This window comes from Streptomyces glaucus, from assembly GCF_039533365.1.
GTDB classification, from domain to species: Bacteria; Actinomycetota; Actinomycetes; order Streptomycetales; family Streptomycetaceae; genus Streptomyces; species Streptomyces glaucus.
Genome location: NZ_BAAATK010000004.1, coordinates 57,672 through 113,171 on the forward strand (window position 1 = coordinate 57,672; position 55,500 = coordinate 113,171).

The following is a 55,500-nucleotide window of genomic DNA, read 5'->3' on the forward strand; positions in this document are numbered from 1 at the left end:
GCTGACCAGGCCGCTGTTGCCCCGGCCGACGATCCCCACAGCCGGAAGGAGAGGGCTTCGCCACGCGGCACGCGTGTGACGTGTACGCCGCGGCGGGTCTCCGATCCCGCGGCGCGAAGCCTGGAGACGGCGCACCGGCACGTCGGCTGGGGCCGCCCGCATCCGCAGCGCCGCCGCATGCACCGATGTCAGCCGGCGGGCGCGGACGGCAGGAGACGGGCGATCCGGTCGGGATCGTCGGACATGGGTGAGTGCCCGCAGCCGCGCAGCCGGACATGGCGGGCTGCGGGCAGGAGCCGGGCCGCGCGGCGGGCCTGGTGCCGGGGTGTCAGGAGATCCCGGGTGCCCCAGGCGACCGTGACGGGAACGCCGGGGGTGAAGCCGGTCAGCCGGTAGGCGCGGACTGCCCGGCGGGTGGCTTCGAAGCCGGGTGAGCGGGCCAGGTCGCGCAGGGCGCCGTCGGCGGCCTCCGCTGTCATCCGTCCCGGATGCGCGACGAGCTGCCAGAACATGAGCGCGCGGCCCAGCGGGCTGTCGGTCACCCGTGCCGTGCGCCGGCCGAGGGTCTGCGCCATCGTGCGCGCGATCCGCAGCGAGCCGAGGGCGTAGGCGGCCTCGGGACCGGTCCACAGGCCGATCGGGGACAGGGCGACGGCACTGCCGACCGCACCGGACCGGGCCAGTTCGAGCGCGACGGCCCCGCCGAGCGAGTTGCCGATGACGGGGGGACGCGCGAGGCCGACGGTGGGGAGCCATGCGGCGACCTCGGCGGCCAGTGCCTGGACGGTGGGGGCGGTGGTCCCCGGCAGGGGAGGACTGTCACCGAATCCCGGCAGGTCGACGGCCACGACCTGACGATCGCGGGTCAGCAGGTCGATGACGGGCGCCCAGCCTTCCCGGTCCAGCTGCCGGATCACTACCAGGGCCGGACCCGTGCCGCAGCGATTGCTGGCGAGCTGGATATCCGACATATACGCATGGTAGGGGCATGAGCGGTGGTCCGTGAGCTGGTCGGGCCGTCCGCGCGGCGGAGGCCGGCCGCAGTGCTCCCAGCCGGAAGGCCCGGCCCGCGGCGCACCGGCCACGAAGACCCACCCCCCCGGCCCCCTGCCGTTCGCCCCTGCCTGCGGACGGGCCGGCGAAGCGCGCGGACACCTTGCCGCCCCCACCCTGGCCGCGCTCCCCGCGTCGCGGACCTCCTGCCACCGCCGCCCCGTCCCTGCGCGACCTCACCCGGAAGGCCGCCTACGCCCCGGCGCCGCCGGCGACCCGAGGAGACCGGACGGCGGACGAGCGTGCCGTGGTCCCCACGCCCGAGCACCTCGCGCGCCTGGCGTACGCCGACGCGATGGTGCCCGACCACGCCTGACCGGGAGCAGGGCCTGCCCCTCAGCGGCCGAGGACCTCCAGCAGGCGGCCGAGCTGCCGCACCGGGTCGGCACCGGCCACCCGCAGGACGACCGTGTCCGCCCCGGCCGCCGCCAGCTCCCGGACCCGGTCGGCGGCCTCCCCGGCCCGGCCGGAGACGGTGAACACCTGCTCCGCCGGGCGCCCGAGCCAGGCGCCCTGGCCCTCCACCTGAGGCCGCAGCGCCTCCTCGACCTGCTGCGGATCGTCGCCCACGCAGCAGAAGGCGAGCACCGTCAGGGTGTGGCCGGAACCGGCCCCGCCCTTCTCGGCCAGCGCCCGGGCCGACTCGACCTCACGTGGCCCGTGCCCCTCGGCGATCACCGTGCCGTCCGCGACCCGCCCGGACAGCTCCAGGGAACGGGGCCGCACCACACCCGCGACCACCGGCGGCGGCTCGACGGGCGGATGCACCAGCCGGACGCCGTCCAGCCGCACTTCCCGGCCTTCCAGCTCGACCCGCTCCCCGCGCAGCAGCGCACGGACCGAGCGAATCGTCTCCTCCAGCAGGGCGAGCGGCGAGCGCGGCGCGGCACCGACCGCGACCATCCACTCCCGCACCCCGTGCCCGATCCCGGCCACCAGCCGGCCCGGGAACACCCGTGCCAGCGTGGCCAGTTCCATCGCCAGCAGAGCCGGACTGCGCAGCGGCGCGGGTGTGATCCCGATGCCGACCCGCATCCGCTCGGTCGCCCCCAGCGCCACGGCCGCGGCGGACACACCCCCGTTCCATCCGAGATCCTCGACCACCCAGAGGTCGTCCACCCCGAGCGCCTCGACCTCCCGCGCGAACCCGGGCAGCCCTTCCGGGGCCCAGTCGCGGTCGTACATCACGCCGATCCGTACGGTCGTCATGGACCGCAACCTACGGTGCGCCCGGCAACTGATCAACACTGGTGGAGGTGCCGGACGCCGGACGTCCCGTCGCCTGATCGCGCGGCCCTGCGTCCGGCGTGCGGGCGCGGTTCCGGATGCGTCCAGGAGCCGGGCCGTGCGTACCCGGCCGAAAGGGAGCGGGTCCGGGGCCGGGTGGTTCTTTGGCCGAGGTCAGGGGCTGGTGGGGACGGCGAAGGCGTCCAGGGACTCGGGCAGGGTTTGGCCGCCGTCGACGACGAGGGACTGGCCGGTGACGAAGGAGGCTTCGTCGGAGGCGAGGAAGAGCACGGCGTGTGCGATGTCGGCGGTCTCACCGAGCCGTCCCAGCGGGATGGAGTCGGTCATCCGGCGCAGGTAGTCCGGCCCGAGATCGGTCAGCCCCTCGGTGCGGACGTTTCCGGGCAGGACGGCATTGACCGTGATGCCGTACGGCGCCAGCTCCACAGCAGCGCCGCGCAGGAAACCCAGCTGCCCTGCCTTGCTGGCCCCGTAGTGGGACCACCCCGCGTAGCCAGTCGTCGGGCCGGTGATCGAGGAGGTGAGAACGATCCGGCCGCGGCCGGCCCGTTCCATCGCGGGCAGACAGGCCCGCACCGACAGGATGGAGCCCCGGAGGTTGACGTCCAAGACCTCGTCCACGTCCTCGGCGGTCAGCTCGCGCAGCGGACGTTCCGGGAAGATCCCGGCGTTGGCGCACAGCACGTCGATGCCGCCGTACCGCCGTTCGGCCTCGGCTGCCATCTTCTCGATCTCTCCGGGCCGGCGCACGTCCACGCCCATGCCCGCCACCCGCCCGCCGGTGACCTGGGCGAGGCGGTCCGCCGCTTCGCGGGCCGTCTCCTCGTTCCGGCCGGTGAGCAACACGGCGGCGCCCTGCCGGGCGAAGAGTTCGGCGATGCCGAGCCCGATGCCCCGCGTACCTCCGGTCACGATGACGGACCGGTCCTCCCAGCGTGTGAACGTCATGTCGGTCGCACCCTTCGCCGCCGTTCCGCCATTGCCGGGGAAGCCCGGCCGCTGCCCCGGTCACGTTAGCGACAGACCCGGACGCGGCGGCGAGTATCAGCCGACACGTGAACACGCGGCGCGGGCCCGACGACGAGGCCGACGAGGGACGGCACGTGGTGCGGTATCCGGAGGGCACTCGTTCCCGGGACGGCCGGCTCGGGGAGTTCGGTACGGGCGCGGCCCGGCTGTGCCTGCGGACCGGCGCGCCGGCCGTGCCCGTCGCGCTGACGGGTACGCACACCGTGCTGCCGCGCGAAAGGCGTGCGCCGGTCCGGCCGCACTCACCCGCGGCACCGGCCCCCTCGCCCCCGCGCGCCGCACCCTCACCCCGACCGTCCAGCTCCTGGAACCCTTCCCGCACCGCGAAGGCCGCGCCCCCACAGCCCGCGAGACCGTCCGCGCCGACGGCGACACCGCCGGGACCGGCGCCCGGCTCGCCGAAGGCCGCACCGAACACCGCTCCCGCCGGCTCCCCGACGGCCACGCCCGCCTGATCGCCGCGCTCTTCGACGGCGACCGGACGACCGAGGCCGCCGCCCCCGACGTCCCGGCCCGAACGCCCGCCTCCAGCCGGGCACGACCGGGTCCCGTATGCTGCGCCAGTCCGGCGAACCACCTGCTGAAGGGAAACCGCCCCATCATGTTCCAGCAGACCCCCGTCTACGACCGCCTCGTCGCCGAGCGCGGCGACGTCCTCGTCCAGGTCCGCGGCGAAGCCGATCGGATACACCGCGATCTGGCACAGGTGCTGCGCCAGACGTCCATCTCCCAGCCGAGTGCGCCGCAGAGCGTTTTCGAGCCGAAAACGCCTCCCGGCGCCCTTTACTGATCGTTTCGTGTCGGTCCCCTGACTGCCCGACGGCCATGCCCGCCGCGCCCGGGGTGAGTACCCGGCACGGTCCGTCTCCGGCGCCGTGCCGGCCGGTGGGGCGCCGGCGGAGGGGAAGCGGGTGGGGGGCGGGGGCCGGTCGGCCGGCTCCTCGTCAGTCGGCCGAGTTCGCGCCGGCGGCGGCCGGCGGGATGTTGTAGTTGAGGCGGAAGAGGTTCTGCGGGTCGTGGACGGCCTTCAGCCGCGCCAGCCGCGCCAGATCGGCGGGCGCGTAGGCGGCGCGGACCCGGTCCTCGCCCGCGTTCGCGCCGAAGCCGAGGAAGTTGAGGCCGGCGCCGGAGGAGAAGGGCTCGAGCGCGGTGAAGAGCTTCTCGTAGAACGGGCGGGTGTCCTCGGCGGTGGCTCCGAACAGCAGGGTGACGACGGACAGAAGGTAGGGAGCGTCCCGGTGCGCCACCGAGTTCGGGTGCCGGGGCGGCTCGGCCACGGCGCCGCCGAGGTGCCGCAGCTCCACCACGCACGGCAGCTGTGCCTGCGGGCCGGCGTGCTCCAGCAGCGTCCGCAGCACATCGTCGCCCGCCTCGCGCAGCATGGCGGTCTCCCGCTGGAACGGGACCGGGACCGGCGGCTCGTCGTGGATGGCGGCGCTCTGCGTGTACGGCATGTCCCGGAGCGTCTCCATCAGGACCGGCCCGGCCTCCCGCAGCGGCGCCACCAGCCGTTCGCCCTCCTCCGCGCGGCCCGTGCAGGCGATCCGCACATGGTAGACGTGCCGGCCCCGCAGGGGCTCGGGCACCTCCGGGTCGTCCGGCATGGGGATCAGCGCGACCGAGGAGTTCATCTCCCGGGGCATGCCGTCGGCCCACCGCACGTAGGCGTTCAGCAGGCCGGGCGCGGCCTCGGCGTCGTAGAAGAAGCCGCCGCCGTACACCCGGGACACCGGGACCAGGTCCATCTCCAGCCGGGTCACGATCCCGAAGTTGTCGCGACCGCCCACCACCGCCCAGTACAGGTCCGGGTCGCTCTCCGCGGTGACCGCGCGCAGTTCTCCCTGCGCAGTCACCAGTTCCAGGCCGCGCACCCGGTCCGCGGCGTAGCCGTACGTGCGCACCAGCAGGCCCACGCCGCCGCCGAGGACGTAGGAGACGACGCCGACGTGCGGTGCGGAACCGTTCAGCGGTGCCAGCCCGTGCGGTGCCGTCGCGGAAATCACCTGCTCGAAGCGGGCGCCCGCCTCGACCGTCACCGTGCGCCGCTCCGGATCCACCTCGACACCGGTCATGCGGCCCGTGGTGACGAGCAGCCCGCTGCGCGCGGCGGCGGCGTAGCCGTGCCCGGTGCACTGCACGGCGACGGGCAGCCCGCGCTCCGCGGCGAAGCGGACGGCCTCCTGTACGTCCTCGGCTCGCGAGGCTCCGACGATCACCTCCGGCTCGTGCCGGACGGCGAGGTTCGCCCCGGTGCGCTCCTCGTCGTACCCCTCGTCCCCGGGGAGCAGGACGGGTCCCGCCACCCGGGAGGCGAGCGTCTGGATGTCGGTGTGCTTCACGGGTCTCTCCATTCGGCTGGTACCGGCGTGCCTCATCGTGAGGCCGAAACCTGACAGCCGCCGACAGGTATGGGAAAGACTCGGAGAGTGAAGTTCGACCGACTCCTCTCCATCCTCCTGCTGCTCCAGCAGCGGGGCAGCGTCCCGGCGACGGAACTGGCCCGGCGCCTGGAGGTCTCGGTGCGCACCGTCTACCGGGATGTCGAGGCGCTGTCGGCGGCGGGAATCCCCGTGTACGCCGAGCGCGGGCGGTACGGCGGCGTCCGTCTGCTGCCCGGATTCCGTACGGACCTCACGGGCCTGACCCGGGACGAGGCCCGGGCCCTGTTCGTCCTGGTGAGGCAGAGCGTCCACTCCGCGCTGGGGCTGGACCGGGCACTGGGCTCGGCGCTGCGCAAGATGATGGCCGCGCTGCCCGCGCCGCACCGGCCGGCCGCCGAGCTGACGAGCCGGCGGCTGCTGATCGACCCCGACGGCTGGTCGGGCGGGCGGCGCGACCACAGCGGGCTGGACGAGCTGCACGACGCCGTCCTCGCCGACCGGCGGCTGCGGATCGCCTACCGGCACAGCGGCCGTGCCGCAGTCGACGTCTACTCCGTCGATCCGTACGGGCTGGTCTCCAAGGCCGGCACGTGGTACCTCGTCGCCGACCGGGCGGGGCGTCCCCGGCTCTTCCGCGCCGACCGGCTCCGCGGCGTCGCGGTCACCACCGAGCCGGCCCGCCGCCGTGACGGTGTGGAACTCGCCGACGTCTGGGAGGAACTGCGGCGAAAGGTCGAGTCCCGCGGCGGAGGGGTCGTCGTTCGGGCCCGGGTACGCCGGCATCGCCTGGACATGCTCCGCCGGATTACCCGCCCGCACTTCCTCGGGGCGGTCGGGGAGGACCCGGCGGACGTGGAGGAGCCGATGACCGGCGGGGAGCCGGTGACGGGCGCGGATCCGCCGACCGGTGGGGAACCGAGGACCCGGGACGAGGCGGTGGGCGAGGATCCGGTGCTCGGGGCGAGCGGGCCCGGCGGGGAAGGCGGGGCGAGCGGGGAGGGCGGTGACGGCTTCGACGGCCGTGACCGCGCGGTGGCTCACGACGCGTGGCTGACGGTCGAGCTGGAGTATCCGGTGCCGGCCGCGGTCTGCCAGCTGCTGCAGTTCGGCACGGATGTCGAGGTGCTCGGCCCTCCTGAGGCCGTCCGGGAGATCTCCCGCGCCGTCGCCGCTCTCGCCGCGCTCTACCCCACTGGCTGAACGTCTTCCCACGGGCACCCCTTCCGCAGGATCGGCCCGGCGTCCAGGGGTCCGGCACGCGCGGTCGGAACCGGGAAGGACGTCACCGTCCTGGCCGATGGCCTCGACGCGCCGAACGGCAGCTCCTTCGACGCGGACCACCGCGGGCTGTGGTTCAGCGAGCTGACGCAGAACCGCGTCTCCTGCCTCCTCCTGGACGCGGAGGGCTCCGTGGCCTCGCGGCACACCGCCCTGCGGGTCGACGGCGGCGTCGCGCAGGCCGACTCGATCGCGGTCGACGCGGACGGCAACCTGTACCAGGGGCTCCACGGCCGGCCCGCGATGGCGGTGTACAGCGAACACGGCGAACGACTGGCGACCGTCGAAGTCCCGGCCCGCGCCGCCCAAGGGCTGGAGTCGGCGACCAACGTGGCCATCACTCCCGGCGGGACCCGGGCCTACCTGACCGTCAGCGGACCGGACGGGGGCTACCTGTACGCCTTCGACGCGCCGGCCGAGGGGGTGCGGCAGTCCAACGGCGGCTGACGCCCGCCGCCCGCTCTCACACCTCGAAGGGCCGTACCGGTCCCACCTCGACACCCAGCAGCCGCCAGGCTGCCCGCGCCCGGCGTTCCCGGTGCTCGCGGGTGGGCCCGGTGACGGCGCCGGAGACCATGCCGACGGCGATCATCAGGTCGTCGGGCTCCGAGGCGAGCGGATGGTCCTGCGGCAGGAGCGCGCGCAGGGCCCGCTCGACTCGCTGGGACAGCGCCACCGCGTACGCGGGGACAGCGGAGCCGCTGCCCGCCCCGTCGGCGTGCAGGACGCCGATGAAGGCCGCCGACTCCGTCAGATGCCAGGTCACCACGCCGAGGAGTCCGGCCAGATCCGTGTTCTGCGCCGCCTTCTCGATCTGCCGGACGTTCTCCTCCAGGACCGCGACCGCCAGGGCGGCCCGGTCGGGGAAGTGCCGGTACAGCACGCCCTGGCCGACCCCGGCCCGACGTGCGATGGCGGACAGCGGGGCGTCCAGCCCGTGCTCCGCGTAGATCTCCCGGGCGGCGGCGATGAGAGCTGCCCGGTTGCGGGCAGCAGCCTTGGGGCCGCCGCTCGCGGGTCTCCGTGCGGCGGACATGGGTCGCTGCGTCACCCCGTGAGGGTAACGGGCCTGCTCTCGCCTGCAAACGAGGAGCAACGGCCTGGCGTGGGAACGGCCGGCGCCGATGGACGAGGCCGGAGCGGACCGGACCGCCGAGGTGGCGAAGACCCGGAGAACCTGGCCGGGAGCGCCGCCCTCCGGCGTTCTCACGAACTCGTGGCGCGGCCGAGCGCGTCCGGCGGACTCGTCCGTCCGACAACGACGCCGGTTCCCCGACGCGTCCACGGACGGGCGTCCGGCGCGGTGGGCGATGACGACGAGCCGGGCCCGATCACGCGCCTCGAGTTCGGTCAGGGCGTGTCGCAGGTGGCTGCGCACGGTGAGCGGGCTGAGGAGGAGGTGTCCGGCGATCCCGGCGTTGTTCCTGCCCGCGGCGACCAAGGGGAGCACTTCGCGTTCGCGGACGGTGGGCACGGCCGGTCCGGGCGGCGCGGAATCGACCGGCTCGGGGATGGCGCGGAAGCCGCTGATCAGCGTTCCGGCGGCTGCCGGGGACAGCGGTGCTCCACCGGACGCGACGGTGCGGATGCCTTCGAGGAGGTTGCCGACGGACACGTCCTCGCCGAGGAGCCCGCCGGCACCGGCACGCAGGGCTCGGGGCCGCGTGCGCCCGGGACGGGGACGGTGCAGCCCTTCCCCGTGAGCAGCCGGGTCGGCGCCGGCTGCGAGAGGGCGGCGCCCTCGCTCCGGGAGGGCTCGGCCGGCTCGCCCGCGACGGCGGGGCCGGCGTCGAAGTTCTCCGGCCTTCACCGGGCCAGGTCCTGGAGGAAGTCGCCGGCGTCGTAGCGCTCGCGGGACGCCGCCCTCGCCGCTGCCCGTGGTGCCTTACCTCCGGCCGGCCACGTCGCGCAGATAGGCGCCGAGGGCGGCGACGGCCGAGGGGTTGCGCGGGCTCTCGACCAGGTCGGCGTAGTCGAGGGTGAAGATCCGCCGGTGCTTGACGGCCGAGACGTCGCGCAGCGGAGCGTGGGAAAGGAGGAACTCCTTCTTCTGTTCGGCGCTCACGTCACCGTAGTCGCAGACGACGATGACCTCCGGGTCACGCTGGACGACGCTCTCCCAGCCGACGGTGGTCCAGGAGTCCTCGACGTCGTGCGTGATGTTGACCCCGCCGGCCTCGCTGATGATCTGGTCGGGGCCGGCGTAGCGGCCGGAGGTGAAGGGCTGGGTCTCGCCGCTGTCGTAGAGGAAGACGGTGGGCCGGTCGGCGCCCTGCGGTGCCTTCGCCCGCACGTCGGCGACCTGCCGCTTGAACTCGGAGATCAGTGCGTCCGCCCGCTTCTCGACGCCGAACAGCTTCCCCAGGTTCCCGAGGTCGGTGTACAGGGCGTCCAAGGGCGGCATGATGCCGCGCGAGGTGTCGGTACGGCCGTTGCGGCAGGACTCGGTGAGCAGGTAGGAGGGGATACCGAGCGTCTCCAGGGTGTCGGGGGTGAGTCCGGTGTCCTCGCCGAAGCCGTAGTTCCAGCCGGCGAAGACGAAGTCGGCGCGGGCGTCCAGCACGTTCTCCTTGGTCAGCTGTCCCTCGGACAGCCATCTCACCTTGTCGTAGGAGGCCTTCCACGGCAGGTCGGTCACGTCGCCCCTGTCGTCGGGCATGGCGAAACCGGCCATGCGGTCCTCCAGGCCGAGGGCGAACATCAGCTCGGTGATGCCGACGTCGTTGGTGACGACGCGTTGCGGAACCTCGTCGTAGGTGACGTCGCGGCCGCAGTTGGTGAGGGTGACCGCGGACGTCCCGGCTCTCCCGGAGGCTCCGGCTTTCCCGGAGGACTCGACGGTGGCACCGCAGCCGGTGGCCGTGACGGTCACGAGCAGGCAGAGGGAGGCGGCGAGAAGCTTGCGCATGGGCGTCCTCAGGAAGGGGTCGGACCTTGTGAAGCGGTCGGGAGCAGGTCGAAGAGCAGTTGGACGGCACCGGTCCCCGGATGCCGTACGGGATGCGCCCGTACCCCGAACACCTCGCCGAGCAGGTCGGGCCGGAGCACGTCGTGCGGCGGCCCGGAGGCGACGATCCGGCCGCCGGAGATCACGTACAGCACATCGCAGTGCGCGGCGGCCAGGTTGAGGTCGTGCAGGGCCGCCAGCACGGTCAGGCCACTGGCCCGGACCAGCGACAGCACGTCCAGTTGGTGGGCGATGTCCAGGTGGTTGGTGGGTTCGTCGAGGACGAGCACGCTGGGCCGCTGGGCGAGTGCGCGGGCGATGAGCACCCGCTGTTTCTCGCCGCCGGACAGAGCCAGGAACCCGCGGTCGGCGAGGTGTCCCACGCCGGTGCGGTCCATGGCCTGCGCGCAGATCTCCCGGTCCTCGGCGGCGGTCCGCTCCCGGTGCGGCAGCCGTCCCATCGCGACCACCTCGGCGACGGTGAAGTCGAACTCGGCGGACGACTCCTGCGGCAGCGCGGCCAGCACCCGGGCCGCGGCCCGGGGCGCCAGCGCGTGCACGTCGTCCCCGTCGATCCGCACCGCGCCCGCCGCCGGACGCAGCGCCCGGTACGCGCAGCGCAGCAGCGTCGACTTGCCGCTGCCGTTCGGGCCGACCAGCCCCACGAAGGAACCGTCGTCCACGGTGAGCCGGATGTCCTCCACCAGCCGGGCCCCGGCCGCCTCGACCGTCACGTCCTCGATGTCCAGCCGCACGAGTCGCCTCCTCCCTTCCGCCGCGGTCAGCGGTTTCCGAACGCGTAGCCGCCGCGCCGCATCAGCAGCAGGAAGACGGGCACGCCCACCACCGAGGTGATCACTCCGACCGGCATCTCCGCCGGCGCGAGCAGCAGCCGGGACAGCACGTCCGCCCAGACCAGGAGCACGGCCCCGGCGAGCGGCGCCACGCTGAGCACCCGCCGGTGGTCGGCCCCGGGAGCGCCCGCGACTCCGGTGCGCTGCGGCAGCCCTTTCAGCCGTCGTCCGTCGGCGCCGACGCCGACGGACGGGAGCGCCCCAGGCGGGGCCGGCGGGGCCAGGGGGATCTCCTACGCGCTCGGCGTCCGCGGTACGGAGTTCACCATCCGGCCGGTCACGTCGCCGCCGACACCCTGGAGCACGGGCCGCTGCCCGGCCCCTGCACGGTGCTGATCGTCCCCGGCGGCCACACCTCGCTCCTCCGGTCCGGCGCCACCGCGAGCGACACCCGGCCGGTCGGAAGCCGGCGCGGAAAGCGTCTCGCTCACGTCGTGCGCCCTCTCGGGGACGGCGACCTGGGCGCGGGCGTGGAGGACGGCGGCGGCGTCCGCCGGCGCATGTCCGGCCGGGACCACGGCGTAGCTCCGTCCGGCCAGCAATGGTTCCGCGATCAGACCGGGGGCGTCGGCAGAGTCCCAGGACAGGGCCAGGTCCAGTCGCCCGTGGGCCGGGAAGGCGGCCTGCTCGTGGTGACGCAGACGCAGACGCAGACGCAGACGCAGACGCAGGCGCCCGCCGTACGTCGTCCGCGGCTGTTTCGGCGGCCCGCGCACCCGCTACGTCCTGGACGACGCCCCCATGGGTTTCTGATCAATACGACTCCACGAGTTCAACCTCGGTAACTGGTCTGACCGAGCTCATCAGAAGGGGCACTTCCGGCTGCGCGGAGCCGCACACGCTTCGGACCCGCGGTCACCGGTGAATCGGCCGAACGGACTCCTGGTACGCGTGGGGAGAATATGGTGTCATCTCTGGGTGTCCGGTGAAGAAGTGCTCATCAAGCGTCTCCGTGAAGCGGGCTACGCGGCCGAAGAGGTGGAGAAAGCCACCGGTGGAGTGGTCGCGATTGCCGGGCTGGCGACCCTCGAGGACGATTCAAGGATATTCGCGAAAACGCTTCTCGGACCGGACCGGGACATCTTCCCGGTCGAAGCCGCCGGTCTGACGGAGCTTCGCGAAACCGGCGGGGTGATCACGCCGGAGGTGCTGTGCGCCTCGCCCCGGCTGCTCGTGCTGGAGGAGATGTGGCCACGCCGCGACGACGAGCGTTTCTGGGAGCGGCTCGCCCACACGGTCGCCGCCCTGCACACCTCCACGACCGCCGAGCGGTTCGGCTGGCACCGTCCGGGCTGGCTGGGCCGGCTGCGCCAGGACAACACGTGGGACAGCGACGGCCACGCGTTCCTCGCGGAGCGGCGCATCCTGCGCTGGCTGTCGGAGCCTCTGGTGGAGGCGGCCTTCGACGCCGCGGAGCGGCAGGCCCTGGAACGGCTCTGCGCCGCCCTGCCCGAACTCGTGCCGGACCGGCCCCCGTGCCTGACCCACGGCGATCTGTGGCAGGAGAACATCGTCGCCACCGCCGACGGCGCACCCGTGCTCATCGACCCCGCCGTGTCCTACAACTGGCCGGAAATCGACCTCAGCATGCTGTGGTGCTCCCCGCGCCCGCCCGCCTCGGACCGCTTCTTCGCCGTGTACGAGGAGATCACCGGGATCGACGACGGCTGGCGGGACCGGATGGATCTCTTCCATCTCCGGGAGCTCCTGAGCGTCATCGCCCATGACGACGACGACTGGGGGGCCACGGAGGCCGTACGGAAGATCATTGCCCCGTTCCGGCAGGACGGTGGCCCGGCGACGGTGTGACCGACGGGCCACCGCCGGGTCCGGTGAGCGGTGTTTCTGGAGTTGTCGGGGGTCCAGCGGCGGGCGGCGGAGAGTCGTCCGTCGAAGACGATCCCGAAGGCGTTGAGGGTGGTTTTCCATTGGCGTGACCAGCGCTTGCGTCCCCATTCAGTGGAATCCAGGCTCATGACGGTCATGTAGACGCACTTGAGGGCGGCCTGCTTGTCCGGGAAGTACCCGCGTGCGCGGACGGCTTTGCGGATGCGCGCGTTCACCGACTCGATGGCGTCGGCCGTGCGGACAACTCGCCTGATCCCGGTATCGAATTGAAGGAGGGCGCGAACTCGTCGACTGACGTGCTCGTCGATCCGGACCTGGGGGACGAGGGCGCCGCCGCTGGGAACTGCAAATCGTTCGGCGTAACTCCCGGTCATGGAAAATGCATTGACGACCGGTGAGTGAGAACGGGGCCGAGCACGAGGCTGTCGAGGCGGCAGCGGGGACTGGGACAGGATCGCCCGCCTCCTCAAGCCCGTCCGCACCGCGCCGACCGAGGAAGTCGCCCCGGAGCGGTTCGCGGGGGTCGCCGACGCGCGCTGCCCGCCTCGTACGCCGTGTACGGCCTGCAGGCCCCGCCCGCCGACCGGCTCCCCGCCACCCTGCCCGAACCGGCCGGGCGGTACGCGCGGGCCACCGCCGCCCTGGGGCGCCCCGTCCACCTGCTGGGCTGGTCGACGGGCGGCGTCCTCGCGGCGGAGACCGCCCGCCGCACCGACCTCGTCCGCGTCCTCTCGCTGACCCCGGTCGACGGTCTGGTCACCACCGACGCCGAGACCGTCACCCGCGTGCTCGCCGCCCGCCACGCGGTCGACCCCATCGACGTGGTCACCGCGCAGCTGGAGCTGAGCGCCGAGGCCGTCGCCGTCGCCTGCCGGGAACCGGGCCTGTGGGGCACGGCGACCGAGGGCGTCCTCACCGCCCGCCGCAAGGACCGGTGCCGGGACGCCCTGGCCGCGGCCGGGCTCGCCTCCGCGCGCCACGCCCTGGCCGAGACCGAGGAAGCGGTGCCGGCCGCGGCCGAGGAGATCGGCTGCCCGGTGGGCCGGGCGGCCCCCGGTCACCCGGTGTGGATCCGGATCAACCCGGGCTTCGGGCACGGGCACAGCCGCAAGACCAACACCGGTGGCGAGCACAGCAAGGACGGCATCTGGCACGAGCACCTCCAGGAGAGCCTCGCCCTGGTCGACCGGCACGGGCTCGACCTGGTCGGCCGAGGTCCGGGCCCAGAAGCCCGTGGGCAGCAACTACTTCGTCCTGGTCGACGCCGGCTTCGACGACCTGATGCGGCCCGCGATGTACGGCAGCAACCACCGGGTCTCGGTGCGCGGCGCCGACGGCGCCTTCCGCGGCGCGGACGCCCGCGACACGGTCCTGGCCGGCCCCCTGTGCGAGTCGGGGGACGTCTTCACCCAGGTCGAGGGCGGCGACGTGGAACCGGTGCCGCTGCCCCGCACCGAGATCGGCGACCTGGTGGTCTTCCACGACACCGGCGCCTACGGCGCGAGCATGTCGTCGAACTACAACTCCCGGCCGCTCATCCCCGAGGTCCTGGTCGACGGCGCCGAGACCCGCCTGATCCGCCGCCGCCGGACGATCGCCGAACTCCTGGCCCCGGAGCTCGAGCCCCGGCCCGGCCCCGGCGCCCTCCCCTCCGGAGCGGGTCTGTAGCCCTGCTGGAGCAGGACTGACGCAGGCGTACACCGCGGTAAGAGGGCGGTTCACCATCCGTCCCACCCCCAGGGCGCCTTCGCACGGTGTCCTCCGCCCGCTGACCGGCCTCGCAGCCGCCGTGGCGGCGCTGGGGGACGGGGCAGCGCCTACGGCACCGCTGCGGCTCCCACGGGGTGGCCGGAGCCGTCGGCCCTACCGGTTCGGACAGCGCGTCCCCCATGGTCACGAAGCCGATGACCCTGCCGCTCCCGCCGACGGCGGCGGCCAGATGACGGTCCTCGGCGCGCAGGGCTGCGAGGGTGTGGTCCAGCGGAGTGTCGATGCGTACGCGGGTGACCTTGTGCAGGGGCGGGAGGAGAGGGGCACCCCCGTCGCACGCCCGCACGTCTCGGGCGCGGCCCCACTGCAGTGAGCTCGTCGCCGCGCTCGACCTCGCAGGAGCGTGTTTCTCGGTCGTTTCGCTGCGTGCCCGGGCCGGCCGTGCCTCTCCCGGCCTGCCGCACCCCTACGCTTCTACTCGCTTGTAGAAGGCCTGTGGCGGGGCCGGGCCTCACACGCGCGGAGGAGGACACGCATGGCTTCGATCGACCTGGGCAGGGCGCTCGACAGGACGTGGGCGGACAAGAGCCTGCCCGAGATCCTGGCCGCTCCGGTGGGGGCGCTCAAGGGTGTCTCCGGCCGGGACGGCGAGCTGCTCCAGGAGGCGTTCGGGGTCGAGACCGTAACCGGCCTGGCCGAGTCGAAGTACGTCCGCTGGGCGCAGGCCCTCGCCGCACCGGACGCGGCCGAGTAGGCCCGCCCCCGCGCCCGTCCCGGCGCGCGGCCCCGCACCCGAACGAGACACACGCACGCACGCACAAGGGGTGGGCGCCACCATGTGTTCAAACGACTGCTCGGATCACTGGGTGCGGGCGGACCCGCCGTCGACATGGTCCTCGACCCGGGAGCCGCCCGCCCCGGCGGCCCGCTGACCGGCCAGGTCCACCTCGACGGCGGGAACGCGGACTTCGACCTCGAGCACATCGCCCTGGAACTCGTGGCGCGGGTCGAGACCGGGCACGGCGAGGGCGGGAGCGAGGGCGTCGTCGCCTTCGAGCGGTTCACCGTCGGCGGAGGCTTCCGGCTCGGCGCGGGTCAGCAGCACAGCGTCCCGTTCACCGTGATGCTGCCGTGGGAGACGCCGATCACCGAGCTCCACGGGCAGGGCCTGGGCATCGTCCTCGGCGTGCGCACCGAGCTGGCGGTGGCCGGCGCCAGGGACAGGGGCGGCCTGGACCGGCTGAACATCGCCCCGCTGCCCGCGCAGGAGGCGATCCTGGAGGCCCTCGGGCAGCTGGGCTTCGGCTTCGAGTCCGCCGGCCTGGAGTACGGGCGCATCGGCGGCGCCGGCCAGCAGCTGCCGTTCTACCAGGAGATCGAGCTCACCCCGGCGCCGCGGTACGCGCACCAGGTCAACGAGATCGAGGTGACCTTCCTGGCCAACCCGGGCGGCATGGAGGTCGTCCTGGAGGCCGACAAGCGAGGCGGCTTCTTCTCCGGCGGCCACGACGCCCTGACCCGCTTCACCGTCGGCCACCACGACTCCCGCGACTGGAACACGGAAGTCGACGGCTGGATCCGCCAGTTGGTCGAGCACCGGGCGGCGCACGGCTCCCACGGAGCCCACGGTCACGGCGACCCGTACGGCGGGCAGCACGGTCACGGTGATCACCACGGCGACCATCACCGTTCCGGCCCCGGCACGGGCACCGCCGTCGCCGCGGGCGCCGCCGGACTCGCGGTCGGTGTCGTCGGCGGCATGGCCGCGGCCGAAGTCGTGGACGAGGTCGGGGACTTCTTCGAGGGCGACGAGGAGGACGAGGGCCGACACCGGGCCGTCCCGGCGGAAGGCGAAGGGCGCGGAAGCGGGGAGCGGAGGCACGGGCCTCCGCTCCCCGCTGATAAATTCTACAGTGCTGTAGAAGAAATGTTGTCCGGAGCGACCGACCCGGGCGCTCTCCCGACCCGTACGGAGTTCTCATGGCCCTGTGGGACCGCCTCAAGGAGTCCGCATCGACGATGCAGGCCCAGCTCATGGCGAAGAAGAACGACCTGAAGAGCGGCGCCTTCCGCGACGCCGGCATGGCGATGTGCGCACTGGTTGCCGCCGCGGACGGAACCGTCGACCCGTCCGAACGGCAGCGCGTGGCCCAGCTCATCGCCACCAACGAGGTGCTGCAGAACTTCCCCGCCGACGACCTGCGCCGCCGTTTCGAGGAGAATCTCGACAAGCTCACCGCCGACTTCGACTTCGGCAAGGTGAGCGTCATGCAGGAGATCGCCAAGGCCAGGAAGAAGCCCGCCGAAGCCCGGGCCGTCATCCAGATCGGCATCGTCATCGGCGGCGCCGACGGCGACTTCGACAAGGACGAGCAGGCCGTGGTCCGCGAGGCGTGCTACACCCTCGATCTGCCGCCCCACGAGTTCGGTCTCTGACCGACCCGCACCGCGCGTCCGGCCGGCGTCTCCTCGGCGCCGGCCCGGCTTCCCCCGGGGCGGGTCCAACGCCGTCCCCGCACTGCTCCGAGCGCGACAGCGAAGCCTTCCGCCCGTCAGGAGACCATGTGACCGCCCCACTGCGCCTGCACCCGGAGGACAGGGCGGACTTCGAGGCGGTGCTGCTGCACCCGACACTCGGCGCCGCGGACATCCAGAAGGAGCTGCGGGCCGACCCCACCGGCCGGGCCACCGCGCGCCTGCGCCTGCGCGCTCGGGGACGCCGAGGAGACGGCCGCAGCGGTCCGCGTGGAGTACGGCACGTACCTCGCCTTGCGCACGCCGACACAGCCGGACCCGCCGCCCCGCCCCGACGCCCGCAGCCTGCTACCCGTCCTGGCGGCACTCGCCCCGCTCGCCGCCGCCGTGTCCGCCGCAGCCCTGCGCGCCCTCGGCTGCCTGCTCCGGCTGCCCGGCGCGGAAAGCCCCGCCCGACTCGCTGATCACCGCCGGATGGACCCTGACGCTGATCGCGGGCGCCGGCGCTCTCCTCGCCTTCGCCGCGCTGCCGGGAACGGCGGCACGCGGCAGCGACGGGTCCGCGCGGCCGGCGCGTCCGCAGCGGGCACGGCCGGACTGGCACCAGGCCCTGCTGGACCGGGCATGCTGGACCGGGCCATGCTGCCCTGCCCGCGCCGGCAGCCGCGCGAGGACCCGATCCCGCGCCGTGCCTCTCCGCCGGATGCCCGCACCTCCTCCTCCCGCGGCAACCCGCACCACCAGCAACCCCAAGGAGTATCCGCCCCATGTCGGTCGATCTGGGCAAAGGTCAACAGATCGGCCTCGGTGAGTCCGACGGCACCGCCCTGAGGCCCGTCCGTATGGGGCGGGGCCGGCAGGCCGCACCCCGCAAGGGCTTCCTCGCCAAGCCCACCGGGACGCGGGAGATCGACCTGGACGCCTCCGCCGTCTCGCGCCGTGCTCCAGGAACGCAGTCCACAGCGGCGCCAGGCGCCGGCCTCGTTGCGCTTCCTGCGACTCGTCGAGGGCGGGGGAGGGGGCGCGGATCTCGAGGACGTCGCTCTCGAATCCGGCGAGGGCGCCCCGCTCGATCACCTTCGGCAGCCCCAGCTCGGTCAGCCACGACCTGTAGGTCTCGAAGTCCTGGCCCATCGACGCAAGCTCCACCTCCTGCCCGCCCGCGCCCTTCCGCGGACGGGGCGAGACCAGGAGCGGATCGGACTGCCGCGGTCACGGACCGCGGAGGGCGGATCCTTCACGCTGCCGTCCGGGGCCAGCCGCCCGGCGGGCGACGCTGCGGTCACGGCCCGGGTGGATGCCGCCCTGCGGGCCGCCCAGGATCTGCAGTCCGCAGAGCGAACCGGGAATGCGACGTGCGGGGCCTGTCTCCCGTGAGACGGGAACCAAGCCGGCGCGGGGTTTTGCGGTGGTCACATCGCGGCGTGGTCGCAGGCTCGGGCGGCGACACCGTAGTGCACGTTTTCGTCCCGCAGGATGTCGTAGCACAGCATCCAGTCGCGGTGCCCGTGGTAACAGGCGTAGAAATGTTCGGTCTTGAAGGTGTACCCCTGGCTTTCCAGGTAGGACAGGCAGGAGTCGGTGTCGGCATGGGCGGCGGGGGCGGTGAGGAAGGCGCCGGAGACGGCCAGGGCGATGCCGGAGAGGACGGTGGCCATTTCGCGGATGAACCTCATGGGAAGACCTCCAGATGGCATTTCGCGTCGAGGGCTGCTCTGTTCTGCGGGCATCCATGCCTCGGGGATTCCGGATGAATCCCGGCCGGGGGAGGCGTGCGGGAGCACGTCGCCGCGCAGGAGGTGTCTCACCGCACGCTCTGTGTGTGGATGATCGTGTCCGTCACGGCCTTTTCAGGTCCGACCCGCCCCTGCTGTTCTCGGACGGGACCGCGCATTGCTTTTCCTCCCGGACTGGCCGCCGTTCACCGACGTGTCACGCCGGAGCCGCAGCCCACGGGGCCCGGCGCCAACGGCGTCGTCCGCGTTGTGGTCCTTCGCGGACAGGGGTGTCCTGTGTCCGGTCGTCGCCGGTGGCGACCGGTGCCGCGCGATGCCCATGCCGGGGCCGGCTGGGAGGGCCTGGGGCCCCGCGTGCGTGTAGTCGCAGCCGCTGGTTCACAGCAGGCGCCACTCCTGGTACGGCCGGTCGGCGCTGCAGGTGCGCTGGACTGCGCCGGCGCCGTTGTGGATGCCGCCCCCCCCACGACCTCCAGGCACTTGCCGCTGTGACGGGCCTCCAGCTTGTTGCTGAGCGGAGCGGCGCTCGCGGGTGCGGCCGATCCGGCGGTCGGCATCGTCACGCTGAGCGCGAGGACGGACAGGCCGGCGGCGAATGCTCGCCTGGGTGTCTTCACGGTGACCTTCTTGGAAGCCGTCCCTTGGGCGGCTGAGTCATCGCTTTGTACAGCGGAAAACGGCAGGGTGTATAACCCGCAGAGGGTAGTCGCATTTTCTTCCCGCATTGTCTTCACGTGGTCGTACGATGCGGCGCATCGAAGAAAGCGCGCCCGTATGGATCCGCCGAGTCGGCGAAATCCGGCCGGGTGCAGGGGGGGCGTCAATTTGCTGTCCGGGGCGCTCGGTCGGACGGGTTGCGTGAGCGGTCTGTTTCAGGTGCTCTTCCGCCGGTCCGCGGTGTGACGTCCGCTCAGTGTGGGGCGTGTGCGTTTCGGCTGCCCGGTGCGGGAACGTTCTTGCGGGTGGGACGGCATGTGCCTGCCGCGGGACATGGGGTCCAAACGCGTCGGCGGCGCATGGCCGGAAGGTCGGCAGCCGCTTTCCGGGAATTCCGATGTGCGCTGTTCTCTCGGTGTCGTCCGCGGCCCGCGCAGTTCCGGCGCAAGGGGAGCAGCCGGGGCCGTGCAGCGTCGTCGACACTGCCCGGCCCCAGGTGCGCCGCAGCAGCCCGGCAGCATGTTCGCGGGCGCTGGGCGGGAGCTGGTGATCGCGCCGGACGCGGCCTTGCGGAGGCGCGCCGCGCGCTCCCCCTGGAACGGAACACAGCCGGGCAAGACGCGTTCAGCGGTTTGAAGCACAGGCCCTTCAGACCGTCGCCGTCCGCACCGAGGGCGGCCGGGTCACCGTGGAGCGGGGGAGGCCTTCTGTGCCCCACCGGTCGCCCCAGGGGGCCGATCCGTAGGTGAGGCTGATCCCTTGGAGTGGGCACCCTGGCCATGGATCCTGATGCTCCTGGGGGGGATGTCCAGGTGGGACGCCGGTCTCCGTACCCGGAGGAGTTCCGGGGGGATGCCGTCGCGCGGGCGGCGGCAAGCGCACGTACGCGGCCGTGGCCGCCGAACTCGGGATCACCGGAGGGACACTGCGCACATGGGTCCGCAAGGGCACCGGGGCGAACGTGCCGGCCCTCCGGGGCGGGAGCGGCCCCGGAGGGCCAGGCCGATGAGCCGGCCCGGCCGCGGGCCGAGAACACCGGGCTTCCGAAGGGCGGGAAGGAGTGGCAGCTGGAGCGCGAGATCCTGCGCCGGACGGCCGCCTGCTTCGCCGGGGAGGCGAAGCGAGGACCCGCCGCTGGGAGTTCACCTCCGGCCGCCGCGCCGGCTTCGGCGCCGAGCGGCTGTGCCGGGTCCTGGGGGCCTCCCGTTCCGGCTGCTGCCGGCACCAGGCCACCGAAGAGGCCCGCGCCGAACGCCAGGCTCGCGAGGCGGCGGCAGTCGCCGAAATCCGTGCCCCTCACGCCGAGCACCGGGGTGCCTACGGCGCCCCGCGCGTCCACGCCGAGCCGAGGGCCCGGGGACGGGAGGTCAACCGCGAACGCGGGACACGGCTGATGCGAGTGGACGGCGTCGTCTTCCACACGGACAGGGGCGTCCGATACGTGAGCCGGGCCTTCGCCGATGCCTGCCGGCGGCACGGCATCCGCCGAAGCACGGGACGCGTCGGGTCCAGCTGTGACAACGCCCTCGCCGAGTCGCTCCACCAGGACTCGGACGGGAGCCGCTGCACGGACGGCGCCGGACGTCGAAGGCGCGGGCCCGCCCGGAAGCGTTCCGCTGGATGCCGTACTGCGACCGACGCCGCCGCCGGCCTTCCGCACTCGGCTGCCTCACACCGGCCGAGTCCGGACGCGGGAACTTCCGGTGCGGTCCGTGGTGCCGGACCGCCGGGCGCCGCGGGACGCGGACGGCGGAGGAACGGAGGAGGACGGGACCGCGGTGCGGGTCCCGTCCTCCGGGGTGCGGTCCGGCCCGGCCGGTGCGCGGGTCAGGCCGGGACGGGCGTCCCGTCGTGCGTCCCTTCCGCCAGCTGCCGGTTCAGCTTCTCGCCCTCGATGTCGAGGTCGGGCAGGGCCTTGTCGACGGGCTGGGGCAGCCACCAGGCGGCACGGCCGAGCAGCGACATCACCGCCGGAACCAGCGTCATGCGGACGACGAAGGCGTCGATGACCACGCCGACGGCGAGGGCGAACCCGATGGATTTGATGATCGGGTCGTCCATCAGGACGAAGCCCGCGAACACGGACGTCATGATGAGCGCGGCGGCCGTGACGACGCGGGCGTTGTGGCCCAGGCCGCTGACCATGGCCGCCTGCGGGTCGGCGCCGTGGACGAAGTCCTCGCGCATGCGGGAGACGAGGAAGACCTCGTAGTCCATGGCGAGGCCGAACAGGATGCCGATGAGCAGGATCGGCAGGAAGCTCACCAGCGGGCCGGGGGTGTCGACGCCCACCAGGCCGGCGAGGTGGCCCTCCTGGAAGATGGCGACGGTGATGCCGAAGGTCGCGCCCACGGTGAGCAGGAAGCCCAGGGCCGCCTTCAGCGGTACCAGGACCGACCGGAAGACCAGCATGAGCAGCAGGATGGACAGGCCCACCACCAGGAGCAGGTACACCGGCAGGGCGTCGGCGAGCTTCTGGGAGACGTCGATGCCCAGGGCGGTCGCGCCGGTGAGGGCGATGTCGGCGCCCTCGATGTCCGCGACCCGGTCGCGGATGTCGTGGACGGCGTCCTCGGTGGCGGTGGCGGTCGGGCCGGCCTCGGGGATGATGGTCAGCAGCGCGGTGGTGCCCTGCTCGTTCAGCTGCGGCGGGGCCACGGTCAGGATGCCGTCGGTGTCCTTGATGAGGGCGGTGGTCTTCTCGGTGGCCGCCGCGGTGGACCGCGCGTCCGCACCGTTGACGACGGCGACGAGACGGCCGTTGAAGCCCTCGCCGAAGCCCTCGGCCGTCAGGTCGTACGCCTCGCGTGCGGGGGAGCCCTCGGCGGCGGTGCCCGCGTCCGGCAGGGCTATGCGCATGTCCTGGGCCGGGAGGGTGAGCGCGCCCAGTCCGAGGACGCCGACGACCAGGAGCGGGACGCGCAGCCTGGTGACGAGCCGGCCCCAGGCGAAGCCGAGGCCCTCGGCGGCGGAGCCGCCCGCGGCGGCATACCCGTCCGCGTGGCGCTGCTTGCGCGGCAGGATCCTCTTGCCGGCGAAGGAGAGGAAGGCCGGCAGCAGGGTGAGGGCGACCAGCACGGCGACGGCGACGGTGCCCGCCGCGGCCAGGCCCATCACGCTCAGGAAGGGGATGCCCACGACGGAGAGGCCGGCCAGGGCGATGACGACGGTGGCGCCGGCGAAGACGACTGCGGAGCCGGCAGTTCCGGTCGCGCGGCCGGCGGCCTCCTCGGGCCGGACTCCCTCGGCGAGGTACTGGCGGTAGCGGGAGGTGATGAAGAGCGAGTAGTCGATGCCGACGGCCAGGCCCAGCATCAGCGCCAGAATGGGGGCGGTGGAGGTCAGTTCGATGAGACTGGTCAGGGAGAAGAGACCGGCCATGCCGGCCGCGACGCCGATCAGCGCGTTCAGCAGGGTCATGCCGGCGGCGACCAGCGAGCCGAAGGTGACGACCAGGACCACCGCGGCGACCAGGACGCCGAGCGCCTCGGTGGAGCCGACCTCCACCTCACCGCCCATGACCTCGCCGCCGTGCTCGACCCGCAGGCCCTCGGCGTCGGCGCCGACGGCCTCGTAGGCCGCCTTCTGCTCGTCGGTGACCTCGTCGGCGGCCTTGTCGAACTGCACCTGGATCAGGGCGTAGCGGCCGTCCTGGGAGACGGAGCCGGTCCGGAACGGGTCCATGGCGGCGGTGACGCCGTCGATTCCGGAGGCCTCCTTCACCAGAGGCGCCACCGCGGCGGGGGCCAGCTTCTCGCCTTCGGGCGCGGCGACGACGATGGTGCCGGTGGCTCCGCCGGCCTGCGGGAACTGCCGGTCGAGGTCGTCCAGCGCCCGCTGGGACTCGGTGCCCGGCATGGAGAACTTGTCAGTGGTCGGGCCCATCAGGGTGGCGGCTCCGGCACCCAGCAGGGCCAGCAGGAGCAGCCAGACCGCGACTATTCGGCCTCTTCTGCGGAAGGAGAACCGCCCGAGCCGGTACAGCAAGGTCGCCATGGAGGAGAGGTCTTTCCGTTAGGGGTCAACTGGGGGTGTGGTCGAGCGTCCGCAGCGCACTGCGGATCATTTCGGCGCGCAGCACCTCGTCCGGCGCCATCTCGTCGTCGGCGGCACCGGTGATGAAGACGGCGCCCAGCACCATCCACGCCGCCACCCGGGCCGGCGCCTGCTGCGAGCGGCCGGCCAGCGCGTCCAGCAGCCCGTCCGCCAGTTCCATGACGTTGAGGTCCTGGTGGCAGGACATTTCGGCGATGTCCTCGAAGAGGAGCCGGATCTCGCGGCGGAACCGCAGCGTCAGGTCGACGTACCCGACGACGGTCTCCTCCACCAGCCGGCCGCCCTCCAGTCCGGCCACGCGGTCGAGCAGCGTGGCGAGGGCGTCCCGGGCCGGGGCCAGCAGCTCGATGAGGATCTTCTCCTTGCCGGCGAAGTGGTAGAGGAGCGACGCCTTCGAGCAGCCCGCCTCGGAGGCGATGTCCTGCAACGAGGTGCCGCGGAAGCCGTGCACGGCGAACAGTCGCAGTGCCGACTCCAGGATCTGGCCGCGCATGGCGGAGGCGGAACGTGCCATGCTCCCCACCTTAACTGTCCGATCGGTCAGAACTGACCGATCGGACAGTGTGTCGTTGTGACGTGCGTCACTCTTTCCGTCCGGGGCTTGTCCGGGCGCGCGCCTGGCTTTCGGCCCGCGCGCGGAAGCGCCGGTCCCCGGGGGAGCGGTGCCGCGGCGTCGGCGCCGTACACGCCCCTTTCGCGGCCCGTGACCGGCGGCGTTCGCGTCGGAGGCCGGACAACCGGCCGGTGGTCGCCCGCGACGACCCGTTCGAGCTGCCGGTCCGCCTGAACGGCCGGCTTGCGCTCGTCGCCACTCGTGGAAGACCTCGGGTGTCCGGGAGCCGCGTCGGCCGGTTCCGGGCGGGGGAGCGCGGGACACCGACGCTCTCGTCGGCGGGCCGCCGCAGCCACTGGCGGAGACGGGCCCACCGGGTGGATCACGGAACCGCACCGGAACACCGGATGCCCCGGCCTGGTCCTGGGCGGAAGGCACCGCTCCCGGGCCGGGAGCCTCCGGCGGCGGCAGGCACGGAACCGGGAGCGCTCGAAGCGGCGGGAAGGGGGTATGCGGAAGTGACCCCGTCCCATCGCAGGAAAGGTGTGCTTGTCCCATGGCAGAGACCCGAGACGTCGTCGAACTCATCCTCCAGGACCACCGGCGCATGGAGGAGCTCTTCCGCCGGATGCGGAGCGTCGAAGCCGACCGCGCGGCCGCGCTGCAGGAGTTCGCCGGCCTGCTGATCGCGCACGCACTGGCCGAGGAGGCCAAGGTCTACCCCGCCCTCAAGCGGTACAGGAACATCGACGACGAAGAGGTCGAGCACGGCGAACACGAGCACGAGGAGGGCAACAAGGCCCTCCTGGCTCTCCTCGAGGTCGAGGAGATCGGCTCCGAGGAGTGGGACGCGAAGCTGGAGGAGCTGGTGAAGGCCGTCACCCACCACGCGGACGAGGAGGAACGCACCATCCTCAACGGAGCGCGGGAGAACGTGGCGATGCAGCGGCGGGAGGAACTGGGCGCGGTGTTCCTGGAGGAGCGGGAGCGCCTGCTGAAGGCCGGCTGCGGTTCCGTGGACCATGTGCGCCGGATCGTCGAGTCCTGACCTGCGCCCGTTTCCCGGGCCGTGCGCGCCATGGCCAGCCCGAGGGTCCGCCACTCGGAGACGGGGCCCTGGTGACCACGGCGAGGAGCTTGCCGTCGTCCACGTGGAAGGCCGGTGAGCTGTGCCCTGCCCGCGCCGGCCGATCGGCCCGGCCGACCGGCGGCGCGGACCTCGCGGACCGCACGCTCGCGGAGCTCATCGGGGTGTTCACGGGGTGCTGCCATGGTGCTGGTGGTGCTCCTTCGCCAGGACGGTGATCCTGGCATCAGGGACTCCACGAAACCCGGTACGGCTCAGCTTGCCGAACCGCCGCGGGCCCGGCCCGGTGAACGGGGCTGTCCAGGACGGCTCCGGCGCCCTGATCACACCCGTCACGGCGAGATCGTCCCACCTGTGACCAGCAGTTACGGGACAGTCCTCAGTACCAGGCGGTCTCCGCCAGGCGCTGGTTGTCGCAGAACAGCACCGCCTTGCTCTGCCGACCGTTGAGATTGTTGATCACCTTGGTGTAGGCGTAGTCGATGCCCGGGTCGACCGTTTCGAGCACCCACACGATCCCGGAATCGGTGAGGCGGTTGCTGTGTGCGGCGCAGCCCTGGGGCGCGTTCTCTATGCGGGCGAACGAGCCGCAGCCGGGGCTGTAGAAGTACTTCAGGGTGATGGTGCGCCCGGCGTAGACCGCCGTCTTCGTCGCCCCGCCGGGCACACCGGGCTGGTAGTAGCTCCCCGAGCAGGAGGTCTGCTCGGGGTAGAGGCCTTCGTTGGGGAGCGTGCCGTAGCCGACGCTCTGTATGGGGGCTGCCTGGGCCTGAAGCGGTGTCAGCGCCGCCAGGCCGAACGCGAAGGCGACGCCGAGCAGCGCGCGCCACCCCCGGCGGCCGGTTTCCCGGTCGGTCTCCCTGTTCCGTCTCGAGAGCACGTTCGTCTTCCTCCTGCAGATCGAGATGCGCGAGGTGCCGTCGGACCGTTCTCCAGAGTGTTTGCCGACGTCCTGAGCCGCCAGGTATTTCCAGGTCATCCCAACGGGCGGGTCGGTGGCCTGCCGGGCCTGCAGGAATGGCTGAATCCACCCGCGAGGCCTTCAGCGGCGCTCCCGTCGGCGATGCGCCACAGGCACACCGGTGACCAGCGGAGCCATCGGTGCGCGGCCGGGACGAGTGCGGCGACCTTGTCCCGGCTGAAACGAGGTCGGGGGCCGGCACGTACGTCACGAACATGCCGTACGTGCCTGAACGGCCCGGAGACACCTGCCGGGCCCGGGCCGGGGGAGCCATGTGCCCCACACGTCCGACGCCCGTCTTCCACCCGGGGCAAGAAGTCCTGACGAAATGATTTTCGAGGTGATCGGATCACTCCAGGACCGACGATCCGGGGAGCCGGGCGGCACGGTCGAAGCCGTGGGAAGCGAAAGCCCTGAACTTCTCCCGCGCGGCGGCCGACGGCTCCCGCATCCGGGCGTCGAAGGGGGAGCCAGGACCGGACGAAGCCCTGTTGACCGGGGCAGGACGGGCAGCAAGCATCATCTGATCACTGACGTGACCGGCATCCCGCTCGCTGCCGCCTTGACCGGTGGCAACCGCAGCGACGTCACCCAACCGGTCCCGCTCCTGCAGGCCGTGCCGCCGGTGCGGGGCAAGCGCGCCCGGCCCCGGCGCCGGCGCCGCCCGGACGTGATCCTCGCTGACCGCGGCTACGACCACGACACATACCGCCGTCTGGACCGGGCCCTCGGCGTGAAGCCACTGATCGCCCGTCGCGGCACCGAACACGGCTCCGGACTCGGCGCCCAACACTGGGGCGTCGAGCGCGCGTTCGCTCACCTGCACTGGTTCCGCCGCCCGCGGATCCGCTGGGAGATATGCGACGACATCCACGAAGCCTTCCGCACCCCCGGATGTGCTCTCGTCTGCCGGAAACGACCGGTGTCACTGCACGCGCAGCAGAGACCTGCGGCTTCCCGCCGGCGCTCTGGCACGGGTGGCAGCTGAAACCCGCTTGCGCAGTCGCCCGGCGAGCCGATGTCCAGCGCTCGAAGGACAAGCAGGACACGATGACCGCCCGCGGTTCGTTGAACGAGTTCTGCTGGATGGACCTGAAAGTCCGCGACCCGTCCGGCACCGCCGCCTTCTTGTCGGAGGCACTGGGCTGATGCTTCGCGATGGATGGGAAGGACTGGCGCCAGGGCACCAAGACAACCGTCGACGGATACCGGATCGGCAGTGTCAGCGACCTTGCGCACCCGGTCCATCCGCCGGACACGCCCGCCCACGTCGCCTACTGCCTGGCCGTTGACGGCGTCGATCGCCGCACTGAAACCGCGACCGCGAACGGCGCGCGTCTTGTCGTGGCTCCCTTCGACGCGGGTGGTCAGGGCCGTACGGCGACACTGATCGACCCGGCGGGTGCTGCCTTCTCCCTGTGGCAACCCCATGAGTTCACCGGGTGGAAGTTCCCGCCCCGCTTGGTGGGCGCCCCGCGCCACCGCGTTGTCCGGACCTGCGAACACCAGGGCAGGCCCGTCCTCGCCGGGCGCGCCCGCATCGGGGCCGGTCCCTGGGCCACCACACCGATCAGACGTCTTCCGCACCAGGACCTCACCGCGATCCAGCGGATGATCAACCGGGCCCTGTCAGCGGCACGAGCACCGGTCGAACGAAGCGTCGCGGGACTGAAATCCCGGCGGATCCTCCGCAGAGCCCGCTGCGGCCCCAACCGCGTGACCGTCACCGCCGCTGCCGCCCTCACCCTGGAGAGGCGACGTCGAAAACGCTCACTGCTCGAGGCCGCTCGCCGTCTGTGACAGCGGGCGGCCCGGTTTCCGGCCGGTCACGGATGCAGCGATGAGTTTTCACGGCCCGGAGAGTCTCACCACCGTTGTCGACGACAGAGGAGGACCACGTGGCTCAGCTGCTGAGAGTTCAGAATTTCAACGTCTCGAGTGACGGCATCGGTGCCGGTGAGGACCAGAGCCTTGAAAGTCCGTTCGGCCATGCCGTCGACCCGGCGATGCTGTTCGCCTGGGCCGGGGCCACGGCGAGCTGGCCCATGCGGACCGATCCCGGGGGGAGCCGGGGCCTCGACGACTACTTCACGCGGGACTACGCCCGCAACATCGGTGCCGAGATCATGGGCCGCAACAAGTTCGGACCCCAGCGCGGGCCCTGGCAGGACCATGAGTGGCGCGGCTGGTGGGGGGACGAGCCCCCGTTCCACACCCCGGTGTTCGTCATGACGCACCACCGGCGTCCTTCGTTCACGCTGTCCGACACCACGTTCCACTTCGTCGCCGGCGACCCGGTCGCGGTCCTGGAGCAGGCGCGGGAAGCGGCGCGGGGCAAGGACGTCCGGCTCGGCGGCGGGGTGACCACCATCCGGGAGTTCCTGGACTTGGACCTCGTAGACACCCTGCATGTGGCGGTCTCGCCGGTGAGGCTCGGGTCCGGACTGCGACTGTGGGACTCGCCCGAGGAACTGCTCGACCGGTTCCACCTGGAGGTCGTGCCCAGTCCGAGCGGCGTGACGCACCACCTGTTCTGGCGGAAGTGACCGTGCCTCAGGGCCGGCCCCGACCGGCTCGTTCACCAGCTTCGTGGCCAGCGTGCAGCGGACCCGGTAGCCCTTCATCGCGGCCTCGGCGCCCGGGGCGATCGGCATGTGCGACTCGCCGGTGCCGGAGTCGCCGATCGAGCGGAGCGGCTGACCCTTCCTGATCCGCTCGCAGCCGGCGAGGGTATCGACGGCGGCCGGGCCGATGGCGGGGGTGGCGTCGAAGTCGAAGGTCCGCAGCGACTTCTCCCTCGAGAAACCGACTGCCCTGATCCGCCGTTCCGAGCGGCGGCTGTGCCCTGCCGTCAGCAGGGCGTGGACAGCGGCGTGTTGGGCCCGGGTGCGGCCGGCGAACCGGTGTCCTCATGGCCAAGGCGGGGCGGACGGGTCCGTGACCAGGGCCGGCTCGGGTTCGGGTTGGGGCGCTGCGGGTATCGGGACGCGCAGGCAACGATGGTGCTGGGCGACGCGTCGTTCGGCGGCCTCGCTCAGGTTGTGCCGGAGCTGCCACCGGTCCGCGACCTGGACCGCCTGCGGCGCTCCGGAAGCGGCGCCCCCGGCGAAGAAGAGCGCGCGGTCCCGGCGGACGACCTCGACCCCGGGCCGCCGGGCGAGCCGGGCGGCCCGGCTGGACGCGCCCCGGTCCGGGAGCAGGTCACCGGACGGCGGGTTTCGACGTCCACCAGGGCGGTGCCGTAATGGTGGCCCCTGCGGATGGCGTACGCGTCGACGCCGACCCCCCGCAGCACGGGCGCCTCCGGCTCGGGCAGCGCGTCGACCAGGCGCAGGACCGTACTCCGGCTGATGGACACGCCGCGAACGGCAGCCAAGCGGGCGCCGGCCCGGCCGGCCAGGACAGGGCCGACCGCAGCCAGGGCCGACCGCAGCCGCTCGGTGCGCCGGCCGTATCCGCGGGTCAGGCCGGATATCTGGTACGGCGTCGGCGAGCACAGCGACACCAAGTACGGCGAGCGCTTCGGCGAAGGCACCCTCGCGGGCAGGAAGGCACTGCTGTCGGTGACGGTCGGCGGCCCGGAGTCGCACTACGCCGCTCGCGGGATCAACGGCCCCATCGACGATCTGCTGTTCCCGATCCACCACGGCATCCTCTACTGCCCGGGCATCGAGGTGCTGCCGCCGTTCGTGCTGTACAGCGCCGACCGGATGACCGGCGAGGACTACCCGGACGTCGTCAAGGCCTGGAAACAGCGCCTGCTCACCCTGGAGTCGACCGATCCGATCCCGTTCCGGCGGCAGAACTTCGGCGACTACGAGATCCCCTCGCTGCAGCTGAAGGAGGGACTGGAGCCCGCGGGCCGCACGGGCTTCGGGCTGCACGTGCGCGGCTGACCGCCGGCGATGGACAGGGGAGCCGGGGCGCGAACCCGAGGAGCAGCCCGAGGTCCGTGGCGGCCGGCTTCAGCGGCCTCGACGCTCCTGGGAATGGGGGGAGTCACCCCGGCAGACACACGGATTGTTCAGGCACAGGGAACCCCGCCTGGCCTAATCGGCTGTTCGGGATGTGGATGCGGGTGGCAGCGTCCCCGACCGACTCGTGTCCGCAGCGCGGGGCGGTGCCGCGGCCCGCACGCGGTTCACCGTCACGGCTGTCGGCGTACGGGCGAACGTGCACCGTCGAACACGGATGAAAGTGCGCCGTTGCCGATGCCGCGACGTCGGTGCCGAGCGAGTCCTCCGCCGTCCCGCACGTGGTCGACAATGAGCGCATGGACGTCCCTGGGCTGCTCGAATCGGCCTCCCTGCTGGTTCCGGAAGAGACCGCTACCGGGAACGACATCACGGTGCGGGACATCTGGGACCACCTCGCCCACGACGAGTGGGAGATCGCCCTGGGGCTGCTGGAGGAGCTCGGGGACGCTCGCGCGCTGCCCCCGGCGTTCTGGGAGAAGCTCGCCGAAGCGGCTGAGCAGTTCCAGTTCGGGCGGAGCGCGGCTTGGTGTCATTGGCGGTGCTCCGAGATCCGCAAGGGCATGATCCGGGCGGCCCTGACGCTCCGTCCCGCTGCCGAGGCCCGACGCACGATGCCGATCCCCGGCGCTGGTGTTCTGCGACCCATGTGGGACATCGGACACCTCTCACCCACCGGGGGACGTGCGGTCAGCATCGCCTCGCTCCGGGCTCCAGAACGTGCCCGTTCCGGAGCCCGGCGGACAAGCCACGGTTCGCCTCGTGCCCCTCACGCCCTCCCACTGGACGCATGTCCGGCCCGGCCGGCGGCGAGGCAAGGGGGCCGCAGGAACGGATCAGCCCTCGTCCCGTTCACCGTGGCGGAGATCAGACGCCTGCTGGACGCTCTCCTGTCCCACCCCCGCCCCCATCAGGACAGACCCCCGCACGTCCTGAACCGGTCCCGCTGGCGCAGACGCCACCAAGCCACAGCCCGGCGCTGCCACTGCCGAGGAAGAACCGGCCCAGAACACGGAATTTCACTGGAGCACCAGGAGACATGGCCGGCTGCGAGGCCGGCGGGCACCCCGGAGCCGGGCACCTGGGAGCCTCGCGGCCAACAGCCGCGAGCGGCGCAACCCGGTCTCAGGCGTTGTCGTCGGTGAGGAGGCCGCCCGCGCCCGCGGCACCGGTGAAGGCCAGCTCGGCGAAGCGTTCGCCGATGCGGCGGTGGGCGGCGGCGTCCGGGTGGAGCTGGTCGGGCAGCGGCAGCTCGGCGAAGTCGGCCTCGCCGTAGAGGTCGCGGCCGTCGAGGTAGTGCAGGTGGGGGTCTTCGGCCGCCCGCTGCCGCACGATGCGGGACAGCTCCTCACGGATGACGCCCAGCGTCAGTTTCCCGGCGGCGCGTTCGGCGGGGTCGCCGGTGGCCCGGAACCGCAGCTTTCCGGAGCTGAGCGCGTCGAAGTCGAAGGCGCTGGGGCCGGGGGTGTCCTCGTGGATGGGGCAGTGGAGGGGGGAGACGACCAGCAGCGGTGTGGTGGGGTGTCCGTCGCGGAGGGTGTCGAGGAAGCCGTGGACGGCCGGGCCGAAGGCACGCAGCCGCATCAGGTCGGCATTGACCAGGTTGATGCCGATTTTGAGGCTGATCAGGTCAGCGGGGGTGTCCCGCATCGCGCGGGCGGTGAACGGGTCGAGCAGGGCGCCGCCGCCGAAGCCGAGGTTGATCAGTTCCACGCCGCCGAGGGAGGCGGCCAGCGCGGGCCAGGTGGTGGTGGGACTGGCGGCGTCGGAACCTTGGCTGATCGAGCTGCCGTGGTGCAGCCACACCTTGCGGCCCCGGTCCGGTACGGGCTCGACGGGGGCGTCGGTGCGCAGGGCGACGAGTTCGGTGGTCTCGTTGTGCGGCAGCCAGATTTCGACGTCCTTGGCGCCGCCGGGCAGGTCGGTGAAGCGGAGGGTGCCGGCCGGGCCGGGCCGGTTCTCGACGGCCCCGGTGGCCATGTCGATGGTCAGGGTGTTGCCGCCGGTCACGGTGGCCCGGCCGGTCGGACGGCCGTCGACGAGCAGGTCGTACACGCCGTCCGGGCGGGGCGGGGCGCCCGCATAGATCCTTTTGGTGGGCAGCGTGTCCAGTTCGACGGCGGTGGCCCGGGTGCGGAAGGCCAGCCGTACACCGGACGGCTGGGACTCGGCCATGGCGAGCTGTCCGTCGGTGCACTGCGCTCGGGCCCGCGCGGGCAGCCGGTGCGGCAGCAGGCCGCGCCCGGTGCGTTCCAGGTCGAGGACGCCGCGCAGGAGGTCCGGGGTGATGGGCGTGGTGATCCAGGCATGCTTGGCGGGCATGGTTTCAGCCTCTTGGTCGGGGGATCGGGGTTGTCCGGATGCATCGGTCGTCGGGTGCGTCCGTGCGTCCGCGCTTCTGTCGCGCGCTCGACGGCCTCGGCCGGCCGGGCGGTGCGGGGCCGTGGTCAGGGCGCGGGCCAGTTGCGCAGCAGGGCGTCGAGGGCGTCCAGGATCCGTGACCAGGTTTCCTGTGTGTCGGGGGCGCTGTGGCTGAAGCCGCCGCCCGTCTCCAGGCTGACGTAGCCGTGGAAGACGCTGCCCAGCAGCCGGACGGCGTGTGTCTGGTCCGGCTCCGCCAGGTCGTAGCCGCGCAGGATCGCCCGCGTCATCTGTACGTGCCTGCCGCCGGCGCCGGCGGCCGCGGTCTGCGGGTCGAACCTCGTCTGGGCCGCGGCGTAGCGGCCGGGATGCTCCCGGGCGTAGTCGCGGTAGACGTTCGCCAGGGCGGCCAGCGCGTCCTTGCCGGCTCGCCCGGCCAGGGCGTCGGCGGCCCGGTCGGCGAGTTCTTCCAGGGCGAGCAGGGCGATCCTGGTTTTGAGGTCCTGGGAGTTCTTGAGGTGCGAGTACAGGCTTGCGACCTTGACGTCGAACCGTCTGGCGAGCGCCGAGACGGTCACCTGGTCGAAGCCGACCTCATCGGCCAGTTCCGCCCCCGCCCGGGTCAGACGTTCCGTGGTCAGCCCTGCGCGTCCCATGCTTCTCCTCTCATCCACCAGAAGCGATTATGTATTTGCCTAATACCCTTAGGCAAATTGGCTTGATGTTTAGGAGTGGCTGACCGGGCGAGAGATCCGTGCCGCGTTCGTGAACCGCACAAGGGCGAGGCGAAGCGCCTGTCCGTCCCACGGGACCTGGCCGACCGGCCCTGGGGCAGACCTGGACTGCCTCGGCCGGCGGGATCACCGGGCCCCGACCGGGCCTGCCTCGTCACGGAGCCGGACGGCCGGCCGACGGCCCTCGCGCTCCGCTGCTCCAGCCCCACCTCGCGGCAGACGCGACGCAGCATGTGCTCGGTGTGCGTGATCACCCACACCGGTGGCCTCTCCCTGATGGCCGCGCGCCGGGCGGGGAAGGCCGGACAGCAGGGCGACTCGGCGGGCGCCTGCCCGCGGGCGCCTGGCGACGGTGCGGGACACCAGCAGCCCCGGGACGTCGTCCACCGTGCCGACGTCCTTGCCCAGCAGCTGGAACAGGCCCACCACGGCGTCCCGCGGGGCGTCGGACGCCCCGCCACCCACCGCCAGGGCGGTACGGGAGGAGGTGGCGAAGTCCAGGCTCAGGTCGAACAGGACGACCGGACGTTCCGTACGCCGGGCGTGCCGGTCGGCCGTACGCCCGTCGGTCGGACGCGGCAGCGTCCCGTCGGACGGCTCGAACATCCCGTCCAGCGCGCTGCCGGCGGCCGCCACCCGCTCGACGGGGATCCCGGCCGCGACGAGCACGTTCACGAGTCCTCCGGCGGGCCCGGCGTCACCGTGCAGACGCAGCGGACGCGGCGGCGGTACGGGCACCGGGGCGCGGGTGCCAGGGGCGGGCCAAGGGCGTCCCCCTCGACATGGCGCTTGCGATCTGTGATTTTCTGCCGGCGTCGATGCCCCGGCCGGCCGCCGGCACATTGCTGGAGGTCTTCACGCTCCGCGCGTCCGGCACGCGGGCACTCGGCTTGCCGTCGCGGCCTTCGGCCTTCCGGCCCAGGCGTCGCAGGAGGCCGCCGAGCTGGTCGAAGACACCTTCCTTCCAGCAGGCGGCGAAGCAGCCGTGGACGGTTTCCCGGGGGGCGAGGTCGTGCGGCGGGTACCGCCAGGGGATGCCGGTGCGGTCGACGCAGAGGGTGGCGTCCATGCTGCGACGCAGGCCGTGCTCAGGCGGGCGGCCGCTGTCGGGACCCTTGCTCCTGTGTTCCGCCCGCCAGGCGGTGAGTGTGGGTCAGAACAGCTCCCGGCGGGCCTCGGAGAGGTCGCTGGGATGTGGACGGTGTCGCGTCATGTTTCGGTACTGCCGTCGAGCGGGCCGCCTCCCCGAGTCGCGAACGAGGCCGGCCGGAGGCGCGTCGGGGTCGGGCAGGAGCGAACGGAACGAAAAGGGTCGCCGAATGACGACACGGATTCCTCGCCTCACACCAGACCGGTCTGCCCCAGGAGCCCATACCGGATCGGCCTGCGAATCAACACCGAACCACCCTGCCGTTCAACACCGAACAATCCTGCCGTGACAAAACGCTCTTTCAGGGCGTGCAGAGGGGGAGGACGGCGGTGAGTTGGCTTAGGTGGTCGGGGCGGACGCGGATTCCGGGGAGCCAGAGGTGTTTTCCGTTGTGTATGACCTGGAGCCAGATGCTGGTGTGTTTGTGGTTTTCGTCGGTGACGGTGACGCCGTTGGCGATGGTGCAGCGGGCTTGGAGGAGGTCGTGGTGCCAGACGCGGCCGGCGGAATTGGTGGTGTCGTAGGGGCGGTAGGGGCTGTAGGCCAGGGACAGCGCGCAGGTGTGCGTGCGGGGTTTTTGGCACTTCTTCTCGACGTTGTGGACGAGGACGCCGGCGCTGCCGCCTGTACCGGCTGCGGTGCCTGGCGCGGGCGTGGTGCCGGGCCCGTCCTGGATTGAAAGCAGGAGCAGCAGGCCCGTCACCAGCCCGCCGGCCACGATGGGGGCAGCGGCTGTGGCGATGATCCGGCGGCGGGACCACGGCCCGCGCAGCCGGCGTCGGCGGGCCGGGCGGGATGCGGTTGAGGATCCGGCAGCCTCGTCGCTGTCGCCGGCGGTGCTCATGGCGGCGGTGGCTGGTTCGTCGTGGCGGGTGGGGGCGGCCGCTTCCCACAGGGCGCGGTACTGGGTGGGGTCGGCGTCCAGTGCTTGGCACAGGTCCCGCACAACGGGCCAGGAGGGCACGGTTTCGCCGCGGAAATAGCGGGAGAGGGACGAGTCGCTGATGCGGACCTGGGCCTCCAGGCTGCGCAGGGTGCGCCCGGACTGCTGTTGCAGGCTGCGCAGAGCGTCTCCCAGCTTGCGTGCTGCCGCGCGGGGGTCCGGTTGTGGGCCGGTCATCGGTCGGGCCTTTCCGTGAAAGAGGGGGCGATCGCGTCTCGGCCGGCTGTCCCGTGTCCCGGGATGGGGGCGTCCCAGCAGGTCAGGACTGTATTTATCCCGACATCAGTGAAGCAAGCGGGATCCGGTTGTGGGGGTGCTGTTTCCTGCGCAAACTCGGCATACCGGCTGAGCGAATCACCCCTGAGGGTGAGCGTGCCGGTACTCATCGCCGTGCCGGCGGATGCCGCACGAGCCGACTCGAACCCCTTACCGGAAGGATCTTCACCATGCGTGTACGCACTGCACTGTCCGCCTTGGCCGCTCTCGCCGTCGTCGGAGTCGGCGGCCTGAGCGCGGCGGCGCCGGCCGTTGCCTCGCCCGGCGCGGCCTCCCAGCGGGTGGCGGCCGTTCAGGCGGCCGAGGGCCTGGACGTCCACCGCGGCAAGTACCTGACCCTGGGCGGCTGCCAGACCGCCGGCCAGCAGGGCATCGACCGCGGGCACTGGGACCGCTACCAGTGCGCCGAGGGCACCTTCTTCTGGAACCTGTGGACCAACCGCTGACAACCCGGCCCTGTCGGTGGCGCCCCTTCAAAGGGGCGCCACCGACGGCTTGCGGGCGTTGTCACGTTGTTGCATCCACACATTCCCGACGGTGCGCCGAGGCGTGGTGAGCGTGCGGTCGGGGTCTGTGTCCAGGCCGTGGCAGGCCGGCCGGCGACGCCGGTGATCCGGTTCCAGACGGCGAATCGGGTGATCGTCTCGGCTCGGTGGCCGTGGGCGGGCATCGGGCGGCGGTGGGGGCCGGAAGTTGAGGTGAGATGCCGCTGAACGCGGACAGGAACCGTTGCGCTGGCGGCGGCCGCCCTCACGGCCGGATCGAGGTCGAGGAGGCGCGTGAGCGCGGCCGGCAGGGACTCGCCGGTCCCGTGCGGAGTGGCGAGCGATGCCCAGTCCGTCCCGTCCAAGAGCTCTTGAAAGTGAGGGAGCTCGGGATGAGGGGTGTTCTCCGTCGCCGGGCTGCCGCTGTTGGTCACAGGCCGAGGCTATAGCGTGGGCGAGCCTGCGCTGCGCGTGGTCGTCCATGGAGAAGGACGCGTTCTCGTAGGAGATCGAACCCGGCTCGGCCGGACATCTGGCGTTTGAGCATCTTGATCCGGTCGACATGTCCTTCGACCACTCCGGAGCTCCAGGGCGGGGTGAGGCCGGCGATGACCGCATCGCGGTCACGGCCGATGCCCGCGGCGAGCGTATGGAGGCCGGGGAGGCTGTCTCGCCGGACGGCATCGAGCCACTGCGGCAGCCGTTCGCCCGCAGGCGCTCGGTCCGCCGACCGTACCGACGGGCCGGCCCCGGCAGTTGCTCGGCGAAGGTCCGGCGCCCGCACGAGATGACCGGGCGGAGGAACCCGCGGACGCGCAGGCGGAGGACGACTCGTCCGCCTCCGCTGGGCACACCGGCAGGAAACACCGGCATGAGCTGTGAATCCGCCGTGACCAGCTTCCGCACCCGGGACGGATGGCCCCGGCCACCGTACTTCGGGCCTCTCCGCGTACCGTTTCGTCTTCCACGTCGACCGGCAACACCGTCACGTCGGCGAGCGACGGGAGCAGCAACTCCTCAACCTTCCTGCGGACTCGGCCCTGACCTGGACCGCTTCCGGCTCGTCCGCCGTCGGGCTGAGTACGCGTACTCAGGTGCCGTCTGCCGGACTCCTCCATGCTGAGATGCGAACGCCGGACCGTCTCAGGGGAACATACGCATGGACCACGCTCTGCAGCTGCGCACTGCCACGCCTCGGGATCGCGACTGGATCCACGAACTGCGCCACCGCGTGTACGCGGAGGAGCTCGGCCAGCATCCGGTGGATCCGTCGGGGAGGCTGATTGACGGACTCGACGGCGACAACGTCTATCTCGTGGCCGCACGCGGCGAGACGCGGATCGGCTTCGTCAGCCTCACCCCGCCGTGGGTGGGCCGCTACTCCCTCGACAAGTACCTGACGCGCGAGGAGCTGCCGGTCCTGACCGAGGAGGCGCCGTTCGAGATCCGCGTCCTGACCGTCGAGGAGCACTGGCGGTCCACCGCGGCGGCGGCACTCCTCATGTACGCGGCACTGCGCTGGGTCGCGGCGCGGGGCGGACGCCGGGTGGTGGCGATGGGACGCACAGAGCTGCTCGACATGTACCTCGCCGCCGGACTGCGACCGGTGGGGCGCACGGTCCGCTCGGGCGCGGTCTCGTTCGAGGTCCTCAGCGGCTCCGTGGCCGGACTGACAAAAACCGTCACGGAGCGCCACGGCCGGATCCTGGAGCGGCTGCGGACGGGTCTCGACTGGCGGCTCGACGTGCCCTTCGCGCCGCGTGCGGACGGCTGTGAGCACGGCGGGGCGTTCTTCTCGGCGATCGGCACCGGCTTTTCGACCCTGGCCCGCCGTCACGAGGTGGTCGCGGCGGATGTGCTGGACGCCTGGTTCCCGCCGGCCCCAGGAGTCCGCGCGGTCCTCTCGGAGGATCCGGGGTGGGCGGCCCGGACTTCGCCGCCGACGGGCGCGGAGGGACTGCTCGCGGAGATCGCCGAGGTCCGCGGGCTGCCGGTGGAGTCGCTGGTCGTCGGGGCGGGCTCGTCCGATCTGATCTTCCGCGCGTTCGGCCGGTGGCTGACGCCGGAGAGCCGGGTGCTCCTGCTCGATCCGGGCTACGGGGAGTACGCCCATGTCACCGAGCGGGTGATCGGCTGCCGGGTCGACCGTCTCCGGCTGCGCCGGGAGGACGGCTGGCTGCTCGACCCGGCCCGGCTCGCCGCCGCGACCGGCGACGGACGGTACGACCTCGTGGTGGTGGTCAACCCGAACAACCCGACCGGCCGGCACGCCCCGGCCGACGCGCTGCGCGCGGTGATCGAGGCCTCGCCCGCGCGGACGCGGTGGTGGATCGACGAGGCGTACCTGGGGTATGCCGATCCGGCGGACTCACTTGCCGGGCTCGCCTCGGCCGACGCCCGGGTCGTGGTCTGCACCTCGCTGTCGAAGATGTACGCGCTGTCGGGAATGCGGGCCGCGTACCTGGTGGCCGGTCCGGAGACGGCCGGGGAGCTGCGACGCTGGACGCCGCCGTGGCCCGTGAGCCTGCCGGCCCAGCTGGCTGCCGTGACGGCGCTGCGCGACCCCGCGTACTACGCGGAGCGCTGGGCCCGCACCCATGTGCTGCGTCGGGAACTGGCGTACGACCTCGAGAAGTTGGGAGAGTTCTCCTCGGTCGACGAGGGGGTGGCGAACTTCCTCACGGTGACCCTGCCGCCGGACGGACCGAGCGCGGCGCGGCTGGTGCGCGAGTGCCGTAGGCACGACGTTTTCCTGCGTGACCTGTCGCCGGTGTCCCCGGCGTACGAGGGGCGGACCGTCCGGATCGCCGTCCGCGACACGGCGGAGAACACGCGGATCGTGGCGGCGTGCCGGAGCGCCCTGGACGCGCTGCGCACGCCGGCCGCGGTGGTCCCGGGCGCGTCGGGACGGGCCTCCCGGTGACGACGGTCGCCGCTCTCGTGCCGTACCTCGGCGGGGCACTGGCGGTCGGAGGCGTCGCGGTGGCGGCGACCCGGCGCCGTGAACTGATGGTCCGCTGGTGCGTGTGGGCGCTCGGAGTGCCCCTGGTGACCGCCGCGTTCTGGCTCGGTCCACCGGGGATCGCGGTACTCGTGGCCGTGGTCGGTGTGGTCGCGGTGGCGGAGTTCGGCGGGTTGCTCCGGCTGGGTCCGGTGGACCGGGCGGTGCTGGGCGCGGCGATCGCCGGACTCGTCCTGACCGCCTGGCTGGCCCCCGGGGAGGTGCTCCGGGTGGCGGCGGCCGGGGCGTTCGCGATCGCCGGGGTGCCGTTGCTCTCGGGCGACGCGGAGCACGGACTCCGCCGCCTGGGGGCGGGCCTGCTGGGGCTCGTGTGGCTGGGCGCCCTGGCCGGCCTCGTATCGTCCGGCGTCCTCGGCCTCGTCCTGTTCGTGGCCGTGTCGATCGCCGACATCGTCGCGTACGCGGCGGGCCGCCGTCTCGGCGGCCCCCGGCTCTCCCCGCTGTCGCCCGCCAAGCGGTGGAGCGGCACGCTGGCCGGGGCGGCGGCCGGTCTCCTCACGCTGGTCGTGCTGTCCTCCTTGACGTGGCAGACGGCGGTGGCCGTGGCGGTCGGCGGCCCGCTCGGGGATCTGCTGGAGTCGATGGTCAAGCGGGGCGCCCGCGCCAAGGACGCCGGCCGGTGGCTGCCCGGCTCCGGCGGCATCCTCGACCGGATCGACTCCCTCCTCGTGGCTCTGGCGGTGCTGCTGGTGCTGCAGTGAGCCACGAGGCGGTTCAGGGCGGCCGGCTGCCCGGCTGCCGTTGTCGAGTGCCGGTCTGCCGACTGGGCCCACGAGCCCGACGAGGGACGCGGCCGCGGGGGCTCACTTGGCTTCGACTCGTCCTACGGAGTGGGGGCCGGTTGTCAGCGCTTCGCATGCGGCCTGCCACGCGCGGGCGCCGGGGTGGAACTGGGTGTGGAGGTAGGCCGCGGTGAGCCGGGCGAGGGCGGCGACTCGCCGGGGGTTCTCGTCGGTGGTCTCGGCGGCGTCGTATCCGGCGATTCCGCCGAGTCCGTGCTCCGCGTCGAACAGGGTGAGCAGGGTCTTGGGGCTGGGGGCGAGGGTGTAGGGGTCGGCGTGCCAGTCCGGCCCGATGTCCGTGAAGTGCCGGGAGTCGTCCTTGTCGCCGGCGACGACCAGCGCGGGTGTGGTCATGGTGGAGAAGTCGACGGCGCCGATGATCGGCCACTGCGCGGCCATGGGCCCGTTGAAGGCGTCGCCGCCCCTGCCGGGCGCGGCGAGCAGCACGCCGGCCTTGATGCGGGGCTCGCCGAGGTGCACCAGGTCCCCGGTGTCGGGGTCGTCGAGCCCGGCGCCGAGCAGGAGGGCGGCGGTGAAGCCGCCGAGCGAGTGTCCGGCGATGGCGATCTTGGTGGGGTCGATCCGTCCGGCGAGCTGCGGCACGGTGTGCTCGATGGTGTCGAGCCGGTCGAGGACGTGGGTCATGTCCTCGGCCCGGGATCGCCAGAAGTAGGGTGCGCCGGGCGCGTCGGCGACCAGGTGGCTCAGTGTCCTGGAGGTGAGGTGGGTGGGCTGGACGACGGCGAATCCGTGGGCGGCCCAGAAGTTGGCGAGGGGCGCGTAGCCGTTGAGCGAGGAGAGGTTGTTCGAGGGACCGTGACCGTGGGAGAGGAGGACGACGGGGAGGCCGGTTCCGGTCGCGGGTGCGGAGACGCGCACCTGGAGGTCCACGGGACGTCCGGGCACCGGGAGGACGACGGGGCTGAAGGACAGGACCGGGGCGGGCGCGCCGAAGGCGTCGGCGCTGGTGGCGGTGGATGCGCTCATGGTGGGGTTCCCTTTCGGCGGCGCCTGCCGTCGCCGGTCTCCTGCGACCGGCGACGGCAAGGGGGACAGGGGCATCCGCTTCGGCTAAGCTGAAGCGGAGCGATGCTCCACTTAGTATTCGGAGCGCTGCTCCGTTTTGTCAATCGGTGTGGAAGGAGTACTCGGTGACCGCCGACAGCCCCGCGGGGAAGCCGCCGTCCCGAGGCAAGCGGGCCGACGCCCGGCGCAACCGGGAAACGGTGCTCGCCGCCGCCGCCGAGGTGTTCGTCACCTCCGGCGTCGACGCGCCGATCCGCCAGATCGCAGCCCGGGCGGGCGTCGGCATGGCCACGATCTACCGCCACTTCCCGACCCGGGCGGATCTCATCACGGCCGTCTACCGCCACCAGATCGAGGCGTGCGCCGAGGCCGGCCCGAACCTGCTGGCCAGTGCCGACTCCCCGTTCGAGGCACTGCGCCAGTGGATCGACCTCTTCGTCGACTTCCTCGTCACCAAGCACGGACTCGCCGACGCCCTGCAGTCCGACGACGACCGCTTCGCCGCACTGCACGACTACTTCCTCGACCGCCTGCTGCCCGTCTGCGCCGAGTTGCTCGACGCCGCGGTCGAGGCAGGCGACATCGGACCCGGTACGCAGCCGTACGAACTGATGCGCGGCATCGGCAACCTCTGCATCGGACGCGACGACGACCCCCGCTACGACCCCCGACGCCTGATCGCTCTCCTCCTCCAGGGACTTCGGCGACCTCACGCGTCCTGATGCCGACGAGCGGCATCGCATCCCGCCTCCGCACCTCCGCCCGCTGGGCAACCGCCCCTCGACAGCCGGACCCGCCAGCAGGCAACAGCGCCCTTCGACCGGTGCTGTCGCTTCTCGTGAAGAGCGAACACGACACCATCGGCATGCCGCTCAACGTCGTGAACATCCGCTGTTGGCTCTGCCCATGAGAACGGGTTCTGGTCCAACTTTTGTGGAACGGTGACGTCCAGTACCGACGGGGGTGTCGGTAGGGCGGTCGATAATACGTGACATGGCGGATCGCAGTCCGGTGCTCCGGATCATCAACTCGGCGGCGCGGGAGTCCCTGAAGCCGCTCGGCCTTGCCCAGCGTGGGCGGTCGCGGCTGTGGATCGATGATCGCGGGTGGTGGCTCGGGGTTGTGGAGTTCACCCCGTCACGTACTGCTGGCAGCGGTCTGCACGTCGGTGCGATGTGGCTGTGGCACGACGTGGACCACCTGGCCTTCCACGTGGACGCAGTCCGAGTCAGCCCCGAGCTGTTCCGCACCGAGGAGCAGTTCACGCCGATGGCACTCGAACTCAGCCGACAGGCGGCTGCGAACGTGACCGCGCTCAGGGAGAAGTTCCCGGCTCTGCCAGACGTCGCCCGATACCTGACATCCAGGCCGGTGCGGCGGGGATTCCTCTGGGACTGCTTCGACGCAGGGGTCGCGGCCGCCCTGGTCGGGGATCCGGACACGGCCCGCGATCAGTTCGAGCGAGTCCTTCGAGAGGACCCGCTGGTTCCGTGGATGGTCGAAGCCCAGAGGAGGGCACGCGAGCTTCACACGATCGCGCCAGATCGCGACGCCGTGACTGCCTGGGCTGCCCGGGCCGTCGACTCGTGCCGGAGCAAGCTGGGCCTGGATCCTGCCGCTCCTGATCAGCTGGATGGACCCTCTCGTTGAGCAACAGAGCTGCGGTCAGGCCGGCAGAACACGCTTCCGCAGCAGGCCGAATCCGGCCCGGCCGTACATCTGGCACTTGATCATTTTGATCCGGTTAACGTGACCTTCGACGACGCCGGAGCTCCACGGCAGTGTCAGGCCGGCGGTGACGGCAGCGAGATCCCGTTCGAGGCCGTTGACGAAGGTGGGGAGGCTGGGCAGGTCGTCGGCGCGGACCGTCTTGATCCATTGCGGGAGCTGGTCACCCTGGAGCTGGGTGAGCATCTTCCCGAACGCGCGGACGTGCCCGGTGAGGGCATCCGGTTCGGGGCAGCCCGCGGGGACGGATTTGAGTTTCAGGCGTTCGCTTTCCGGCAGGGTGTCGGGGTGGGTCAGGATCCAGCCGGTGACCGTGCGCGGGGACGGCGGGCGGGCTGCCGGCGCGGTCGGGGATGTGCGGAACGGCTGGATGTGGGCGCGGACGGCTCCGTAGCCGCCCGTGTAGCCGTGCGTCTTGATCTCTTCCCAGAGGGTCCAGGCGTTCGTGCAGCCTTCGGCCCATCGCTCGTGCAGACAGGGCTTGAAGTCGTCGAGCTTGGTCTTGCGGTTCTGCCACTGTCCCTGGAACAGGTCCTCCGGCTTCGCGGCGTCGGCCAGCCGTTGGACGGTGCGGTAGGCCATGCCGAGCTGGCGCTGGATCGAGCGTCGGCTATGGCCGGCGGCCAGCAGCGCGTGGACAGTGGCGTGCTTGGCGCGGGTGCGATCGGCGAACCGGTGCCCGGTGGGCCACGGGGACCCGCGCTCCGCCGGTGCCGAAGCCGGAGCCTTTCCGGTTCCGATGCGGTGAAGGTCGCGCGGAGGCATGGACGGTGGCGGGAGACGCACCGCTCGGCCGCTTCGCCGAGGTTGCGCCAGAGGTGGAACCGGTCGGCGACCTGGACCGCGGTGGGTGCCCCGATCCTGGCGCCCTCGGCGAAGAATAGGGCACGGTCACGGCAGACGACCTCGATCCCCGGGCGCTCGGCCAGCCAGGCCGTGACAGTGCCTGCCTCGCGATCCGGCAGGAGGTCCACCGGTCTGCGGGTCTCGACGTCGACCAGCACGGTCCCGTGGACACGGCCCTTGCGCATCGCGTACTCGTCGACGCCGACCACACGCGGGACCTGTGGCTGGGGTTCCGGGAGCGCGTCGACCAGCCGTAGGACCGTGTTCCGGCTGACCCTCGCCCCAAAGACGTCGGCCAGCCGGGCACCGGCGCGACCGGCCAGGGCAAGGCCGACCTCGGACAGCACCGACCGCATCCGCTCGGTCCGTTGGCTGTACCGCCGGGTCAGGCCCGCGACCTGCTCAACGAACGTCTGCCGCCCGCAGAAGACGTCTTCGCACGTGAAGCGCCGAACACGAAGCCGCAGCACCACCTGCCGTCCCGCCACCGGTAGGTCAGCGGGAAACCGCAGGTAGGAGCCGTGCACCCGCCCGGACCAGCTCCCACAGCCCGGACACCGAGCCCCGGCCGTCCGGCATCTGACACCGACTCGGATCACCTCGCCATCGTCCTGCACCGACTCCACTCCGATCCCCGGATCCGCCAGGAAAAGCAGCTCTTCCAGCCGGAGCAGTACCTCGCGCACAGCCCAGAACCATCAGCCCGAACGAGGTCGGCACCGTCACTTTCCGGACGATCTCGCCGAGACCTACAGCAAGGCCATTAGTCACAGGGAGTAGCCACATCGCAAAAGTTGAGTCAGAGCCCGAGAACGGACAGCAGATGTTCACCTCTTCGGGAGGCACCGCGGTCGGTCCTGTTCGATTCCCCGCACCTGCTTCAGTACAAGGGCGGCGCGGGGAGTGCGACGGGGGTCCGGCAGGGGTGGGACAGCCGGTCCAAGCCCACCCCACCCCTGCCCTCGCCACACTCCCCGCCGCCAGGACGCTGAGCAGGACGAATACGGAAGTCCGGCTGGGGCGCCAGGTGCCGGCGGGCACGGCGTCGTACGAGACGCCGTCCACGGGCCGCACGGGGTCGGGGGCGCGGACCCGGACCTGGTGCTCGGCAGGCTCCACCGTGTCGCCGCACCGGCGAAGAGGCGGTGTTCCGGCCGTGCGCTGTTCGGTTTCCTTTGCCCGAGCACTGGTCGGAGTTCCGGGGCACCGGGTGCGGCTCGTTCCGCCGGTGGCCGGGGGCTCTGGGAGGTGGCGGCCTTCGGACCTACGATGAGCGGCATGTCGTCCGATGCCTCTCCGTCCTCCGTCTGGCCCGTCCTGCACTACGACGACACCAGGGCGGCGTTGCGCTTCCTGGTCGACGTGCTGGGCTTCGAGCAGGCGGTCGCCGCGCCGGACGAGCACGGCGGGATCGGGCACGCCGAGCTGCGCTGGCCCGGCGGCGGTGCGCTGGTGTTCGGCTCGACCCGGCACACGGACAGCGTGCACGGGCGTATGCGGGCGGGGACCAGCGCGGTGTACGTGGTGAGCGACGACGTGGACGCGGTGCACCGGCGGGTGGTCGACGCCGGCGGCGTGGTTCTTGAAGCACCGCATGAGACCCGGTTCGGGTCGGGTGCCGCGGCGTACGTGTGCACGGTGCAGGACCCGGAGGGCAACTTGTGGACCTTCGGCACCTACCGCGGCTCCTGCTGAAGGCGCACGTGGCCACCGGACGGGCCGCAAGGGGGTTCGGGGCGGTGCGTCAGCCCGGGGCGCCGCTGCGCCGGGCGTAGGCACGGGCGGCACGGGCGCGGTCGCCGCAGCGGGTGGAGCACCAGTGGCGCCGGCCGTGGGTGCGCAGAAGAAACCGGTCGCAGGGGGCGGAGCCGCAGGCGGCGAGGATGCCGGCGTCGGGACCGGTGAGCAGGTCGGCGGCGTCGGCGGCGAGGGTTGCCAGTGCGTGGTTGACGGCCCGGTCGGTGGGGTGCGCCTGGATGCGGCGCGGTCCCTGGGCGCCGTCCCAGGCGAGGAGGGGTGCGGTGGGGACGGCCGTGAGTGCCTCGTTCACCGCGCGCAGTGATTCTGCGGGCGGGGTGGTGCTGTGGACGCGGGCGGCGAACAGGGCGCGGATGTGGCCGCGCAGTGTGCGCATCCGCTGTGCGCACACCTCGTACAGCTGCACGTCCGGAGCGGTCAGGTCGTGGGCGGCGAGCCAGCGCATGGCGGATTCGGGGGCGGCGAGCAGGTCGTAGCTCTGGCCGGCGGGCAGGGTCGCGGCGGTGTCGGCGAAGTCCAGGGAACGGTACCGGTCGGCGCCCGGAGCTGGGGGCAGAGCGGTCTGCGCTGTGTCGGTGGCCAGGGCTTCGTCCATGTCTCTCATGGTAGCGCTTGCGTTTTTCCGTGATGCCTGCATAGCCTGACGTCACGCTAAAAGCAGAGTTTTTCCGTGAGAGATAGAGGAGTCTTGATGTCCCAGCTCGACGCCGCTCAGTTCCCGGTCCGCACGTTCGGTGGCCCGACTGCCCTGTTCGAGTACGGCGGCCTGCGCTTTCTGACCGACCCGACCTTCGACGGCCCCGGCGACTACCCCTCGTCCGGCCCGACCCTGACCAAGACCGCCCCCTCCGCCGCCACCCCCGCCGACCTCGGCCGCGTCGACGTGGTCCTGCTCTCCCACGACGAGCACGCCGACAACCTCGACACCTCCGGCCGCGCCCTGCTCGCCGACGTCCCCCTCACCCTCACCACCCCCGGCGGCGGCGAGCGTCTCGGGGGCAGGGCCAAGGGCCTGGCCGACTGGGAGTCGGTCGAGCTGGAGCGCCCCGGCGGCGGCACCGTCACCGTCACCGGCGTCCCCGCCATCCACGGCCCCGGGCCGCGCGAGGAGGTCGAGCCCTTCGCCGGCCAGGTCGTCGGCTTCGTCCTGACCGGGGAAGGGCTGCCGACGGTCTACGTCAGCGGCGACAACGCCTCCCTCGACGCGGTCAGGGAGATCGCCGAGCGCTTCGCCCCGGTCGACACCGCCATCCTGTTCGCCGGAGCGCCCCGCTTCCCGATGCTCTTCGACGGCGGACTGATCGTCCTGGACAGCGCCCAGGCCGCCGAGGCCACCCGGATCCTCGGCGCCCGCCACGTCGTCCCCGTCCACCACGACAGCTGGGCCCACTTCACCGAGGGCCGTGACGAGCTGGAGGCCGCCTTCGCCGCCGCCGGCCTGACCGACCGCCTGGACGCGGACTGGCTCCAGCGCGCCTGAGCGCAGACCTCCGTTCGTAAGTCGTGCCCGCACGGTGGTCGGGGCCCGCGACGTATCGGGCCCCGACCGGTGAGCGGCAACCTCCGCGGCGTCCTGCGGCGCCGCCGGCCGTCACGACGGGAAAAAGGCCCGTCACGGCCGTCCCAGCTCTCCAGACGGGCGTCATGGAGGAACACGGTCAGATCGGGCCATGAGTACGCGGTGCCGATGATGCGCCCATCGATGCGCACCCGCCGGCACGCGCGGGCAGCCGACGGCTGCCGCTGGCGTCCGGACCGCTTGGCCAGGTGGCAGCGCCCCGTGAGGTTCGGGACACCTGCGCGTCGGCAGGGAAGCGCCACCACACCAACCCATCGTGGCGTCTGTTCGGAGCATCCCCGCGTCGGAGGGGAGGACACCACGCCGGCTGGACCAGGGACCACCGCGTCCGGGGCGCCCCCGCGACGTGATGGGGTCCCGGGCCCTTGCGGAAGCGTTCGGAGGGCGACCGCCAGCCCCAGCTCGGTGCGGGCGAGGTCGGCGTCGGAGGTGTTTCGATCCTCGGTCGCCCCGAAGGACCGCCGCCAGCTTCCCGGCGCAAGCGTCGACGATCCGCGAGCCGTAGGTGCGATCCTCGATGTGGGTGCGGCTGCGGTCAGGACGGCTGAGGCGAGGGCGTCGCCGGTCCGGAGGCCGGGCAGTTCGGCGATGATGCCGCGCCCGGTGCGGGCGCCGCCCCGCACAGACGGCTGCCGAGGCGGCGAACAGGATGAGGGCGTTGAGCCGGCCGTGGTCGCCGGCACGGATGAGTGCGTGGATGAGGGCGCCGGTGGCCGCGGCGGCGAGGGCGGCACCGGGCACGTCGAGGGAGCCGGAGGCCACGCGGGGGAGATCGGGCAGGATACGGGGGAGTGCGGCGAGGACGATCGGGCCGACGGGGACGTTGACCAAGAAGACCCAGGCCCAGCCGGGCCCGGCGGTGATGGGCGGGAGAAGCACCGCCAGACGCGCCGACGCCCTGCGGAGCACCGACGCGATCGTCGAAACCGCGGCCGAGTGCCTGGGGGAGAACCCGGAAGCGAGCCTCGGTGAGATCGCGCGCGCCGGACGGTGGCCGCCGGGATCCCCGGACCGCGGCGGACATGCACGTCGGGAGAAGGCAAGGCGGTGTGGCAACTGGCGGCTGCACCCGCTCGGTGCAGGACTCCCCGTACGATGAGTTCGTGACCGCAAGCACCCGTTCAAGCCGCCGCCCGGCCGGGCGGCTGTTTGCGCTGCTGGTGCTGGCGGTGCTGGCCGGCGTGCTGGGCATGCACGGCCTGGCTCCGGGCGGAGTGCCGGCGGCGCGGACAGCGGCCGGCCACGAGATGGTGATGGCCGCGGCGGACGGCGTGCCGCACGCGGACGGGGGATGCGCGCACACCGACGGCGGATCGGGCCATCTCGAGCACGCCGACGGGACGTGCGCGGCCGCCGGCACTGCCTCGGCATACACGCCGCCGATGCTGACCGGCACGGTGCCCGACGCGCCCGTTGCCCCTTTTCCCCCTGCGGTGGCCACCGGCTCGTCCCATGACGGACGGGCCCCGCCCGACCTGTCCGAGCTGCAACTTCTTCGGATATAGAGCGGCCCGCTCGGCACCCCTTGCGCCCCGTGATGACCCGGTGGCGGGTGCCGTGCTCCCGCACGCCCCATGTCCGATCCACCGCGCGCCGTGACCCGCGTGTGAAGGAGTTGCACCACCATGATCCGCAAGCGTTCCCTCGTCCGCCGTATCGCCGCCGTCACCGCATCAGGTGCGGCCGTGCTCGTCCTGGCCGCCTGCGGCGGCAACGGCGACGACAACAGTTCGGCCGCCGGGCACGGTGGCCACAACGCCGCCGCTTCCTCGTCCGCCTCGGCGCCGGCGTCGCAGGGTCGGCACAACGCGGCCGACGTGGCCTTCGCCGAGGGGATGATTCCCCACCACCGCCAGGCCGTGGAGATGGCCGGCCTGGCACCCGAGCGGGCCCAGTCGCCGGAGGTGAAGAAGCTCGCCGCCGACATCAGGAAGGCCCAGGAGCCTGAGATCAAGAAGCTGTCCGGCTGGCTGACGTCCTGGGGCGAGGAAGTGCCGACCGAGGGCGCCATGGACCACTCCATGCACGGCGGCATGGAGGGCATGATGACGGCCGAGGAGATGACCGAGCTCGAGAATGCTTCAGGCAAGGCGTTCGACACCGCCTTCCTGGAAATGATGATCAAGCACCATGAGGGTGCGGTCGAGATGGCCGAGACCGAGCAGGCCGACGGCGTCCACGCCGCGGCCCGGAGGATGGCCGCGGACATCATCGCCTCGCAGAGCGCGGAGATCGAGCAGATGAACAAGCTGCTCGGCAAGGACTGATCCCCGGCGCGCCGGTGCGCGGGCGGGCGCCGCTGGTGCCCGCCCGCGCACCGGCAGGCCCGCCTGTCCTCCTCCTGCGCGGACTCCACGCCATGACTCGCACAGCGCGGCGCTGTCCGCGTGCCCTGATCCTGCTCGTCGCGGCCGGCCTGCTGCCGGCCGCCTGCTCCGCTACCGACACCACGGCCGACCGGCCGTGACAGCGCGGCAGTCCCTGACCCGGGGACCGGCCACCTGTACGGCCTGGGCGTCGGCCCGGCCGACGGTGCTGTCCACGTTGCCGGCCGTCACGGCGTCTTCCGTCTGGACGGCGGCACGGCGACTCGGGTGGCTGGCCGTTACCAGGACACCATGGGTTTCACCGCCACCGGTCCCCCCCCCGCGTTCCTGGCAGGCGGCCACCCCGCCCCGGCCGGCCCCGGGGCCCGCTCGCCCCGTCCGGGGCCGATCCGCAGCACGGACGCGGGCCGGACCCGGCAGACGCTCTCCGCCGGGGCGAGGCCGATTTCCACTCCCTGCACAGGCCGGAGACGTGCTCCACGGATCCGACAGCCGAAGCGGCAAGGCGCGGGCCGGCACCGAGACGGCCGCAGCTGGGACGAGCGTGCCCGCAGCACAGCGCTCGATCCGGCATCCCACCCCGGCAGCGCGGCGCGAGCGCGGGTTGCCGCCGGTACCGGTCTGGAGCGCGGTACCGGCGGCGGGCGCAGCTTCCGCCCCGTCTCCTCGGCATCCCCTCTGGTCGCGGTGGAGGAGCCGGAACCTGGTTCGCTCGGGGCGCTCACGGCCGACGGCAGTGTGCTCACCGGCCGCGGCGACGGGCCGTGGACGCAGCTGGGCCGCCTGCCCGAGGGCGGCCGGGCCACCGTACCGGCCGCGGTGAGTCCGCGGCGGCCGCCGGCCGCCGACAGCACCGACGCCGTCTACGAGTCCGCCGACGGCGGCCGCACCTGGATGCTCCGCCATCGTCCGGTGACCGGTCGGGAATACCCCTGGCCATATACCCCCTGGGGGTATATGGTTGCGGTTGTGGGACCGCCACCGGCCCACACTGCGAAGCCGAACAGGGGATGACGGGTCATGGACCACACCACGCACCACACCGGTACCGCGCACGGCCACGGCCACCACGGTCACGCCGAGCACGCCGGGCACGGCGGCCACGGCAAGGGCGCGTCCTGGTCGACGGCGGTGAAGGCGACACTCCACTGCCTGACCGGGTGTGCCATCGGCGAGATCCTCGGCATGGTCATCGGCACCGCCCTGCTGTGGGGCAACGTGCCCACCATGATCCTGGCGATCACCTTGGCCTTCGTCTTCGGCTACTCCTTCACCCTCTTCGCCGTGGTGCGCGCCGGACTCTCCCTGAAGGCCGCCATCAAGGTGGCGCTGGCCGCCGACACCGTCTCCATCGCGGTGATGGAACTGGTCGACAACGCGATCATCGCCCTCACACCGGGCGCCATGGACGCGCACCTGTCGGACGGGCTGTTCTGGTCGGCGCTGCTCGGCGGCTTCGCCGTGGCGTTCGTGATCACCACGCCGGTCAACAAGTGGATGATCGGCCGAGGCAAGGGCCACGCCGTCGTCCACGCCTACCACTGACCCGCACCAGCACAGCACCGGGCGGCCCCTTCGGCATCGAAGGGGCCGCCCGGCCATGTGCGCGACGGCGTCAGCCCAGGCCGGTGAGCAACTCGTTGCACGCCTGCTCGCAGCGCCGGCATGCCTCGGCGCAGATGCGGCAGTGCTCGTGCACGTCCGCGTGTGCGGCGCACTCGTCCCCGCACGCCTTGCAGACGGTGGCGCAGGCCTGAAGCACGGCCCGGGTGATGTTGGCGTCGTAGCCGGTGTGCCGGGACAGGACGGATGCGGTCGCGGTGCAGATGTCGGCGCAGTCCATGTCGGTGCGGATGCACTTGGTCAGCTCGCCGACCATGCCCTCCGACAGGCACGCGTCCGCACATGCGGTACACGCCTGCGCGCAGGCCAGGCACTCCTCGATGCACCGGGCCATGGCCTCCCGGTCCACGCCGCCCAGGTCGGCCGGGTAGGTGCGGAGCATGTCGTTGACGGAAGTGGTCATGAGAGACACTCCTGTTCTGCTGCGGGCAGGGCGCGAAACGCCCGCCGGTGACGCCTGCCGGGTATCACTGCGCAAAGCGCCGCAAACTACTGCCGTCCTGCGACGTCCCACCCGGACGCCCCGGCTCGGCCGCCCTCGGGGACAGCCCTCGTACCTCCCGGTCACCGCTGGCACGGCTTCGTCCGCCGCTGGTGCGTACGGCCGCGCGACAAGCCGGCGCACGGTGCCCGTGCCGTCAGCGCCGGGCACGGCACCGTGCGCGGGTTTTCACCGAGTCACGCGGCGGATCACAGCGGTCTCACTCGTGCCGATGGGAACCGAGGGCGGGCCGGTGCCGTACCGGGCCCGGACGTGGCGGGTCTGGGCGGTGCACACCGAACGGTCCGGGCCGCGGTTGTCCGGCAGGGCGACGGTGAAGCCGCCGGTGAGATGGCGGGCCGACGGCAGCAGGCTGTAGCGGTCCGGGCCGCCGCCGTACAGCGGGACCAGTCCGGGCCCTTGCCCCGGGGCCGTGCCGTGCAGTCGGCAGCCGCCGCTGCCGGGGTAGACGAAGTCGCGCATGCGGCCTTCCTCGTGCGCCATGAACGGCGCCCTCCCCGGGGACGGGAGGAGCAACGGAGAAACGAGGGCGGGCCTGGTGGTCCGCCCCTCGCCCGTGCGGCGAGGGCAAGGTGTCAGCCAGCGGCCTTGAAGCCGCGCAGGCGCAGGCTGTTGCCGACGACGAGGACCGGGGGAGAACGCCATCGCGGCTCCGGCGATCATCGGGTTGAGCAGTCCGGCCGCGGCGAGGGGGAGGGCGGCGACGTTGTAGGCGAAGGCCCGGAACAGGTTGGACTTGATGGTGCCGAGCGTCTTGCGGGCCAGGCGGACGGCGTCGGCGGCGGCACGCAGGTCGCCGCCCACCAGGGTGAGATCGCCGGCCCGTTCGGCGGCGCCCGTGGCCACCGTCGCCGCGATCGGGTGCTCGAAGGCGCGCTCCAGCGCCCCCGCCAGGCGCAGCACCTCGTCTTCGTCGGCGCCCTCGGCGACCAGGCGGCCGCAGGCGTTCACGGTCGCTCCGGTGACGGCGTCCCCGGTGCCGACCTCGACGGGTACGGACTCGCCGGTGGGCATGGAGGCGTCGACGGCGGAGGTGCCCTCGGCGACCGTGCCGTCGGTGGCGATCTTCTCGCCCGGCCGGACCAGGAAGCGGTCGCCGGCTGCGGCCGGTGATGTCCTTCACCGACGCCCGGAGCACGGCGGTGGGTCATCACTTCACGGCGGCGGTGACTTCATCGGCCCCGGCCCCGGCCGGTGATGGCCGGGCAACGGAACCGATGTCCGTGCTCAGGGTGCGACCCCGGAGCCGCGGCGCCCCGGACGGGTGAGCCGCGGGGCACCGCGGTGTCAGACGCCGAAGGCTGCGGGGTACCGGATGGTGCCGACCGGAACCGGACGGCCGGTGACGAGCGGCAGGGCCATCATGGCCTCGTCGGGTGCCTCGAAAGGCGCCCGGATGCCGAAGCGGGAAGCGGAGGTGAAGCCGAACCGCGGGTAGTAGCCGGCGTGTCCCAGGACGAGGACCAGGTTCTCTCCCATGGTCCGGGCGGCGTCCAGAGCGGCGCGGATGGCGGCGGAGCCCGCACCGGCGCGTTGGGCCGAGGGCAGGACCGCGCACGGTGCCAGCGCGAGGGCGGGCTCGCCGTCGACGTGGCAGCGTGTGAGCAGCGCATACCCGACCGGGGCGCCGTCGGAGGCAGTGGCCACCATGGACAGGCCCTCGATCCACGCCTTCGGGTCGGCGCGCAGGGCGTCGACGATGTCGGCTTCCAGGGGGGTGGGGAAGGCGGCGAGCAGGATGCCGCGGATGGCGGGGATGTCCTCGGCGGTTTCCGGGCGGGTGGTCCAGGTGGGCATGGCGTTCCCGTTCTCGTGGGTGTTGTCGTGCCGGTGGAGGAGGTGAGCGGCGTAGTTGCAGTCGCTGCCGTACTCCCGGGCCCTGTCCTGGTGGCCGGCTGCGGTGATCCGGTGGGATCCGAGCCCGATGCGCTGCCACCCGCTGCGAAACATCGAGGCGAGAGCGACAGCCGCGTTCCCTGCAAGACGGGGATGACACCGGCCCGCAGGTCCTTGGCGACCACCGAACTCGCCTCGCCCCGGGCGAACCGCACGGCCGCCCGAAGCCGTAACCCCTCGCGGAACCGCTGCCGCTCGGCGGTCGGCCCGCCCCTCGTGGATACCGCATGCGCCGGTGATACCGCAGGCGACTGCCGCCCGTCAGCCCCTACGCCACCACGAGTTCAGCCTCGGCAACGCCCTTCCGAAGCGACTACAAGGCGTCCAGCACATGCCGCACCACTGTGCGGGGGTCTGCGTGCGGATTGGCGGCCACTGACCGGAACCAGCGCTGTCCGTCGATGTCCGCCGTGCTCACCCAGGCAGCGTCCAACCGGCCGTGCACTGCTTCGGCGTCATGGTCGGTCGGCCGCCAGTTGACGACTCCGGTGCGCGGAGGCCGCCACAGGGTGAGGCGGGGTTCGGCGGCGACCAGATCGGCGAGGGAGTCGGCGGTGGTCAGACAGGCGTCGATGCGTTGGGTGATTCCCCGGGTGCCCCAGGCGAGCAGTGTGACGGCGAGGGGAAGGACCGAGGCTCCTCTGGAACCCAGCAGTCCGATGTTCGGCGCAGCCAGGTACCCTCCGCCGAAACTGATCACTCGATGTGCTTCGGCGGCTCTGGCGAAGAGCACCATGGCACTGCCCTTGGGCTGGAAGAACCACTTGTGCAGGGAGATGCCGACCGAGTCGGCCAGGTCCATCCCTTCCAGCACCTCGGCACGTGAGGAGAAACGCAGCGCCCCGGCCCATGCGGCGTCCACGTGACGCCAGGCCGCGCCCCGGCCGGCGGTCAGGGTGTCCACCGCGCCGGTGGCGACTGTCCCGGCGGTCAGCACCAGCACGCTGCGCGACAGATCGTCGGGGAGCAAGTCCTCGCGCAGGTTCTGCCGGTCGTCGACGGGCACCTGGAGATAATCCATGCCCAGGACATGGGCGGCCTTGGCGACGCTCAGATGCGCGGCCGAGGAGGCGATCACTTGTGTCGCGTCCGTCAGTTCCCTGGCCGCCCAGAGCGCGGTGAGATTGGCGATGGTGGAGCCCGGGACGAAGTGGCCCCCGTCCATGCCGTATGCGGAGGCCATCCACCGCATCACTCGCTCCTCCAGCGCACGCGCTGCGGGAGCGGTGTCCGGGTGCAGGAGATTCTGGTTGGTCGCCGCTGCCCACATCGCCGCTGCCCAGGCGTGCCACGGCGTGGGAGGGTCCATGTGTGCGAAGAAGCCCGGATGGTCGAGGCGGCTGGCCTTCTCGAACGCCGTGGCCGACAGCGCGTCGAGCGCTGCGTGTCCGCCGATGCCGTCCTGGGGCAGTTCGTCCGGCAGGTCTGCTGTCATGTCCGGCGCGACGTGCGGTACTCCCGGATTGTGCAGCTCGCGCAGCAGTGTGTGCACTGCGCGGGTCAGACCCGATTCGTCCGGGAGGAAATCACTGTCGAAATTCATGGACGCTTTGCTCGCTTTCCTGGTGATTCGGCCGATCCGGTTCGTTCCGTGCTCCTGGGTGTGAGCTGGCCTGTTTCGGGAACCGTCCCGAAGGTCAAGTCTGGGTACGACCTCGACCACTTCGACCGTTTTCACCTGAGCGGCCGCCGTGCCGGCGTGATCGGGCAGCACTGCCGCGTCGGGCGTGAGGAGGCCCTGAAACGCGCTTTCGTCACCGAAGGCCAGGGTGATGCGTACGCACTCCATGAGGAGTCGCTGCGCTGTGCGGTCCGGAGCCGAACGCGGGCCGATGGGTGCGGACGCGCTGCCGCCGTACGCGTCTTCACGGCCCCTGCCGAGGACGTCTCTTCGCGGCGGTCCCGCAGCGCGCGGCGGATGCGCGGGCCGACCTCCTCCTCTGCGTGAGCGGCGCCCACCGCCCCTCTCACAAGTCCAGGAGATCTTCGTAGAACCCGCCGAAACCGCCACGCCGGTCGATCAGATGGATCTCCAGGATCCAATGGCAGACCCGGCCCGAGCGATCCCGTCGGCGCAGCGGCAGGTCGTTGCCGGGCGTGATGTACGACTGGACGAGCGCGTCCTTGATGCGCTCATGCGGGAATTCCCCCACCAAGTGCCCGGCGTGCCAGCCGCCCAGTTCCCACCCGGAATCCCGGGCCAGCCGCTCGATCTCCGCGTACAGACGCGCTGCCGTCAGGTCCGGGTGGCTGTCGAAGAAGCGCTTGCCCTCGGCGAACAGGGCGGGGAGGGCATCGCGGAGTCGTAACCGGGCGGGGTCGTCGCCGAGCACGTACGTGCGTCCGAAGTCGGCTTCCCACTGGTCGAAGATCGGTCCGAAGTCCACGAAGGCGATGTCGTCGGCGCCGATCACTCGGTCGGGCGGATTGTCCTCGTACGGCCTGAGGGTGTTCGGCCCGCACCGCACGATCCGCTTGTGCCAGTACCGGGTAGTGCCGAACAGGTCGTGCGCCAGGTCCCGGACCTCGTCACTGACGGTGCGCTCCCGCTTGCCAGGCATGATCAGTCCTCGAGTGCTCACCTCGGTGAACAGTTCGACGGCCTGTGCCCGGGC

Annotated in this window: 44 protein-coding genes and 22 pseudogenes (2 of these 66 running past the window's edge); 31 read left to right on the forward strand and 35 right to left on the reverse strand. The window is 72.3% G+C overall.

Annotation, left to right across the window (positions count from 1 at the left end; genetic code table 11):
- Positions 1-5, forward strand: the 3' end of a protein-coding gene (locus tag ABD363_RS04265; RefSeq protein WP_344600151.1) for an aldo/keto reductase family protein. It extends 994 nt beyond the left edge of the window; the window shows 5 of its 999 coding nt (coding positions 995-999); its start codon lies off the left edge, out of view; its stop codon occupies positions 3-5.
- Between the two features lie 183 nt (positions 6-188).
- On the opposite strand, the gene ABD363_RS04270 is transcribed toward ABD363_RS04265, so the two are convergent.
- Positions 189-971, reverse strand: a complete 783-nt coding sequence (locus ABD363_RS04270) for an alpha/beta fold hydrolase (protein ID WP_344599999.1) — start codon at positions 969-971, stop codon at positions 189-191.
- Positions 972-1,156: 185 nt separating this feature from the next.
- Here ABD363_RS04270 and ABD363_RS04275 point away from each other — a divergent pair, with 185 nt between their 5' ends.
- Positions 1,157-1,369, forward strand: a complete 213-nt coding sequence (locus tag ABD363_RS04275; RefSeq protein WP_344600000.1) for a hypothetical protein — start codon at positions 1,157-1,159, stop codon at positions 1,367-1,369.
- Between the two features lie 20 nt (positions 1,370-1,389).
- Here ABD363_RS04275 and ABD363_RS04280 read toward each other — a convergent pair whose 3' ends face one another.
- Together ABD363_RS04280 and fabG are read right to left on the reverse strand one after the other, a co-directional pair.
- Positions 1,390-2,262, reverse strand: a complete 873-nt coding sequence (locus ABD363_RS04280; protein WP_344600001.1) for an LLM class flavin-dependent oxidoreductase — start codon at positions 2,260-2,262, stop codon at positions 1,390-1,392.
- Positions 2,263-2,454: 192 nt separating this feature from the next.
- On the reverse strand, positions 2,455-3,249 hold the full coding sequence (fabG, locus tag ABD363_RS04285) for a 3-oxoacyl-ACP reductase FabG (RefSeq protein ID WP_344600002.1): 795 nt from the start codon (positions 3,247-3,249) through the stop codon (positions 2,455-2,457).
- Positions 3,250-3,356: 107 nt separating this feature from the next.
- Between fabG and ABD363_RS04290 the strand changes: the two genes are divergently transcribed.
- On the forward strand, positions 3,357-3,785 hold the full coding sequence (locus ABD363_RS04290) for a lysophospholipid acyltransferase family protein (protein ID WP_344600003.1): 429 nt from the start codon (positions 3,357-3,359) through the stop codon (positions 3,783-3,785).
- Between the two features lie 146 nt (positions 3,786-3,931).
- Complete coding sequence (locus ABD363_RS04295; protein ID WP_344600004.1) at positions 3,932-4,120, forward strand: hypothetical protein; 189 nt, start codon at positions 3,932-3,934, stop codon at positions 4,118-4,120.
- 154 nt (positions 4,121-4,274) lie between these two features.
- Here ABD363_RS04295 and ABD363_RS04300 read toward each other — a convergent pair whose 3' ends face one another.
- Complete coding sequence (locus ABD363_RS04300) at positions 4,275-5,669, reverse strand: FAD-binding oxidoreductase (RefSeq protein ID WP_344600005.1); 1,395 nt, start codon at positions 5,667-5,669, stop codon at positions 4,275-4,277.
- A gap of 87 nt (positions 5,670-5,756) precedes the next feature.
- Between ABD363_RS04300 and ABD363_RS04305 the strand changes: the two genes are divergently transcribed.
- Complete coding sequence (locus tag ABD363_RS04305) at positions 5,757-6,911, forward strand: helix-turn-helix transcriptional regulator (protein ID WP_344600006.1); 1,155 nt, start codon at positions 5,757-5,759, stop codon at positions 6,909-6,911.
- A 72-nt stretch (positions 6,912-6,983) separates the two neighbouring features.
- Positions 6,984-7,436: pseudogene (locus ABD363_RS04310) on the forward strand (SMP-30/gluconolactonase/LRE family protein); the annotation flags it as partial.
- 16 nt (positions 7,437-7,452) lie between these two features.
- On the opposite strand, the gene ABD363_RS04315 reads toward ABD363_RS04310, so the two are convergent.
- From ABD363_RS04315 to ABD363_RS04330, 5 genes and pseudogenes are all read right to left on the reverse strand, one after another.
- The gene (locus ABD363_RS04315) at positions 7,453-8,040 is read right to left on the reverse strand and encodes a TetR family transcriptional regulator (protein ID WP_344600007.1); all 588 of its coding nucleotides are present in this window, start codon (positions 8,038-8,040) and stop codon (positions 7,453-7,455) included.
- Positions 8,041-8,307: 267 nt separating this feature from the next.
- Positions 8,308-8,799, reverse strand: a pseudogene (locus ABD363_RS32530) (LuxR C-terminal-related transcriptional regulator); the annotation flags it as partial.
- A gap of 75 nt (positions 8,800-8,874) precedes the next feature.
- The gene (locus ABD363_RS04320) at positions 8,875-9,897 is read right to left on the reverse strand and encodes an ABC transporter substrate-binding protein (RefSeq protein ID WP_344600008.1); all 1,023 of its coding nucleotides are present in this window, start codon (positions 9,895-9,897) and stop codon (positions 8,875-8,877) included.
- An 8-nt stretch (positions 9,898-9,905) separates the two neighbouring features.
- Entirely contained in the window at positions 9,906-10,691 is a 786-nt protein-coding gene (locus ABD363_RS04325; RefSeq protein WP_344600009.1) for an ABC transporter ATP-binding protein, read from the reverse strand.
- Between the two features lie 26 nt (positions 10,692-10,717).
- Positions 10,718-10,909 (reverse strand): annotated as a pseudogene (locus ABD363_RS04330) (iron chelate uptake ABC transporter family permease subunit); the annotation flags it as partial.
- Between the two features lie 115 nt (positions 10,910-11,024).
- Between ABD363_RS04330 and ABD363_RS04335 the strand changes: the two are divergent.
- A pseudogene (locus ABD363_RS04335) lies at positions 11,025-11,155 on the forward strand (tRNA (adenosine(37)-N6)-threonylcarbamoyltransferase complex transferase subunit TsaD); the annotation flags it as partial.
- Between the two features lie 553 nt (positions 11,156-11,708).
- Entirely contained in the window at positions 11,709-12,599 is an 891-nt protein-coding gene (locus ABD363_RS04340; RefSeq protein WP_344600010.1) for a fructosamine kinase family protein, read from the forward strand.
- A 74-nt stretch (positions 12,600-12,673) separates the two neighbouring features.
- Here the strand turns inward: ABD363_RS04340 and ABD363_RS04345 are convergent.
- Positions 12,674-12,910: pseudogene (locus tag ABD363_RS04345) on the reverse strand (transposase); the annotation flags it as partial.
- A gap of 792 nt (positions 12,911-13,702) precedes the next feature.
- Here ABD363_RS04345 and ABD363_RS04350 point away from each other — a divergent pair.
- Together ABD363_RS04350 and ABD363_RS04355 are read left to right on the forward strand one after the other, a co-directional pair.
- Positions 13,703-13,789, forward strand: a pseudogene (locus ABD363_RS04350) (hypothetical protein); the annotation flags it as partial.
- 82 nt (positions 13,790-13,871) lie between these two features.
- A complete protein-coding gene (locus ABD363_RS04355) occupies positions 13,872-14,306 on the forward strand; it encodes a hypothetical protein (RefSeq protein ID WP_344600011.1) in 435 nt (144 codons plus the stop codon).
- 175 nt (positions 14,307-14,481) lie between these two features.
- Here the strand turns inward: ABD363_RS04355 and ABD363_RS32745 are convergent.
- A pseudogene (locus tag ABD363_RS32745) lies at positions 14,482-14,655 on the reverse strand (CBS domain-containing protein); the annotation flags it as partial.
- 228 nt (positions 14,656-14,883) lie between these two features.
- On the opposite strand from ABD363_RS32745, the gene ABD363_RS04360 reads away from it, so the two are divergent.
- From ABD363_RS04360 to ABD363_RS04370, 3 genes and pseudogenes are all read left to right on the forward strand, one after another.
- Positions 14,884-15,102, forward strand: a complete 219-nt coding sequence (locus ABD363_RS04360) for a hypothetical protein (protein WP_344600012.1) — start codon at positions 14,884-14,886, stop codon at positions 15,100-15,102.
- Positions 15,103-15,186: 84 nt separating this feature from the next.
- Positions 15,187-16,173, forward strand: a pseudogene (locus ABD363_RS04365) (sporulation protein); the annotation flags it as partial.
- 155 nt (positions 16,174-16,328) lie between these two features.
- Positions 16,329-16,784 carry a tellurite resistance TerB family protein gene (locus ABD363_RS04370; protein ID WP_344600013.1) on the forward strand — a complete coding sequence of 152 codons (456 nt, stop codon included), beginning with the start codon at positions 16,329-16,331 and terminating at the stop codon, positions 16,782-16,784.
- Between the two features lie 972 nt (positions 16,785-17,756).
- Here ABD363_RS04370 and ABD363_RS04375 read toward each other — a convergent pair.
- Together ABD363_RS04375 and ABD363_RS04380 are read right to left on the reverse strand one after the other, a co-directional pair.
- Positions 17,757-18,017 (reverse strand): annotated as a pseudogene (locus ABD363_RS04375) (hypothetical protein); the annotation flags it as partial.
- A gap of 218 nt (positions 18,018-18,235) precedes the next feature.
- On the reverse strand, positions 18,236-18,499 hold the full coding sequence (locus tag ABD363_RS04380) for a hypothetical protein (protein WP_344600014.1): 264 nt from the start codon (positions 18,497-18,499) through the stop codon (positions 18,236-18,238).
- 1,715 nt (positions 18,500-20,214) lie between these two features.
- On the opposite strand from ABD363_RS04380, the pseudogene ABD363_RS04385 reads away from it, so the two are divergent.
- Positions 20,215-20,899, forward strand: a pseudogene (locus ABD363_RS04385) (IS3 family transposase); the annotation flags it as partial.
- Between the two features lie 144 nt (positions 20,900-21,043).
- Here the strand turns inward: ABD363_RS04385 and ABD363_RS04390 are convergent.
- Positions 21,044-23,212, reverse strand: a complete 2,169-nt coding sequence (locus tag ABD363_RS04390; protein ID WP_344600015.1) for an MMPL family transporter — start codon at positions 23,210-23,212, stop codon at positions 21,044-21,046.
- Positions 23,213-23,237: 25 nt separating this feature from the next.
- Positions 23,238-23,786 carry a TetR/AcrR family transcriptional regulator gene (locus ABD363_RS04395; protein WP_344600016.1) on the reverse strand — a complete coding sequence of 183 codons (549 nt, stop codon included), beginning with the start codon at positions 23,784-23,786 and terminating at the stop codon, positions 23,238-23,240.
- A gap of 595 nt (positions 23,787-24,381) precedes the next feature.
- Between ABD363_RS04395 and ABD363_RS04400 the strand changes: the two genes are divergently transcribed.
- Positions 24,382-24,873, forward strand: coding sequence for a hemerythrin domain-containing protein (locus ABD363_RS04400; protein ID WP_344600017.1), 492 nt, complete (start codon positions 24,382-24,384; stop codon positions 24,871-24,873).
- Positions 24,874-25,167: 294 nt separating this feature from the next.
- On the opposite strand, the pseudogene ABD363_RS04405 reads toward ABD363_RS04400, so the two are convergent.
- A pseudogene (locus ABD363_RS04405) lies at positions 25,168-25,248 on the reverse strand (IS5/IS1182 family transposase); the annotation flags it as partial.
- 43 nt (positions 25,249-25,291) lie between these two features.
- On the reverse strand, positions 25,292-25,792 hold the full coding sequence (locus tag ABD363_RS04410) for a hypothetical protein (RefSeq protein ID WP_344600018.1): 501 nt from the start codon (positions 25,790-25,792) through the stop codon (positions 25,292-25,294).
- Positions 25,793-26,277: 485 nt separating this feature from the next.
- On the opposite strand from ABD363_RS04410, the pseudogene ABD363_RS04415 reads away from it, so the two are divergent.
- From ABD363_RS04415 to ABD363_RS04425, 3 genes and pseudogenes are all read left to right on the forward strand, one after another.
- Positions 26,278-26,861, forward strand: a pseudogene (locus ABD363_RS04415) (transposase); the annotation flags it as partial.
- 170 nt (positions 26,862-27,031) lie between these two features.
- Positions 27,032-27,673 (forward strand): VOC family protein, encoded by a 642-nt coding sequence (locus ABD363_RS32535; protein WP_425577937.1) that lies wholly within the window; start codon positions 27,032-27,034, stop codon positions 27,671-27,673.
- A 98-nt stretch (positions 27,674-27,771) separates the two neighbouring features.
- Entirely contained in the window at positions 27,772-28,419 is a 648-nt protein-coding gene (locus ABD363_RS04425) for a dihydrofolate reductase family protein (RefSeq protein WP_344600019.1), read from the forward strand.
- 6 nt (positions 28,420-28,425) lie between these two features.
- Here the strand turns inward: ABD363_RS04425 and ABD363_RS04430 are convergent.
- A pseudogene (locus ABD363_RS04430) lies at positions 28,426-28,710 on the reverse strand (ATP-binding protein); the annotation flags it as partial.
- A 642-nt stretch (positions 28,711-29,352) separates the two neighbouring features.
- Between ABD363_RS04430 and ABD363_RS04435 the strand changes: the two are divergent.
- Together ABD363_RS04435 and ABD363_RS04440 are read left to right on the forward strand one after the other, a co-directional pair.
- A pseudogene (locus ABD363_RS04435) lies at positions 29,353-29,769 on the forward strand (NAD(P)H-dependent oxidoreductase); the annotation flags it as partial.
- A gap of 377 nt (positions 29,770-30,146) precedes the next feature.
- A pseudogene (locus ABD363_RS04440) lies at positions 30,147-30,783 on the forward strand (hypothetical protein).
- A gap of 189 nt (positions 30,784-30,972) precedes the next feature.
- On the opposite strand, the gene ABD363_RS04445 reads toward ABD363_RS04440, so the two are convergent.
- Complete coding sequence (locus tag ABD363_RS04445; protein ID WP_344600020.1) at positions 30,973-32,169, reverse strand: GDSL-type esterase/lipase family protein; 1,197 nt, start codon at positions 32,167-32,169, stop codon at positions 30,973-30,975.
- A 125-nt stretch (positions 32,170-32,294) separates the two neighbouring features.
- Positions 32,295-32,864 (reverse strand): TetR/AcrR family transcriptional regulator, encoded by a 570-nt coding sequence (locus ABD363_RS04450; RefSeq protein WP_344600021.1) that lies wholly within the window; start codon positions 32,862-32,864, stop codon positions 32,295-32,297.
- Positions 32,865-32,939: 75 nt separating this feature from the next.
- On the opposite strand from ABD363_RS04450, the pseudogene ABD363_RS04455 reads away from it, so the two are divergent.
- Positions 32,940-33,212: pseudogene (locus tag ABD363_RS04455) on the forward strand (FBP domain-containing protein); the annotation flags it as partial.
- 114 nt (positions 33,213-33,326) lie between these two features.
- Here the strand turns inward: ABD363_RS04455 and ABD363_RS04460 are convergent.
- The 3 genes and pseudogenes from ABD363_RS04460 to ABD363_RS04470 form a co-directional block, all read right to left on the reverse strand.
- Positions 33,327-33,548: pseudogene (locus ABD363_RS04460) on the reverse strand (3-hydroxyacyl-CoA dehydrogenase); the annotation flags it as partial.
- Between the two features lie 143 nt (positions 33,549-33,691).
- Positions 33,692-34,155, reverse strand: a pseudogene (locus ABD363_RS04465) (transposase); the annotation flags it as partial.
- A gap of 238 nt (positions 34,156-34,393) precedes the next feature.
- Entirely contained in the window at positions 34,394-35,212 is an 819-nt protein-coding gene (locus tag ABD363_RS04470; RefSeq protein ID WP_344600022.1) for a helix-turn-helix domain-containing protein, read from the reverse strand.
- Between the two features lie 269 nt (positions 35,213-35,481).
- Here ABD363_RS04470 and ABD363_RS04475 point away from each other — a divergent pair, with 269 nt between their 5' ends.
- The gene (locus tag ABD363_RS04475; RefSeq protein ID WP_344600023.1) at positions 35,482-35,757 is read left to right on the forward strand and encodes a hypothetical protein; all 276 of its coding nucleotides are present in this window, start codon (positions 35,482-35,484) and stop codon (positions 35,755-35,757) included.
- Between the two features lie 134 nt (positions 35,758-35,891).
- Here the strand turns inward: ABD363_RS04475 and ABD363_RS32540 are convergent.
- Positions 35,892-36,046: pseudogene (locus ABD363_RS32540) on the reverse strand (IS6 family transposase); the annotation flags it as partial.
- A 180-nt stretch (positions 36,047-36,226) separates the two neighbouring features.
- Positions 36,227-36,652, reverse strand: a pseudogene (locus ABD363_RS04480) (transposase); the annotation flags it as partial.
- Between the two features lie 303 nt (positions 36,653-36,955).
- On the opposite strand from ABD363_RS04480, the gene ABD363_RS04485 reads away from it, so the two are divergent.
- Both ABD363_RS04485 and ABD363_RS04490 read left to right on the forward strand, forming a co-directional pair.
- Positions 36,956-38,719 (forward strand): histidinol-phosphate aminotransferase family protein, encoded by a 1,764-nt coding sequence (locus ABD363_RS04485; RefSeq protein ID WP_344600025.1) that lies wholly within the window; start codon positions 36,956-36,958, stop codon positions 38,717-38,719.
- A complete protein-coding gene (locus tag ABD363_RS04490; RefSeq protein WP_344600026.1) occupies positions 38,716-39,519 on the forward strand; it encodes a phosphatidate cytidylyltransferase in 804 nt (267 codons plus the stop codon). The genes ABD363_RS04485 and ABD363_RS04490 overlap by 4 nt, the downstream gene beginning before the upstream one ends.
- Positions 39,520-39,621: 102 nt before the next feature.
- Here the strand turns inward: ABD363_RS04490 and ABD363_RS04495 are convergent, their stop codons facing one another.
- Positions 39,622-40,587: an alpha/beta hydrolase family protein gene (locus ABD363_RS04495; RefSeq protein ID WP_344600027.1), complete on the reverse strand. Its 966-nt coding sequence runs from the start codon at positions 40,585-40,587 to the stop codon at positions 39,622-39,624.
- Between the two features lie 164 nt (positions 40,588-40,751).
- On the opposite strand from ABD363_RS04495, the gene ABD363_RS04500 reads away from it, so the two are divergent.
- On the forward strand, positions 40,752-41,348 hold the full coding sequence (locus ABD363_RS04500; protein ID WP_344600028.1) for a TetR/AcrR family transcriptional regulator: 597 nt from the start codon (positions 40,752-40,754) through the stop codon (positions 41,346-41,348).
- Positions 41,349-41,619: 271 nt separating this feature from the next.
- The gene (locus tag ABD363_RS04505) at positions 41,620-42,276 is read left to right on the forward strand and encodes a hypothetical protein (RefSeq protein ID WP_344600029.1); all 657 of its coding nucleotides are present in this window, start codon (positions 41,620-41,622) and stop codon (positions 42,274-42,276) included.
- 15 nt (positions 42,277-42,291) lie between these two features.
- Here the strand turns inward: ABD363_RS04505 and ABD363_RS04510 are convergent, their stop codons facing one another.
- Positions 42,292-43,119, reverse strand: a complete 828-nt coding sequence (locus ABD363_RS04510) for a transposase (RefSeq protein WP_344600030.1) — start codon at positions 43,117-43,119, stop codon at positions 42,292-42,294.
- A 47-nt stretch (positions 43,120-43,166) separates the two neighbouring features.
- Positions 43,167-43,886 (reverse strand): annotated as a pseudogene (locus ABD363_RS04515) (ISL3 family transposase); the annotation flags it as partial.
- A gap of 592 nt (positions 43,887-44,478) precedes the next feature.
- On the opposite strand from ABD363_RS04515, the gene ABD363_RS04520 reads away from it, so the two are divergent.
- Positions 44,479-44,895: a VOC family protein gene (locus tag ABD363_RS04520; protein WP_344600031.1), complete on the forward strand. Its 417-nt coding sequence runs from the start codon at positions 44,479-44,481 to the stop codon at positions 44,893-44,895.
- A 49-nt stretch (positions 44,896-44,944) separates the two neighbouring features.
- On the opposite strand, the gene ABD363_RS04525 is transcribed toward ABD363_RS04520, so the two are convergent.
- On the reverse strand, positions 44,945-45,562 hold the full coding sequence (locus ABD363_RS04525) for an ABATE domain-containing protein (RefSeq protein WP_425577938.1): 618 nt from the start codon (positions 45,560-45,562) through the stop codon (positions 44,945-44,947).
- An 87-nt stretch (positions 45,563-45,649) separates the two neighbouring features.
- On the opposite strand from ABD363_RS04525, the gene ABD363_RS04530 reads away from it, so the two are divergent.
- The 4 genes from ABD363_RS04530 to ABD363_RS04545 all read left to right on the forward strand — a co-directional run bounded on the left by ABD363_RS04530 (position 45,650) and on the right by ABD363_RS04545 (position 50,409).
- Positions 45,650-46,438 (forward strand): MBL fold metallo-hydrolase, encoded by a 789-nt coding sequence (locus ABD363_RS04530; protein WP_344600033.1) that lies wholly within the window; start codon positions 45,650-45,652, stop codon positions 46,436-46,438.
- Positions 46,439-47,640: 1,202 nt separating this feature from the next.
- The gene (locus tag ABD363_RS04535) at positions 47,641-48,042 is read left to right on the forward strand and encodes a DUF6153 family protein (RefSeq protein WP_344600034.1); all 402 of its coding nucleotides are present in this window, start codon (positions 47,641-47,643) and stop codon (positions 48,040-48,042) included.
- A 120-nt stretch (positions 48,043-48,162) separates the two neighbouring features.
- Positions 48,163-48,804, forward strand: coding sequence for a DUF305 domain-containing protein (locus ABD363_RS04540; protein ID WP_344600035.1), 642 nt, complete (start codon positions 48,163-48,165; stop codon positions 48,802-48,804).
- Positions 48,805-49,884: 1,080 nt separating this feature from the next.
- Complete coding sequence (locus tag ABD363_RS04545; RefSeq protein ID WP_344600036.1) at positions 49,885-50,409, forward strand: DUF4396 domain-containing protein; 525 nt, start codon at positions 49,885-49,887, stop codon at positions 50,407-50,409.
- Positions 50,410-50,479: 70 nt separating this feature from the next.
- On the opposite strand, the gene ABD363_RS04550 is transcribed toward ABD363_RS04545, so the two are convergent.
- The 6 genes and pseudogenes from ABD363_RS04550 to ABD363_RS04575 all read right to left on the reverse strand — a co-directional run.
- Complete coding sequence (locus ABD363_RS04550) at positions 50,480-50,890, reverse strand: four-helix bundle copper-binding protein (RefSeq protein WP_344600037.1); 411 nt, start codon at positions 50,888-50,890, stop codon at positions 50,480-50,482.
- 267 nt (positions 50,891-51,157) lie between these two features.
- Positions 51,158-51,472 carry a hypothetical protein gene (locus tag ABD363_RS04555; protein WP_344600038.1) on the reverse strand — a complete coding sequence of 105 codons (315 nt, stop codon included), beginning with the start codon at positions 51,470-51,472 and terminating at the stop codon, positions 51,158-51,160.
- A 92-nt stretch (positions 51,473-51,564) separates the two neighbouring features.
- Positions 51,565-52,063, reverse strand: a pseudogene (locus ABD363_RS04560) (P-type ATPase actuator domain-containing protein); the annotation flags it as partial.
- A 213-nt stretch (positions 52,064-52,276) separates the two neighbouring features.
- A complete protein-coding gene (locus tag ABD363_RS04565) occupies positions 52,277-52,786 on the reverse strand; it encodes a GNAT family N-acetyltransferase (protein ID WP_344600152.1) in 510 nt (169 codons plus the stop codon).
- 412 nt (positions 52,787-53,198) lie between these two features.
- Positions 53,199-54,674: a pyridoxal phosphate-dependent decarboxylase family protein gene (locus ABD363_RS04570; protein ID WP_344600039.1), complete on the reverse strand. Its 1,476-nt coding sequence runs from the start codon at positions 54,672-54,674 to the stop codon at positions 53,199-53,201.
- Between the two features lie 178 nt (positions 54,675-54,852).
- Positions 54,853-55,500, reverse strand: the 3' portion of a protein-coding gene (locus ABD363_RS04575; protein WP_344600040.1) for a M24 family metallopeptidase. The gene runs 39 nt beyond the window's last position; only the last 648 of its 687 coding nucleotides appear in the window; its start codon lies off the right edge, out of view; it ends in the stop codon at positions 54,853-54,855.

Coding starts and splice junctions, on each gene's coding strand:
- ABD363_RS04270 (WP_344599999.1), bottom strand. CDS start 971: ATGTCGGATATCCAGCTCGCCAGCAATCGCTGCGGCACGGGTCCGGCC.
- ABD363_RS04280 (WP_344600001.1), bottom strand. CDS start 2,262: ATGACGACCGTACGGATCGGCGTGATGTACGACCGCGACTGGGCCCCG.
- fabG (WP_344600002.1), bottom strand. CDS start 3,249: ATGACGTTCACACGCTGGGAGGACCGGTCCGTCATCGTGACCGGAGGT.
- ABD363_RS04295 (WP_344600004.1), top strand. CDS start 3,932: ATGTTCCAGCAGACCCCCGTCTACGACCGCCTCGTCGCCGAGCGCGGC.
- ABD363_RS04320 (WP_344600008.1), bottom strand. CDS start 9,897: ATGCGCAAGCTTCTCGCCGCCTCCCTCTGCCTGCTCGTGACCGTCACG.
- ABD363_RS04360 (WP_344600012.1), top strand. CDS start 14,884: ATGGCTTCGATCGACCTGGGCAGGGCGCTCGACAGGACGTGGGCGGAC.
- ABD363_RS04370 (WP_344600013.1), top strand. CDS start 16,329: ATGGCCCTGTGGGACCGCCTCAAGGAGTCCGCATCGACGATGCAGGCC.
- ABD363_RS04380 (WP_344600014.1), bottom strand. CDS start 18,499: ATGAGGTTCATCCGCGAAATGGCCACCGTCCTCTCCGGCATCGCCCTG.
- ABD363_RS04390 (WP_344600015.1), bottom strand. CDS start 23,212: ATGGCGACCTTGCTGTACCGGCTCGGGCGGTTCTCCTTCCGCAGAAGA.
- ABD363_RS04395 (WP_344600016.1), bottom strand. CDS start 23,786: ATGGCACGTTCCGCCTCCGCCATGCGCGGCCAGATCCTGGAGTCGGCA.
- ABD363_RS04400 (WP_344600017.1), top strand. CDS start 24,382: ATGGCAGAGACCCGAGACGTCGTCGAACTCATCCTCCAGGACCACCGG.
- ABD363_RS32535 (WP_425577937.1), top strand. CDS start 27,032: ATGGATGGGAAGGACTGGCGCCAGGGCACCAAGACAACCGTCGACGGA.
- ABD363_RS04445 (WP_344600020.1), bottom strand. CDS start 32,169: ATGCCCGCCAAGCATGCCTGGATCACCACGCCCATCACCCCGGACCTC.
- ABD363_RS04450 (WP_344600021.1), bottom strand. CDS start 32,864: ATGGGACGCGCAGGGCTGACCACGGAACGTCTGACCCGGGCGGGGGCG.
- ABD363_RS04470 (WP_344600022.1), bottom strand. CDS start 35,212: ATGACCGGCCCACAACCGGACCCCCGCGCGGCAGCACGCAAGCTGGGA.
- ABD363_RS04475 (WP_344600023.1), top strand. CDS start 35,482: ATGCGTGTACGCACTGCACTGTCCGCCTTGGCCGCTCTCGCCGTCGTC.
- ABD363_RS04485 (WP_344600025.1), top strand. CDS start 36,956: ATGGACCACGCTCTGCAGCTGCGCACTGCCACGCCTCGGGATCGCGAC.
- ABD363_RS04495 (WP_344600027.1), bottom strand. CDS start 40,587: ATGAGCGCATCCACCGCCACCAGCGCCGACGCCTTCGGCGCGCCCGCC.
- ABD363_RS04505 (WP_344600029.1), top strand. CDS start 41,620: ATGGCGGATCGCAGTCCGGTGCTCCGGATCATCAACTCGGCGGCGCGG.
- ABD363_RS04510 (WP_344600030.1), bottom strand. CDS start 43,119: ATGCCTCCGCGCGACCTTCACCGCATCGGAACCGGAAAGGCTCCGGCT.
- ABD363_RS04520 (WP_344600031.1), top strand. CDS start 44,479: ATGTCGTCCGATGCCTCTCCGTCCTCCGTCTGGCCCGTCCTGCACTAC.
- ABD363_RS04525 (WP_425577938.1), bottom strand. CDS start 45,562: ATGAGAGACATGGACGAAGCCCTGGCCACCGACACAGCGCAGACCGCT.
- ABD363_RS04530 (WP_344600033.1), top strand. CDS start 45,650: ATGTCCCAGCTCGACGCCGCTCAGTTCCCGGTCCGCACGTTCGGTGGC.
- ABD363_RS04540 (WP_344600035.1), top strand. CDS start 48,163: ATGATCCGCAAGCGTTCCCTCGTCCGCCGTATCGCCGCCGTCACCGCA.
- ABD363_RS04545 (WP_344600036.1), top strand. CDS start 49,885: ATGGACCACACCACGCACCACACCGGTACCGCGCACGGCCACGGCCAC.
- ABD363_RS04550 (WP_344600037.1), bottom strand. CDS start 50,890: ATGACCACTTCCGTCAACGACATGCTCCGCACCTACCCGGCCGACCTG.
- ABD363_RS04555 (WP_344600038.1), bottom strand. CDS start 51,472: ATGGCGCACGAGGAAGGCCGCATGCGCGACTTCGTCTACCCCGGCAGC.
- ABD363_RS04565 (WP_344600152.1), bottom strand. CDS start 52,786: ATGCCCACCTGGACCACCCGCCCGGAAACCGCCGAGGACATCCCCGCC.
- ABD363_RS04570 (WP_344600039.1), bottom strand. CDS start 54,674: ATGGAGTGCGTACGCATCACCCTGGCCTTCGGTGACGAAAGCGCGTTT.